The organism is Sphingomonas sp., assembly GCF_036269755.1.
In the GTDB taxonomy this organism is placed as follows: Bacteria; Pseudomonadota; Alphaproteobacteria; order Sphingomonadales; family Sphingomonadaceae; genus Sphingomonas.
Window position 1 is genome coordinate 55,995 of record NZ_DATBDV010000019.1, and the last position, 53,576, is coordinate 109,570.

Consider the following 53,576-nt stretch of genomic DNA (forward strand, 5'->3'; position numbering starts at 1 on the left):
CTACGCGACCGACGATGCCGAGGGCGTGGACATGAAGGATTATCTCCAGGCGTTGGTCGACGAGCTCGGCGGCGCTTGGGCGAGCGAGAAACCCAAGCGCGTGCTGAAGCTCGAGGCCGAGCCGATCCGGCTGCCCGTCGACCGGGCGGTGTCGTTGGGGGTGATCGTCAACGAGCTCGTCTCGAACGCCTTCAAATACGCCTATGGTCCGACCAGCCCGGGCGAGGTTCGCGTATTGCTGACCCGCGACGGCGGCGACTCGTTCTTGCTCGCGGTCGAGGACGATGGCGTAGGCCTCGGTCCTACGCCGCGCACGCAGGGCTCGGGACTCGGTAGCCGATTGATCGGGGCGATGGCGAAAAGCCTGCGCGGCGCGGTCGAGTACGATTCGAAGCAAGGTGGCCTGCGCGCAACGTTACGCGCCGCCATCGCCTAGAAATCGACCGCGATCCCCTTCAACGTCCAGTCGCCATAGCGCGTCGGGTCGTCGCCCAGCGGATCGTCGGTCGGCGTTTCGATCTTTTCCGGCTCGGGCACCGGCGGGCTCGGGGTCAGATAAGCGGGTGGCTTGACGTTCGGCGGGCGAGGCATGGCGATCCTTAGGGCAACGCGGCGTTGCGGCGGACGCTGCAACCCGCCACATGGGCCGGCAATGACCGGTCTTCAACCATGAACCGGCCCCAGAGCGGCGGGCTGCCGCCCGGCGTCGCTGCGCGCCAAGCGGCATTACGCTTGCTCGACGCGGTGCTGCGCCGGGGCGAGACGCTCGATCAGGCGGGCGGCAGGGCGTTGGCGAGCATCCGCGCCGACAATGACCGGGCGCTCGCCCGCGCGATTGCCGCGGAAGTGCTTCGCCACCTGCCCGATCTCGACGCGCTGATCGATTCGGCAACCCAGCGGCCGTTGCCGGACGACGCCAAGGCGCGGTTCGCGCTGCGGATCGCGCTGGCGCAGATGCTCGCGCTCGGCACCCCGTCGCACGCGGCGATCGCGACGGTGCTCCCGCTGGTCGATGGCGGCCCGCGCAAGCTGGTCCATGGGGTGTTCGGCACGCTCAGCCGGCGCGGCGTGACGCTGCCCGATCCGCCTGCTTTGCCCGCCGCCACTGCCGCGCGCTGGTCGGCGCAATGGGGCGACGACATGGTCGAGGCGGCGCGCCGGGCGATGGCGACCCCGCCGCCGCTCGATCTGACCTTGCGCGGCGCCCACGGTCCCGAAGGACTCGAGTTGCTCGCTGGCCACCGGCGCCTGCCGCGCGGCACCGCGATCCCTGACCTGCCCGGCTATGACGAGGGGGCGTGGTGGGTACAGGATCTCGCCGCCTCGCTCCCCGCTCGGTTGCTGGGCCTGGGCAAGGGGCGGGCGATCGACGCCTGTGCCGCGCCCGGCGGCAAGACGATGCAGCTCGCCGCCGCCAGCTGGGACGTGACCGCCATCGACCTCGCCGAAAGTCGTCTCGCGCGACTTGGCGCCAATCTCGACCGCACCGACCTTGCCGCCGAGATCGTTGCCGCCGACGCGACACGCTGGAGCCCGCCCACGCCGGTCGAGGCGGTTTTGCTCGACGCGCCGTGCAGCGCGACGGGTATCTTCCGCCGCCACCCCGACGTCATTCACCGAGTCCATCCCGCGCTGATCGACCAGATGGCCGACCTGCAGCGCCACTTGCTCGCGCACGCCGCAGGCTGGCTCAGGAAAGGCGGAAGGCTGGTCTATGCGACTTGTTCATTAGAGCGTGCCGAAGGCGAGGATCAGGCCACCGCCTTCCTCGCCGCCAATCGCGACTTCGCGGTCGACCCGGTGCAGCACGACGAACTCCCCCACGGGATCGTGCCCGCACCCGAAGGCTGGGTCCGAATTTTGCCGGGTGCGCTCGAAGCTCAAGGCGGCTGCGACGGCTTCTTCATTGCCCGATTCGTGCGCGCCGGATAGGAGGCGAGGATGGCCAAGCCCGTCCGCATCGCGCCGTCGATCCTGAGCGCCGATTTCGCCAAACTGCGCGAGGAAGTCCGCGCGATCGACGCCGCCGGGGCCGACTGGATCCATGTCGACGTGATGGACGGGCATTTCGTCCCCAACATCACGATCGGCCCGGCGGTGGTGAAGGCGATCCGCCCGCACACCGCCAAGCCGCTCGACGTCCACCTGATGATTGCGCCGGTCGATCCCTATCTCGACGCCTTCGCCGAAGCGGGCGCCGATACGATCTCGATCCATGTCGAGGCCGGGCCGCACACGCACCGCAGCCTTCGCCACATCCGCAGTCTCGGCAAGCGCGCAGGGGTCGTGCTCACGCCGCAGACCCCGGCCAAGGCGCTCGATTACCTTCTTGAGGAGGCAGACCTCGTCCTCATCATGAGCGTCAATCCGGGGTTCGGCGGGCAAAGCTTCATCGAATCGGCCCTGCGCAAGATCGCAGCGGTGCGGACGATGATCGACAAGCAAGGGGTTGAAGTTGACCTTGAGGTCGATGGCGGCATCGACCGCGATACCGCGCGGCGCGCTATCGCCGCCGGCGCCGACGCACTGGTTGCCGGCACCGCAACCTTCAAAGGCGGCCCTGACGCATACGCGGCGAACATTCGTGCGTTGAGGGGCGGGTGAGCGAAGACGACACGCCCTCTGACGGGATCGAGGAAGGCAAGAGGCTGATCCGCCACGGCGGCAACGCCGGGCTTTCGCTTGCCGAGCGCGTGTCCGAGCGCTTCCGGCGGCTCGCGTGGCGCACCCCGCTCCATGCGTTCCGGCTGCGTGGTCGCCACCCGCTAAAGCTGATCGCGGTGCCGGAGGATCCGTTCATCGGTGATCCGCACCGCGGCAATGCGCTGCTCGAGGGGCGAGTCAGCTTTCGCGGCGAAAGCATCGCGATCGTCGACCTGGATTTCACCAAGCCGGGCTGGGGCGCACCGTTCGGCGAGTATCTCCACAGCTTCGCATGGCTACGCGATCTGTCGACCGTCGCGACCCGCGCGATCGGCGTGCCGGTCGCCGAGGAACTGATGCGCGCGTGGCTCGGCGCGCATGCCGAGAAGGTCGGCGAACCGGCGTGGAGCGCCGAAATGTGGGGAAGGCGAATCCTCCACTGGACCGCGCATGCGCCGCTGATCCTGTCGTCGGGCGACCTGATCTATCGCAGCAAGGTGCTCAACACGCTTGCGCGCGGGGCGCGGCACCTCGACCGCACCGCCGACAAGGCACCCGCCGGCGTGGCGCGGATCGCTGCTTGGTGCGGCGTCATCGCGGCGGGGCTGCTGATCCCCGGCGGCGATCCACGACGGCAGATCGGCGAGGACGGTTTGACCAGGGCGATCGAGGGCGCCGTGCTCGAGGATGGCGGCGTCGCGACGCGATCGCCCGCGATCCAGCTCGACGCGATCATGCTGCTGTCGATGCTGCGCGAGGTCTATGCCGCGCGGCGGCTCGGGCCACCGGCCGCGCTCGCCGCGGCACTCGGCCGGATGGTGCCGGCGTTGCAGGGCGTGTGTCATGCCGACCACGGCCTGTCGAGCTGGCAGGGTGGCGGGCCGGTGCGTGGCGCGCGGATCGACGAGGTGGTCGCCGCGACCGGCGTGCGCGCGCGACCGCTCCGGCAAGGCCGCGACTGGGGCTATCAACGGCTCGCCCAAGGCGAGGCCGTGGTGATCATGGATGCCGCGCCGCCGCCGATCGCGCGGCTTGCGGCGGGCGGCTGCGCATCGACCCTCGCGTTCGAAATGTCCGACGGCGCCGAGCGGCTGGTGGTGAATTGCGGCGGTGCGCGCGCGGCCATCGCGCAGATCCCGCAAGGCCTCGCCGACGGCCTGCGCACAACCGCGGCGCATTCTACCCTGGTGGTGGGCGACAGCAATTCGACCGCGATTCACTCCGACGGCAGCCTCGGCCGGGGCGTCGCCGAAGTCGAGCAAGCGCGCCAGGAAACCAGCGGCGGCAGCCGGATCGAAGCGAGCCATGACGGTTACGCCAGGCGCTTCGGCTTCTTGCATCGCCGCCAGCTGATCCTTGCCGCCGATGGCCGCGAGCTGCGCGGCGACGACATGCTGTTGCCGGCCGGCCGCAAGCGCAAAGCCGAGTCCACCGGCTTTGCGATCCGCTTCCACCTCGGCGCTGGCGTCGAAGCCGCGCCGACCGCCGACGGCATGGCGGCACTCTTGCGTCTCCCCTCGGGAAAGCTGTGGCAATTCCGTTGTCGCGGCGGTGCACTGGCGATCGAGGAGAGCTTGTGGATCGACCCCGATGGGCGGCCGGTCTCGTCCCAGCAATTGGTGGTGAGCGGTCAAGCGACCGCAGGCGGCGAAACGATCGGCTGGGCCTTGAAGCGCGCGGGCTGAACGGCCATTGGGGCGCCACCCCATAGGAGCCGACCGATGCCGACCGATATCGTCCCGATCAGGCGCGCTCTGCTGTCGGTTTCAGACAAGACGGGGATCGTAGACCTCGCTCGCGCACTCGCCGCCCAGGCGGTCGAATTGGTCTCGACCGGTGGCACCGCAACCGCGTTGCGAGAGGCTGGGCTGACGGTGCGCGATGTATCCGACCTGACCGGTTTCCCGGAGATGATGGACGGGCGAGTCAAGACGCTCCACCCGATGATCCATGGCGGGCTGCTCTCGGTGCGCGACGATCCCGCGCACGCCGCCGCCATGGCCGAGCATTCGATCGCCGCGATCGACCTGGTGGTGGTCAACCTCTACCCCTTTGCCGAAACGGTGGCGAAGGGCGCTGATCGCGACACGATCATCGAGAATATCGACATCGGCGGCCCGTCGATGGTGCGATCGGCGGCGAAGAACCATGCTTATGTCGCGATCCTGACCGATCCCGCGGACTATGCCTTGGTGGCGCGCGGCGAAACCTCGCTGGACGAGCGCAAGACACTCGCCGCCAAGGCCTTCGCGGCGACCGCGACCTACGATTCGGCGATCGCCGTCTGGTTCGCGTTCGCCGATCAGCGCGAGCGGTTCCCCGAGACGTTGCCGCTGATCCTGACCCGATCGGACGCGTTGCGCTACGGCGAGAATCCGCACCAGGCCGCGGCTTTCTACGCCGCCACCGGCCCCGCCGAGCGCGGCATCGGTCAGGCGCGGCAGGTGCAGGGCAAGGCGCTGAGCTACAACAATTTGAACGACGCCGACGCCGCGCTCGAGCTGATTGCCGAATTCCGCAATGCTCAGCCGACCTGCGTCATCGTCAAGCACGCCAACCCTTGCGGCGTCGCGACGGCCGCCACGTTAGCCGAAGCGTATGAGGCGGCGTATGCGTGCGACACGGTCTCCGCATTCGGCGGGATCATCGCGGTCAACCGCCCGCTCGACGCCGAAACCGCGGCCGCGATCACCGGCATTTTCACCGAAGTCGTCGTCGCGCCCGACGCGGATCCCGAAGCGGTCGAGCTGTTCGCCGCGAAGAAGAACCTGCGGCTGCTGTTGACCGGCGAACTGCCCGACCCGCGGCGCGCGGGGCTCGCCGCCAAGTCGATCGCCGGCGGCTGGCTGGTGCAAGGGCGCGACAACGGATCGATCGACGAGGATGCGCTGCGCGTGGTTACCCAGCGCCAGCCGACGAGCCAGGAAATGGCCGATTGCCGCTTCGCCTGGACCGTCGCCAAGCATGTCAAGTCGAACGCAATCGTTTATGCCAAGGACGGCGCGACGGCGGGGATCGGCGCGGGGCAGATGAACCGGCTCGAATCGGCGCGGATCGCAGCGTGGAAGGCGAGGGACGCCGCCGACAAAGCGGGCTGGGATAGGCCACGGACGATCGAATCGGCAGTCGCGTCCGACGCCTTTTTCCCGTTTGCCGACGGCTTGTTGGCCGCGGTCGAGGCGGGCGCCACTGCGGTGATCCAGCCCGGGGGGTCGATCCGCGACGACGAGGTCATCGCCGCGGCCGACGAGGCTGGGTTGGCGATGATCTTCACCGGTATGCGGCACTTCCGACACTAGGAAGCTTGCAGCAAGAACCCCAATTCGGGATCGGCCAGCCCGCTCGCTCGCCGCGCCGCACGCCGCGCGAATGCTAGCGTGCATTTCTTGCGTCCGCTGCTCGTCAGCGGATGTGTCGCTGCCTCGCGCAGGATTGCAGCGTCGTAGCGATCGGCGACGATCACCCCGGACCGTTCGGGCAGAAATGCCTCGCCATGCAATGGCCCGTGGTCGAACCCCGCCGGCACCGCCCAGAAGAAGCGGTCGCAATGGTCGAGATAATCGAACCATTTGCCGTCGCCGAGCAGATCGGCGCGCGACACCTTGATCTCGACGATCACGATCTGGCCGCGACCGTCGATCGCCATGATGTCGGCGCGACGTCCGCCGTCGAGCGCCACTTCGGTCATCGCCGCCAGATCGTGCCGCGCCAGCATGCGGATCACGCCGCGCGCCACGTCCTTCGCGCACAGCGCTTCGTCACCGATCGGCGGGCAGCGGGGGACGCTGTCGAGCATATCCCCACTTCTAGAACATTAGGCGAACGTGGAAAAGGCCGATCAGCGGAAGAAGATGTGATTCCCGATCGCGGCGACCCGTGCCTTGCCCCAGTTGGGCGAAACGCGGCGCGCGTGGAAATAGAGCGCCTTGGGTGCCGGATCGTCCCAGCCGTTAGCCATTGCGATCTTCGCGATCGCCACCGCGGTGCGATATTGGGCGTTGGAACCCACTTCGGGAATGCGGCCGCCATGCACGAACGAGAATTGCCCGGGTTGCTTGACCACCGAACAGATGGAGCTGGGGAAACGGCCCGAGGTCGTGCGGTTGATGATCACGTCGGCGACCGCGAGCTGGCCCGACAGCGGCTCGCCCTTCGACTCGAAATAGACCGCACCGGCAAGGCACGACAGTTCCGAATCGGCGTCGTCCATGACCTGCGCCGCAACCGCCGCTTCGAGGCTGGCGTAGCTGACGCTGCCCAGAGAGGATGGGGTCGTCGCGACGGTCACCTCGTCGGGGGTGGTTCCGGTCGCGGGTTGGATTGACGAATCGGGAACCGGAACGGTGCCCGGAAGGTTTATGCTGGGCACGGTCGCCACGGCGGGTACCGGCGTTTTGCCAAGGTCCCAGGCCTTGCCGGGGCTGCTCAGGCCGAGCAGCGCGAAAAGCGAAACGGCAATCGCCACGGGGCCCGTGGCGCGAGAGAAAAACGACATTCAACCGACTTGAGTGCGGTTGGAGCGCGAACACGGTCGCATCAATGGACCGTGCCGGACTACCACCCGACTGCGTAATCGCTAGGGATCGCACCCCCGTCACGACACAACGCGCATGATATTGAGGCGCGCGCATAATTGTGCAGCGCAGCGAGTCAATCGCCCAGCATTGTTTCAGCGACGAATCGTTCCGCCTGTGCGATGTCCAGTTCGACGACCCACAAGTCGGGATCGTTTTGGCGACGGCGCATCCAATAATCGGTGACCGCACGCGACTCGCCCTCGCTTGGGCCGACTGCGATCAGCGCGGTTTTGCCGTCGGGACCGACTCCGCGTTCGAGCGCGCGCGGGTTTTCGCCGCGGTCCTGGGCGATCACCAGGATCGCGCCCGCGGTCGAATCGCCCTTCGCCAGCACCGTTGCAAATCCACCGGCCGCGTTCGCCCGGCGCGCGAGCGCGTTGACCAGCGCACCGCTCGCGAGCCGCGCGCTCAGCTGCCATATCCCGGCAAGCTGGCGAGTGCGATCCTCGATCGCATGAAGGTGCCGGTACCGCGCGCCGCCTCCTCACCGTCTGCATCGATCAGCCGCGCTTCGCCGACGAACACCCGGCGCTGGCCGCTGATCCAGCGCCCCTCGGCGACTACCGGCCCTGCCCTTAACGGGCGCGTGAACAGCAAGTTGAACGCCGTGGTGAGCAGGAAAAGGTCGGTGACCAGGCTGTTGCACGCATAGAAAGCGGCATCGTCGAGCATTTTGAAATAGCTCGTGCCGTGCGCCGCGCCGGCGGCATGGTAGTGCCGCGGCTCGATCATGAACGCAATCCGCGCGACCCCGCTTTCGACGATCGACAGGCGCGATTCGAACAGGCCGTTGATCGGCGCTGCGGCGTAGAGCGATTCGAGCGCGCGAAAATGCGCCGCCGCGCCTGCTTCAGACTGCATCCCGCGCCTCGTCGCGGGCGAGCAGCACGTACATCGCATCTTTTGACCCCGCGCCGCGCAGCTTGGCGATCAGATCCTGGTCGCGAAGCGCCCGCGACACCCGCGCCAACGCCTTGAGGTGGTCGGCCCCGGCGCCGGGCGGCGAGAACAGTGCCACAACCAGATCGACCGGCAGCGCATCCACCGAGTCGAAGTCGATCGGCCGAGCCAGCGCCACGACTACGGCGCGGATCGTGTCGATCCCGTCGAGTCGCGCATGCGGAATCGCAACACCGCCGCCGAACCCTGTCGAGCCGAGCTTCTCGCGCGCGCCAAGCCCATCGACCGCGGCTTTCGCATCGACGCCATAGGCCGCGGCGGCAAGCTGGCCGAGCTGGTGAAACAGCGCCTTCTTGTTCGCCACCGCCAGCCCATCGCCAACCGCTTCGGGCCGGATCAAGTCCGCTAGATCGGCCATTGCCCCCGCCTGTCCGTCAGGCCGCGCGGTGCGGCTCGACCCAGCCGATCGTGCCGTCGCCGCGGCGATAGACCATGTTGTACGCGCCCGTCCCCGAATTGCGGAACATCAGCGCCTGGGTGTTGCGCAAGTCGAGCATCATCACGGCGTCGCCGACGCTGGCGTCGGGCACATCGACTCGAGTCTCGGCGATGATCAGCGGGGCGTCCGCAGGTTCCTCCTCGGTCGGTTCCTGAAACAAGGTATAGCCGGCATTGTCGTACCCGTTGGCCTCGCCGCCATCGGCGCCCTCGGCGCCCTTATGGTCCTTCAGCCGGCGCATGTAGCGGCGCAGCTGCTTTTCGATCTTGTCGGCCGCGCCGTCGAACGCGCCGCGCGCGTCATAGCCGTCATTGCGCGCTTTGAGGACCAGCCCTTGCATGACGTGCGCGACGACATCGCAGGTGAAGCCGGTGTCGTGCGGTCCCTTGCCGAAGGTGACCTGGGCGGAGATCGCCCGTGAGAAATATTTGTCCGCAATTGCCTGGAGACGGCTTTGGACCTGCGCCTTCAGCGCATCGCCCGTTTCGACCTGATGTCCCGAGACACGGATTTCCATTGTCATTCTCCATTCTGGCCGGGCCGGCGCTGCTACGCTCGGCCGGACACGCACGTCAACCGGACGCGTCGGCCCCCCAAAGCGGATTCTTCAACCTGGCGACGAACGCCGCGTGGCGCGCCAGTTCATCGGCGCTGACCGCGAACACGCGCATCGGCCGCGGCTGCGCGACTCGCGGATCCTCGTCGAGCACCGGCACGACGATCTCTTCCTCGCTCACCAGCGTCAGCCCGATCTGCCGCCCGCCGGTCAGCTCGATATAGACCTGACACAGCAATTGGGCGTCGAGCAACGCGCCGTGGAGCACGCGGTGGCTGCGGTCGATGCCGTAGCGCGAGCACAAGGCGTCGAGCGAATGCTTGGCGCCGGGATGCCGCTGGCGCGCCATCGCGACGGTGTCGATCATCCGTTCGAGCGCGATGATCTCACGCCCCAACTTCTTGAGCTCGCCGTTGAGAAAGCCGAAATCGAACGTCGCATTGTGCGCGACCAACACCGCATCACCGATGAATCCGAGCAGATCGTCGACCTTCTCGTGGAAGCGCGGCTTGTCCGACAGGAAGGCGTCCGAGAGGCCATGAATCCGCTGCGCCTCGGCGGGCATCGGCCGCTCGGGATGAAAATAGCAATGGAACGTGCGCCCGGTCTCGCTCCGGTTGATCATCTCGACGCAGCCGATCTCGACCAGACGGTCGCCGCTCGAAAAGGAGAGGCCGGTGGTTTCGGTGTCGAAGACGATCTCGCGCATTGATCCTGTTATCGGTCTTGGCTCGCCGACACGCAAGCAATGACATGACGCACGGCGGCGCGGGTTTGATCCATCGGGCAATCGGTTTGAACGACAAAATCGGCGCGCGCGCGCTTGTCGGCGTCGGGCATTTGGCGCGCAAGGATGTCCGCCAGGCGTTCGTCGGTCATACCCGGCCGAGCGAGGACACGCTTCGCCTGCGTCGCGGCGTCGGCCGACACGACCAACGTGACATCGACATGTGCATCGCCGCCCGTCTCGAACAGCAGCGGCACGTCGAACACGACCATGGCGTCGTCGGCATGTCGTGCCAGAAACGCGGCGCGTTCCTCCCCCACCGCGGGGTGAACGATCGCCTCGAGCCGCTTGAGCGCGGCCGAATCGCCGAACACGCGCGCGCCGAGTTTGGCTCGATCGACCCCGTCCGGACCGGTCGTACCGGGAAACGCCGCCTCGATCGCCGGCAGCAGTCGGCCGTCAGGACCCTGCAATTCGCGCACGCAGGTATCGGCATCGAATATAGCGACGCCTTCATCGGCGAACATCGCCGCGACGGCCGACTTGCCCATGCCGATCGACCCGGTGAGCCCGATCGTCTTCATGACGTCAAAAGCTCACGCAACGCGTCGTCGCGCTCGCGCGGCGGCGCAGCGCCGAAGAACAACTCGAACGCCAGCGCGGCCTGTCCGATCAGCATGTCGAGGCCGTCGACGGTATCGAGATCGCGCGCGCGGGCGGCGGCGAGCAGCGGCGTCTCGAGCGGCGCGTAGACGATGTCGTAGACCACCGCATCGTCGGGGAGCGGCGCCAAATCGATCGCGAGCGGCGGCTGGCCCGTCATGCCGAGCGAGCTTGCGTTGACCAGCAACGCCGCGGGCGGGATCGGCGCTTCGAGCTTGAGCGCATCTCCATTGAGTCCGAAATGCGCGAGCAAAGCCGCCCCTTTGAGCGGATTGCGGTTGAGCAACGTCACGCGTCCCACGCCCATGCGCGACAGCGCAAACAGGATCGCGCGCGCCGCGCCGCCGGCGCCGATCACCGCGACCGATTGCCCCGCCAGGTTGAGATCCGCGATCGGCGCGTAGAAACCCGCGGCGTCGGTGTTGGTCCCGACGATCGCTTCGCCATCGCGAAACACGGTGTTGATCGCCCGGATCGACGACCGCACATCGCCGCGATCCTCGACAAACGCGAGCGCCGTCTCCTTGTGCGGGATCGTGATGTTGCAGCCGACCCAATCGGAATCCGTTTCGCGGCTGGTGAAATAATCGGCCAGGCCATCGGCGGCCACCTGTGTCGCGCGATACGCGGCATCGATCCCCAGCGCGTCGAGCCAGAAGCCGTGGATCAGCGGCGACTTGGAATGCGCGATCGGGTCGCCGATAACCTCGGCATATGCCTGCCCTGAGCTCCTTCGAAGGGTCATGACGCCAACTCGCCGCGGACGCGCAGATAAGCGAGCACGGGCAGCAAAGGCATACCGAGCACGGTGAAGTGATCACCCTCGATCCGGCTGAACAATTGCACCCCAGGCCCTTCAATCCGGAAGCAGCCGACGCACCCTCTGATCGCCGGCCATTCCTGGCCGAGATAGGCCGCGATGAATTCCTCGCACAGTGATCGCACGACCAGCCGGGCCCTCTCGACATGCCGCCAGACCGGCCGCCCGGCTTCGGCGATCACCGCAGCACTCCACAGATCGTGCGTCCCACCAGACATGGCGCGGAGATGCGCCGCGGCATTTTCGCGATCGGTCGGCTTGTCGAGCAACGTGCCATCGGCAAGCGCGACGATCGAGTCGCTGCCCAGCACCAGCGATTGCGGATGCGCTTGCGATACCTTCAGCGCTTTCAGCTCGGCGAGCGCGTCGGCGATATCACGCGGCGGCTGCCCCGCCATCGCCGCCTTGACGCCATCCTCATCGACGCGGGCGGGTTCGGCCGAATAAGCGACACCCGCAGCGTCGAGCATTGCCCGACGCGAAGCACTTTGCGAGGCGAGGATCAGGGTCACGCCTGCTCCGTCCGTTCCTGCACCAGCGCGATGATCGCCGCCGCGGTCTCTTCGATCGATCGCCGAGTCACGTCGATCACCGGCCAGCCATTGTCGGCGAACATCCGGCGGGCATACGCGACTTCGCGCGCGACCGCTTCCTGGTCGACATAGGCCGTCTCGGGCGCCTGATTAAGCGACAACAGCCGGTTGCGCCGCACCTGAATCAGCCGGTCGGCGCTGGTGGTCAGCCCGACGACGAGCGGATGCTGGAGCTCGAACAATTTTGACGGCGGCGGGCTTTCGGGCACGATCGGAATATTGGCAGTCTTGAAGCCGCGATTGGCGAGATAGATCGACGTCGGCGTCTTCGACGTTCGCGACACGCCAGCAAGGACGATCTCGGCCTCCTCCCAGTTGTCCCAATTCAATCCGTCGTCGTGCGCGATCGTGAACTGAATCGCGTCGACGCGGTCGAAATAGGCGGCGTCGAGCACGTGCTGTCGTCCCGGCCGCGCCTTGGCTTGCTGGCCGAGCAGGCCCGACAGCGCATCGTTGACCGGATCGAGCGGCGCGACCGCGGGGAGCCCAAGCGCTCGGCAGCGAGTCTCGAGGCTCCGTCGCATTTCGCCGGACACCAAAGTGAAGAGCACGAGCCCCGGATTGTGCGTGATTTCCTGGAGGATGCGCTCGAGGTGCGGCTCGCTGCGCACCATCGGCCAGAAATGGCGGATCGTCTCGACCCCGTCATATTGCGCCAGCGCGGCCTTGGCGATGTTTTCCAGCGTCTCGCCGGTCGAGTCGGAGAGGAGGTGAAGGTGAAGACGCACGTCAGCGCACCGGAAAGCCTGTGGGCAACATCGGCAAAACCGCTAGCGCAACCCGGACCGTCGGCCAAGCCGGGGCTGGCCGTGGAAAAGATCCCGCGTCGTCCACATCGCCGCCAACACCCATTGGTTCCCCGCACACCCTGTGGAAAGCGGGGAACGCGACTATCGAATCGGCGCGATTCCGTGAGACCGTCCCCGTCAAGCTGTTGGCATTTGCGGGAGAGGCGCATAAGCCCCGGCATCCACGCGCCAACAACCTCAACAACCTTCTTATCTATATATCTCTATGACTCTTGAGACCGGCCAGGTCGGGGATAAGCCCCTGCTCGCGACGCTGCGCGGCGAGCGTCGCGCCGTGCCGCCGGTCTGGCTGATGCGTCAGGCTGGACGCTATCTTCCCGAATATCGCGCGCTTCGGGCCGAGAAGGGCGGGTTCCTCGATCTCGTCACCGACAGCGATGCGGCATGCGAAGTCACGCTCCAGCCGGTCCGCCGCTTCGGGATGGACGGTGCGATCCTGTTTTCCGATATTCTGATCGTGCCCTGGGCAATGGGCCAGAAATTGTGGTTCGAGGAGGGCGAAGGCCCGCGGCTCGCGCCCAAGCTGGTCGATAGCGCGCTCGATGCCCTCCAGAAGGCGCCTGAGCGCCTGCTGCCGGTGTACGAGACCGTTCGGCGGGTGGTTGACGCGCTACCGCCCCGAACGACGATGCTGGGCTTTGCAGGAAGCCCCTGGACTGTCGCCACCTACATGGTCGCGGGGCAAGGCAGCCGCGACCAGAGCGAGGTTCGCCGGCTCGCCTATCGCGATCGCCAGGCGTTTGCCGCGATCATCGAGGCGATCGAAGCGGTGACGGTCGAGTATCTGTCGAAGCAGATCGAAGCCGGGGCCGAGGCCGTGCAATTGTTCGACAGCTGGTCGGGCAGCCTCGCGCCCGCGGAGTTCGAACGCTGGGTGATCGCTCCCACCGCGCGGATCGTCGCGGCACTAGCGGCGCGTCATCCCCGGACGCCGGTGATCGGCTTCCCCAAAGGGGCCGGCGCCAAGCTCGCCGCCTACGCTCGCGAAACCGGGATTGCTGCGGTCGGCATCGACGAGACGATCGATCCGGTTTGGGTGAACGCGGCGTTGCCGGCGCACCTGCCGGTCCAGGGCAACCTGGATCCGCTCGCGCTGATCGCTGGGGGTGAGGCCATGACGTCGGCTGCCGGCCGCATTTTCACGGCGTTCACCGACCGGCCGCATGTCTTCAACCTTGGCCATGGCATCCCCCCCGACACGCCGATCGCGCATGTCGAGCAGTTGCTCGACTTCGTAAGGAACCGCTGATGGACATCCTCACCTCGATCTACCCGTGGCTTAAGGCCGCGCACGTCATCTTTGTGATCTTCTGGATGGCGGGGCTATTCATTCTGCCGCGCTACCTCGTCCATCACCAAGAAGCGCTCGGCACACCCGAGGCCGCCAAATGGGTCGAGCGCGAGGCGAAGCTTCGTCGAATCATCCTCACGCCATCGATGATCATGGTCTGGGTGCTTGGGCTGACGATCGCGACGGTCGGGCATTTCTGGCACGACGCCTGGCTCCACGCCAAGCTGCTGCTAGTGCTGATCCTTACCGGTTATCACGGCTGGGCGGTCGGTTACGCGAAGAAGCTTGCCGCGGGGACGGCGCGACTGACGGCGAAGCAGCTTCGGCTGATCAACGAACTCCCTGCCTTGGCGGTGGTGTTGATCGTCGTGCTGGTGGTGGTCAAGCCGTTCTGAGCGTAGCGCGGCGGCCGGCTGTGTCCGGCCGACTCGCGCAAGATCGGCCGGCGCGTAGCGTTCGACGTTAGCCCGGGCTTTGCTCGCGCACCGCCTTGACTTGAGGCACTTCGCTCCATAAGTCCCATCGGCGAGCGCCGCCTCCCGGCCACGCTCAGCCTTCTCCCTCCAGCATTGTCGCGGTCCTCGCCGACAGACGCTCGAAAACCTCCCCCATCAAATCCCGGAATACACCCGAAATGCATCTCAAGGACCTCAAGAAGAAAGCCCCGGCCGAGCTGGTCGCGATGGCGGAGGAACTCGGCGTCGAAAGCGCTTCGACGCTGCGCAAGCAGGACTTGCTGTTCGCGATCCTCAAGGAACAGGCCGAGCAAGGCGACCAGATCATGGGCCTCGGCACGATCGAAGTGCTGCCCGACGGCTTTGGCTTCCTGCGCTCGCCCGAGGCCAATTATCTCGCCGGCCCCGACGACATCTACATCTCGCCCAACCAGGTGCGTAAGTTCGGCCTGCGCACCGGCGACACGGTTGAGGGGGAAATCCGCGGGCCCAAGGACGGCGAACGCTATTTTGCGCTGACTCGGCTGAGCGCGGTCAATTTCGACGATCCCGATGCGGTCCGTCACCGCGTCAATTTCGACAACCTCACACCGCTCTACCCCGAGAGCAAGCTGACGCTCGACGCGATCGACCCGACGATCAAGGACAAGTCGGCGCGCGTGATCGACATCGTGTCGCCGCAGGGCAAGGGCCAGCGCACGCTGATCGTCGCCCCGCCGCGCGTCGGCAAGACGGTGATGCTGCAGAACATCGCCAAGGCGATCACCGACAACCATCCCGAAGTCTTCCTGATCGTCCTGCTGATCGACGAGCGGCCGGAAGAAGTTACCGACATGCAGCGCAGCGTGAAGGGCGAGGTCGTGTCCTCGACCTTCGACGAGCCCGCCACGCGCCACGTGCAAGTGGCGGAAATGGTGATCGAAAAGGCCAAGCGGCTGGTCGAGCACAAGAAGGACGTCGTGATCCTGCTCGATTCGATCACCCGCCTCGGCCGCGCCTACAACACCGTCGTGCCGAGCTCGGGCAAGGTGCTGACCGGCGGTGTCGACGCCAACGCGTTGCAACGGCCGAAGCGCTTCTTCGGCGCCGCGCGCAATATCGAGGAAGGCGGATCGCTCTCGATCATCGCCACCGCGCTGATCGATACCGGCAGCCGGATGGACGAAGTCATCTTCGAAGAGTTCAAGGGCACGGGTAACTCCGAAATCGTGCTCGACCGCAAGGTGGCCGACAAGCGCATCTTCCCGGCGCTCGACGTCGGCAAGTCGGGCACGCGCAAGGAAGAATTGCTGGTCGACCAGGGCAAGCTGTCGAAGATGTGGGTGCTGCGCCGTATCCTGATGCAGATGGGCACGATCGACGCGATGGAGTTCCTGCTCGACAAGATGAAGAATTCGAAGACCAACGAGGATTTCTTCGACAGCATGAACCAATAGCGAGCGACCTGATTTAGCGAGGCTAAATCAGGACTCGCGAGCGAACGCCCGGCGGCGCGAAAGCCCCGGCCGACGGCGCGGATTAACTCCGCGCCGCCCCTCTCTCCCAACCCGCGGACCCAATCCCGCGCCCTTTTCGTTTGCCCTGGCACCGCCCCCTGCTAGGCACCCTACATGATCGCCGGTTTCGACATCGCCGACGTTTTCACCGCCGGCGGGCTGGCGGCGCTCGGCCAAGTCATCCTGATCGATCTCACGCTCGCCAGCGACAACGTGCTGGTGCTCGGCACGCTCGCCTCCGGGCTCCCCGCCGATCAGCGCAAGCGCGTGCTGGCGATCGGTGTCGGCGTCGCGCTGGTCTTCCTGATCGGCTTCGCGCTGGTCGCGACTCAGCTGCTCAAGCTGGTCGGATTGTTGTTTGGCGGCGGTATATTGCTGCTGTGGGTCGCGATCCGGCTCTTGATGGAGGTCTGGTCGTCACGCGAGAAGGACGTGACCGAGAACATCCGACCGCCCAAGAGCTTCGGCAAAGCGGCCGTGCAGATTGCAGCCGCCGACCTGTCGATGAGCCTCGACAACGTCCTCGCGGTGGCCGGCGTCGCGCGCAACCATCCAGCGGTGCTGCTGTTTGGCCTCGCTCTCTCCGTCACGATGATGGCGATCGCGGCCAATTTCCTGGCGAAGGTGATCGAGCGCTATCGCTGGATCACGTATATCGGGGTGCTCGTCCTGCTCTATGTCGCCGGCAGCATGATGTATCACGGCCTAACCGATCCCAGCGTCGGCGTGATCCCGGCGGTGAAGAACGCGACCTAGGCGAGGTTTTCCGCGAAGAACGCCATCGTCCGCTGGTCGGCCAGTTTCGCCGCCTCGTCCGCCCGCCTTTTACCGAACTCGGTCGCGAAGCCGTGATCGACGCCGGGATAGTCGTGCAGCGTGACTTTGGGCTGGTCGTCGAGGCCCTCGTGCATCTTCGCTTGGACGTCGGGCGTCACGAAATGGTCGGAGCCGGCGATGTGGAGCATCAGCGGCCGCGCGATCGCGTGCTTTTCACCGAGCAAGCCATCGATTCCGACTGCGTAATAGCCGACGCTCGCGTCGATATCGGTGCGTGCTGCGGTCATGTAGGCGAGGCGGCCGCCGAGGCAGTAACCGACCGCACCGACCTTGCCCCCATTTATCTTGTCGCGTGCCGTGCGGATCGTTGCCTCGATGTCGCGGGTCCCCTGGGTCTGGTCGAACTTGCCCATCCAGCCGAGCGCTGCCTGGAATTGGTCGGGAATATCAGGATCGAGCTCGATGCCAGGCTCGAGCCGCCAGAACAGATCGGGGGCGATCGCCAGATAGCCGACCTCGGCAAGCTGGTCGCACTTGCGCCGGATGCCGGCATTGACCCCGAAAATCTCCTGAATCACGACGATCGCCGCTTTGGCCGCCCCGTTCGCCGGCTCGGCGAGATAGGCTTCAAAGCTTCCCGCCTTGTCGAGCGTCTCGAGCGTGATCGTCGCAGTCATCCTTGCTCTCCAGATAGGCGTTCGCGCATAGAGGCGCCTTGGTAGCAGCGGCGCGGTACCGCTCAAGTGGAAGGTTGCGGCGATGAAGGTCAATGTCGAGGTCGATTGCACCCCCGAAGAGGCGCGTCGCGCGGTCGGCCTGCCCGATCTGTCGCCGATCCACGAGAAATACGTCCAGACCATCCTGGGAGCGATGGACGGCAGCGCTATGGAGCCGGAACTCCTTGAAAACATGATGAAAAACTGGGCTCCGATGGGCGACGCGAGCATGGCGTTCTGGCGCGGCCTGTTCGATTCCGCGGCCGGCAAGAAGAAGGATTGACGACGCGCGCGGACGAGCGGTCAAGCGCTCGGGTCATGACGACCATCTTTGCCCCATCGACCGGCGCGCCGCCCGCCGCGATCGCGATCGTGCGGATCAGCGGGCCGGATGCCTTCGCGGCGGCGCGGGCGTTGGCAGGGCCGCTAGCCCCACCCCGGGAGGCGCGCGTTCGGACATTGCGTGACCCCGCGAGCGGCGATCACCTCGATCGCGGGCTGGTCCTGGTATTTCCCGGACCGGCGACGGCGACAGGCGAGGACCTCGTCGAGCTGCATATTCACGGCGGACGTGCCGTCGTAGCGGCGATCGAGACGGCGCTGGCAAAGCTGCCGGGACTGCGACGCGCCGAGCCGGGAGAATTCACCCGGAGAGCGCTGACCAACGGCCGGATCGATCTTGCCGAGGCGGAGGGGCTTGGGGATCTTCTCAGCGCCGAAACCGAGCTTCAGCGTCGCGCTGCGATGGTGATGGCCGATGGCGTCCTTTCGCGGCAAATTGGAGGCTGGCGGAACGCATTGATCGGGCTGGCTGCGCGGATCGAGGCATCGCTCGATTTCGCCGACGAAGCGGACGTGCCCCAGGCGTTGCTCGACGATGTTCGCGACCGGGCCGGCGCGATTGCGGGAGAAATGCGCAGCGTGTTGGCAGCACCCTCGGTCGAGCGACTACGCGACGGCATTCGCGTCGTGCTCGCCGGCCCGCCCAACAGCGGCAAGTCGACGCTGCTCAACGCGCTGGCACGGCGCGAAGCCGCGATCGTGTCGCCGATCGCAGGAACGACGCGCGACCGCATCGAGGTCACGGTGGCGCGCGACGGAATCCCGTTCGTGCTGACCGACACCGCCGGCTTGCGCGACTCGCCGGAGGACGCGATTGAGCGAATCGGGATCGCGCGCGCCGACCAGGCGATCGCCGAGGCGGACCTCGTTCTTTGGCTTGGCGACCGACCGCCACCCGCGGAGGGCATCCTTCGCCTTCATGCGCGCTGCGATTTGCCCGAGCGCTGCGAACCGGCCCCCGGGGCGATTGCGGTGTCTGCCGAGTGGCCCGAAAGCGTCGAAGCATTATGGAACGTCATCACGAATCGCGCACGAGCGCTGATCCCCAAGCCGGGCGATCTCGCGCTGAATCGGCGACAGGCATCGCATTGCGCGGATGCGCTTGCAGCGCTGGATGACGCCGCGGCCGCCGACGAACTGATCGTCGCGGACGCCCTTCGGCGCGCTAACGTCGCGCTCGCGCGAATCACCGGCGACATTGGAATCGAGGCGATGCTCGACGCGTTGTTCGGAAAGTTCTGCATCGGCAAGTGACTTGTTCCACGTGGAACAAGGCTGCTAATCGCGCGGGATGACTGGGTTCGACGTTATCGTGGTGGGCGGTGGGCATGCCGGTGTGGAAGCCGCATCCGCGGCTGCGCGCCGTGGTGCGCGGGTGGCGCTGGTAACGTTCGATGCCTCTAATATCGGCACCATGTCGTGTAATCCGAGCATCGGCGGACTGGGAAAAGGGCATCTGGTTCGCGAGGTCGACGCTTGCGGCGGCATCATCGCTCGCGCCGCGGATACCGCCGCGATCCACTACCGGATGCTCAATCGCAGCAAGGGCGCGGCCGTTCGCGGCCCAAGAATACAGGCCGACCGACGACGCTTTGCCAGTGCGGTGCGGAGGCTGTTGAAGCAGCAGGAAGGCATCACCGTCGTAACGGGCGAAGCCGTCGCACTGACGCTGGCGGCGGATGCCGTTGCCGGAGTCACGCTCGCGGGCGGCGGAGCACTGATGGCACCGGCGATTGTTCTTGCGACTGGCACGTTCCTCGGCGCGCGAATGTTTCGCGGCGACGAACGCGCGGCGGGAGGGCGGCTCGGTGAGCGCGCGGCAACCGCAATGGCCGATCAATTGCGCGGCGTCGGTCTGCCGATGGCGCGGCTCAAAACTGGTACACCGCCGCGCCTCGAAGGGCGAACGATCGATTGGGCGCGGCTCGAGCGGCAACCTTCGGATGAAGAATTCTGGACGATGTCCGCGCTGTCGCAGACCCGTCCGCTTCCCCAGCTCGCCTGCGCCATCACCCGCACCACCGAGCGCAGCCACGCGATCATCCGTGCCGCGCTCGACCGTTCGCCGCTGTTCGCCGGCGCGATCGAAGGCACTGGCCCGCGCTACTGCCCGTCGATCGAGGACAAGGTGCACCGCTTCGGCGAGCGAGACGGGCACCAGGTTTTCCTGGAACCCGAGGGACTCGACGACGCCACCGTCTATCCCAACGGCATTTCGACCTCGTTGCCGGCCGACGTGCAGGACGAATTGATCGCCTCGGTCCCTGGGCTCGAGCGCGCGCGGATCACCGCGCACGGCTACGCCGTGGAATACGACCATATCGATCCTCGCGCACTCGATCATCGTCTCGAAACGGCTGCGATCGGCGGCCTGTTCTGCGCCGGGCAAATCAACGGCACGACGGGATATGAGGAGGCGGCCGCGCAGGGTTTGGTCGCGGGGGCCAACGCTGCGGCGATGGCGCTCGGCCTGGCGCCGTTCGTTCTCGACCGCGCGCAAAGCTATCTTGGCGTCATGATCGACGATCTCGTCCTGCAGGGCGTCACCGAGCCGTACCGGATGCTGACCGCGCGCGCCGAATTCCGCCTACGGCTCCGTGCCGACAATGCCGAGACGAGACTGGCGCCAGTGGCGGAAGCGGCGGGATTGTTGGGGCAGGACCGGCTCCGCCATTTGCGCGCGCGCGAAACTGAGCGTGAATCGGTCGATCAGATCCTCTCGCGTACGCTCACCGCAAGCGCGGTCGGCATCGCCGGTGCGGCAGTCGGTCAGGACGGCGCGCGCCTTACGGCCGCCGAGTGGCTGCGCTTTCCAGGGGTCGAGTTGGCGCATGTCGCCCCCGAACTCGCATCGCGTATGACCCCGGTGATTGCCGAGGCGATCGATGACGCGAGGTATGCGCCGTACGTGCAACGCCAGGACGCCGAGGTCGCCGAACTGCGCTCGAGCGAGTGCGTCATCCTACGCCGCGATCTCGATTTCGGCTCCATTCCCGGCCTCTCGCACGAAATGATCGAGCGGCTGAGTGCTGCTCGACCGGCGACGCTGGCAGAGGCTGGGCGCGTTCGCGGCGTCACGCCGGCGGCGCTGACGGCAATCCTGTTCCATGCGAACCGGCGCGCTGCGTGAACGAGGACGAAGCGCGAGAATGGGTCAGCGAGCGGTTCGACGATGCGGCCGTCGACCGGCTGACAAAGCTCGCGTCGATCGTGATTGCCGAGAACGCGCGGCAGAATCTGGTCGCGCCGTCGACCCTGGATTCGATCTGGAGCCGACATATCGGCGATTCGCTGCAGCTGGTGCGATTTGCCGGCGTCGGCGCGTGGCTGGACATCGGCACCGGTGCCGGCTTCCCTGGGTTGGCGATCGCGGCGGCGGAGCCGGACCGCGCGATGTTGCTGGTTGAGCCGCGCCGGCTACGCGCGGACTATCTTCGTACTGCGGCGGAAGCCTTGGAATTGCCGCGAGTTCGCGTTGTCACCGCCAAGGTCGAAAACGTGCGTGAACGGGCGGCGACGATCTCCGCCAGGGCGGTGGCGAAGATCGCGACGCTGTTCGACGCAGCGGAGCATTGCGCCGAAAATGGGACGGTCTGGGTCCTGCCAAAGGGCCGGAGCGCGGCGGATGAGGTAGCGGAGGCGGGACGGATGTGGCATGGAGTGTTCCACGTGGAACACAGCATCACCAGCCCCGATTCAGCAATCGTCGTCGCTCACGCGTTGAGGCGGCGACGATGACCGTCATCGCGGTGGCCAATCAAAAAGGCGGCGTGGGCAAGACCACGACCGCCATCAATCTCGGGACGGCGCTTGCTGCGACGGGGAAGCGCGTCCTGATCGTGGATCTGGATCCGCAAGGCAATGCGTCAACGGGACTGGGGATCCATCGCGCGGAGCGCACCCGCTCAAGCTATGAAGTGCTGATCGGCGAGGCCAGCGTTGCGGACGCGGTGATCGCGACCTCAGTGCCCAAGCTCGACATTGTACCGGCCACGGTCGACCTGTCGGGCGCAGAGATCGAACTGGTCGAATACGAAGAACGCACGCACCGACTCGACCGTGCGTTGGAAGCAACGGGCGATCGCTGGGACGTGGTCCTGATAGACTGTCCGCCGTCGCTGGGACTGCTGACGATCAACGCAATGGTCGCGGCGGACTCGTTGCTCGTGCCGCTGCAGTGCGAGTTCTTCGCGCTCGAGGGGCTGAGCCAGTTGTTGAGCACGGTCGAGCGGATCCGCTCGCGATTCAACCCGGGACTGGCGATCCTCGGCGTGGCTTTGACGATGTACGATCGCCGCAACCGGCTGACCGAGCAGGTATCGACCGACGTTCGCGCGGTGCTGGGCAAGGTGGTGTTCGACACGGTCATCCCCCGCAATGTGCGGCTGTCGGAGGCGCCAAGCCACGGTGTTCCCGCGCTTATTTACGATTATCGCTGCTCGGGATCGGAGGCGTATATGGCGCTCGCGCGCGAATTGATCGGCCGTCTTCCCCCCGCCAAGCCGGCGATTGCGGCATGAGCGAGCCCCGCAAACCCCGTCCCGGGCTCGGCCGCGGGCTCAACGCGTTGCTCGGCGATATCGCCGCGGACCCGGTACCGATGATGGGTGACGCGCCGGCGGGCGTGCGGATGATGCCGGTCGGCGCGCTGACCCCGCAGCCCGGCCAGCCGCGTCGCACATTCGATGATTCGGCGCTCGAAGAGCTCGCGCAATCGATCGCGGCGCGTGGTGTGCTCCAGCCGATCCTGGTCCGCCCGCATGGCCGCAACTATCAGATCGTCGCCGGCGAACGTCGCTGGCGCGCAGCGCAACGCGCGCGGCTCCACGAAGTCCCGGTGATCGTCCGCGAGCTCGACGACGCCGATACGTTCGAGATCGCGCTGCTCGAGAACATCCAGCGCCGCGACCTCAACGCGGTCGAGGAAGCCGACGCCTACCAGCGGCTCATCGGCGAGTTCGGGCATACCCAGGAAGCGCTGGCCAAGCTGGTGCACAAATCGCGCAGCCATATCGCCAACCTGTTGAGATTGCTGGACCTTCCCCAAAGCGTGCAGGCGCTGCTGATCGATGGCCGGATCGACATGGGGCACGCCCGGGCGCTGATCGGCGCGCCCGACGTCGAGCGGCTGGCGGCCGAAGTCGTCGCCAAGGGACTGTCGGTGCGCGAGACCGAGCGGCTGGCGCGCTCGGCGAAGAGCGATGGCGGCAACGGTTCGGGCGGCGGTGGTGGTGGTGGTGGTCGCAATGCCGACATTGCCGCGCTCGAGCGCCAGTTGAGCGACGTCATCGGGCTCGGCGTGCGGATCACGTATGGCGCGAAGGGCGGCGCGCTGACGGTCAATTATTCGACGCTCGACCAGCTCGACATGGTGTGCCAGCGGCTGACCGGCGAACCGCTCTGACGAAGGCTATCGCGCCCGCGCGGCGCGGCGCGTCGTCTCGGTAATCGCGACGGCGGACAGGATTTCGCCCGCACTACTCGCCGACATCAGCCCGCGCTCGGCGCGGCGCAATCGCTCGATCGCCGCCGCGATCTCGCTCGATCGCCAACGCTGCACCAGCCGAATCGTGCTCGCCTCTTCGCGGAAATGGAGCCGGCGCTTCTTGACCGTCGCGATCGCGTCGGCGCCGCTTTCGACCTCGGCCCGCATCGCCGCGATCGTCATCAGCTTGCGGACGATCTGGCGAAGCAACGGGATCGCCGACCCGCCCGAATCGGCGAACCGCCCGAGTTCGCGCGCGATGTCCTGGACTCGCCCCTCGAGCGCGGCGTCGACCACGTCGGACATTTGGGTGTCGCCGAGATCCGCGCCCAGCGCGTCGAGCGCATCGTCATCGAGCTCGCGCGGGCGGTCGGCTGCAGCGTCGAGGTAGAGCGCGAGCTTTTCGACCTCACGCGCAATCACCGCACGGTCGCCGCCCGACGCCGCCATCAGCCGCCGCACGGCGCGCTGAGTCGGGCGCAGGCCGTGCTCGCGCGCGATCCCCACCACCATGCGATCGGCGTTGGCGCCGTCGGGGACGTAGCACGCGAAGCTCATCGCGGCGGGCTGCGCGATCGCGAACTGCACGAGCTTCGAGCTGGTGCGCAGCCCCGGCCCGATCATCACCACCGGGTGCTCGACCTGCGGTTCGGCGAGCAGCATTCGCGCCGCTTCCAGCGCATCGTCCGCCGCCCCGCCGACCAGGATCCACCGCCGCCCGCCGAACAAAGCGAGCGAGCGCGCTTCATCGACCATCCTTCCCGGATCGCCCTTGAGCGACGACCCGTCGATCGCGACCTTTTCGGCATCGGCGCCAAGCGCGCGGCCGAGCCGTGCGGCATAGTCGGCGGCGCCCGCCTCGTCCGGGCCGTGGAGGAGGAACAGCCGGATCGACGGCGATGCCGCTGCCAGCGCGCTAACTAGCTGATTTTCCGATGCTTTCACTTGCCCGCGGCGCGGCGCGTATAGACCGCGATACGCGTGACGATCTGGTCCGCGACGATGTTCGCCAAATTCTCCAGCGCGGTGTTCTCGGCCGCGATCGTCGCATATTCGGACCCGACGACGTCGACGCCCGCGTCGGACCCGGCGGTCGCGTCGAGCAACACTTCGCCGCTGGCCGAGTCGACCAACTGATAGCGCGCGCGCAGCGCACGGCGCTCGCGAGTCACGGTGTCGTCGCGAGTCACGCCGAGGCCGACGATCGAATCGTCGAGCTTGACCTCGAGCCGGTACTTCGCCGCCGCCCCGCCGCCGTCGGGCAGCCGGTCGCGCAGCGCGTTGGACATCAGATAGCCCGACTTGCCCGCGATCGGCGCGACCTCGATCTGCGCCAGCCCGCGCGCGACCGGCCCCGACGCGCCGCCCTCATAGAGCGGATGCAGCCCGCAGCCGGGGAGCGCGAGCGCGAGGAGGAGGACGAGTCGCTTCATGCCACCAGATTGACCAGTCGGTCGGGAACGACAATCACCTTCTTCGGCTCGGCGCCTTCCAGCACGCGAATGACGTTGGCGTTGGCGCGCGCCGCCGCCTCGACCACCGCTTTGTCGCTGCCCTTCGGCATCGTCAGCGTGTCGCGCAGCTTGCCGTTGACCTGAATCGCGATCGTCACCTCGTCCTCGACCAGCAGCGCCGGATCGTAATCGGGCCAGGCTGCATCGGCGACCAGCCCCTCCCCGCCCATCGCCGCCCAGGCTTCCTCGGCCAGGTGCGGCGTCATCGGCGCGACGAGACGGACCAGTGTGCGGATCGCATTGGCGCGCGATGCCGAGGGCGTCGCTTTCTCGATCGCGTTGACCAATTCGTAGAGCTTGGCGACCGCCTTGTTGAACTGCAGCGCTTCGATGTCCGCGGCGACCCCGGCGATCGTCTGCGCGAGCTTGCGGTCGATCGCGATGTCCGCGCCCTCGCCTTCCGCGATCGCGTCGACCAACCGCCACAGCCGCTGAACGAAGCGCCACGCGCCTTCGATCCCGCTTTCGGACCATTGCAGATCGCGCTCGGGTGGCGAATCGGACAGCATGAACCAACGCGTCGCATCGGCGCCGTATTGATCGACGATCGGCTCGGGATCGATCACGTTCTTCTTCGACTTCGACATCTTTTCGACGCGGCCGACCGTGACCGGCTGACCCGTCGAAACTTCCTTGCCTTCGCGCACCTCGTCGAGCGCCAGCCATTTGCCCTCGGCCGATTTGTACGTCTCGTGAGTCACCATGCCTTGCGTGAACAGCCCGGCGAACGGCTCGGCGACGTCGAGCATGTTCATATGCTTGAGCGCGCGCGTCCAGAAGCGTGCGTAGAGCAAGTGGAGGATCGCATGCTCGACCCCGCCAATATATTGCCCGACCGGCAGCCACTGCTCGGCGGCCGCGCGGTCGAACGCCTTGTCCTTGGGCTGGCTGGCGAAGCGGATGAAATACCACGAGGAATCGGCGAAGGTGTCGAGCGTATCGGTCTCGCGCACCGCCTCGCCGTTGCATGCCGGACATGCGACGTGCTTCCAGGTCGGATGGCGGTCGAGCGGGTTGCCCGGAATGTCGAAGCTCACGTCTTCGGGCAGCACGACCGGCAACTGGTCGCGTGGCACCGGCACCGCACCGCACGCCGCGCAATGCACGATCGGGATCGGCGTGCCCCAGTAACGCTGGCGGCTGACGCCCCAGTCGCGCAGCCGGAACACGGTGGTGCCGTGCCCCCAGCCGCCGGCTTCGGCGCGGCGGATGACTTCGCGCTTGGCCTCCTCGACGTCCATCCCGTCGAGGAAATGCGAGTTCACCAGCGTGCCCGGCCCCGAATAGGCCTCGGCGTCGGTGAAATCGGGGTCGGTCCTGTCGCCGTCGGAGACCACGCGGCGGATGCGCAGGCCGTATTTGGCGGCGAACTCGAAGTCGCGCTGGTCGTGCGCGGGCACGCCGAACACTGCGCCGGTGCCGTAATCCATCAGCACGAAATTGGCGATATGGACCGGCAGCTGCCACGCCGGATCGAACGGATGCGTGACGGTCAGCCCAGTATCGAACCCGAGCTTCTCCTGCGTCTCGAGTTCGGCCGCGGTGGTGCCGCCCTGCTTGCACAGCTCGATAAACGCCGCGGCTTCGGGGTTTGACACTGCGAGCGCCTGCGCGATCGGATGGTCCGCCGCGACCGCGACGAAGCTCGCGCCGAAGATCGTGTCAGGGCGCGTGGTAAAGACTTCGACCTCGCCGACGCCGAAGTCGTTGGGGGACATCTTCCAGCGAAACTGCAGTCCCTGGCTCTTGCCGATCCAGTTCTCCTGCATCAGCCGAACCTTGTCGGGCCAATGGTCGAGCGCCTTGAGCCCCTCGAGCAGTTCGTCAGCGAACTGGGTGATCTTGAGGAACCACTGGCTCAGCTTGCGCTTTTCGACCAGCGCGCCCGAGCGCCAGCCGCGCCCGTCGATCACTTGCTCGTTGGCCAGCACGGTCATGTCGACCGGATCCCAATTGACCGACGATTCCTTGCGATAGACGAGCCCGTTCGCGAACATGTCGAGGAACAGCGCCTGTTCGTGCCCGTAATAATCGGGTTCGCACGTCGCCAGCTCGCGGCTCCAGTCGAGCGCGAACCCCAGCCGCTTGAGCTGCGCCTTCATCGTGGCGATGTTCTGTCGGGTCCAGCCGCCGGGGTGCACACCCTTTTCCATCGCGGCGTTCTCGGCCGGCATGCCGAACGCGTCCCATCCCATCGGGTGGAGCACTTCCATGCCCTTCATCCGCCGATAGCGCGCGAGCACGTCGCCCATCGCGTAGTTGCGCACATGCCCCATATGGATCCGCCCCGACGGGTACGGAAACATTTCGAGCACATAGCTTTTGGGCTTGGGGCTGTCGTCTCGCGCGGCAAAGGTCTGGGCCTCGTCCCACACCTGCTGCCAATGGGCATCCGCCTTCAGCGGGTTGAAGCGCGACATTTTTGCTGTTCAACTTTCGTTGAAGTCGGTGCCGCCCCGCTCTCCCACCCGGCCGCCCATAGAATAAACTGATTGGGCGGCCAGGTGGGAGAGCGGGCCGGCACCGCGATAAGACTATTGCGCGATTGCGGCGCGACGCAGGTCGCGGGCGCGGGTAAGGATGATGTCCTCGATCTTCTGTACGGTCGCGGCCTGAACCGGGGCCGCGACCCATTGGCCGCCCTGGTTGACCTCGCGCAGCGCCGCGACGCGCACCGCATCCGCGCGAAGATCCTGATCGAGGATCGTCACCGTGACCTTCATCCGCTCGTTGGGCACACTGGGGTTCACATACCAGTCGGTGACGATCACCCCGCCGTTCGAGTCGGTCTGAAGCAGCGGCATGAAGCTCAACGTGTCGAGCGTCGCGCGCCACAGATAGGCGTTGACACCGATCGTCGTCACTTTGGACGCCGCGAGGTCCGCCTTCGGACGCTCGCGACCCCCGCCACAGGCGGCAAGCGGCAGCAACAGGGCCAGATACGCGGCATGGCGCAGACGAGTCATCGATAGTTTCCTGACACGAGAAAGGGTACGCCGGGCATCTATAGATGCTGACGGGCGCGCCGCAAGCGCGCAAAACCGTGGACATGGCGCAACACTCGCCGGAAAAATGTCGATCGCGGTGGCGGGGGCGGAACATTACGTGTTAGGACGAGTCTCGTATCGGAGTCGCAGGGGATCCGTGGTGGTTGCGAAGCGTGTGATTATGGGGACGATGGTCGGGGCGGTTGCCGCCGCTGCCGCGTTCGCCATGCCCGCGCTCGGCGCCTCCGATTCGGCGCACCGCGCCGTCGCCCGCGCCACGGCCGGCCAAGTGTTCTTCACGCCGGCATCGGCCGATCCCAAGCTCGCCGCGCTGATCGCGCGCAATGGCCTGGGCACCGCGCCGTTCCGCTTCACGCCCGCCGAATCGCGCGGTGACCGCCGGATTGCCGCCATCGCATTGCCGATCGCGCCGAAGGCAGGCGTCGTGACGCTGCGCGGCCCGGCCAATTCGGTCGGTGCGGCGCCGATCGGGGTCGCGCCGATCGCGTACGATCTGGTCAGCACCACCGCCGCCAAACGGCTGAAGATCAGCGGCGACCCGCCCAAGATGGATATCGGCACGTCGCCAGGGACTCGCCGTCCGATGGATCTCGGCTTCACGCTGTCGAGCCGCCGCGCCACCTCGAAGCTGAAGGCGACTCCGGATCGTGCGCTGACCGCCGATACGCGCCTGGCGAACACGCCCAACGACATGATCGACGTCGGTGGCTCGTATTCGCTGCGCCGCAACCTCGATGTGACCGCGGGCATCCGCTATAAGTCGCAAGACCGCGACCGCCTCGCCCCGCTGCCCGACGCGCAGCGGGACAGCCAGGCGGTGTATGTCGGGACCGCTTTCCGGTTCTGACTTCCTGCCGCGATTTAGCGGCAGCTAAATAGCGAAATAGCAGGAAGCACGGCCGGCCTCGCGCAGCGAGGACCGACGACCTGGGCTTTCCCAGGTCTAGCCTGTCCCGAGCGCCTGCCTTGGCAGGCAGTCGAAGGGCGGATTCACTTCGCGTCGCTTTCCGGGTAGCCAGGCATCGATCCCCGCCCAGCCATAAAACCCTCGCAGCCCTCGAAACCGCTCGGCATCCATCCCCCCCAGCGCGATTGCCGCCACCGGCAGCTCCCGCGCAATCCTCTCCGCTCGCCGTGGCCCAAGGGCCTCCGCTCCAGGATGCGACCGAGTCGCGAACACCGGCGACACGAACACGGCGTCCACTCCGCGTCGCCCGGCCGCCCGCGCCTCGGCCCGTGAATGCGCCGACTTGGTGCGCCACCCTCGGCCACGCCGATTATGCACGCCATCCGCCCCCGGCCCGCACCACGCCCCGGCGCGCACCACCACTAGGCCGCGCGCTCGCGCCAACCGCACCACGCGCGCAAAAATCCGCCGGCGCTCGTCCGCGGGCGTCGCATAATGCCGAAACACGATCCCGCTCCCGCGCGGCAGCCGCTCGATCGCGGGCCAAAGCCCGTCGCCCAGCCGCTCGTCGGTCATCAGCCAGAGGCGCGGGAGGGGGTGGCGGCGCGGCACGCGCTTTTCTATAGCGCGTGGCATGACGACCGACGACCCCGCCGCGCGGCTCGCCGGCGTCCGCGCCCAGATCGACCGCGCCAGAAAGCTCGCCGGGCGCAGCGACGCGGTCGAGCTGATCGCGGTATCCAAGATGCATCCTGCCGCCGTCATCGCGCCGCTAATCGCCGCGGGGCAGTGGATATTCGGCGAAAATCGCGTGCAGGAGGCGCAGGCGAAATGGCCGGCGCTCCAGGCTGCGCACCCCGATGTCCGGCTCGCGCTGATCGGCCGGCTGCAGTCGAACAAGGCAGCCGAGGCGGTGGCGTTGTTCGACTCGATCCATTCGGTCGACCGCCCGTCGCTGGTCGCCGCGCTGGCCAAGGCGATGGACGCCGCGGACCGGCGGCCGGATTGCTTCGTCCAGGTCAATATCGGCGACGAACCGCAAAAGGGCGGGTGTGCGATTGCGGACTTGGCTGGCCTCCTTGAGCACGCTCGCGCGGCGGAATTGCCCGTCACAGGCCTGATGGCGCTGCCGCCGGCCGATGTCGAACCCGCGCCGTATTTCGCACTGCTTGCGAAGCTGGCGCGCGATCATGGGCTCGCGGGCCTGAGCATGGGGATGTCGAGCGACTATCCGACTGCGGTAACGCTCGGCGCGACTCATGTCCGCGTCGGCTCGGCGCTGTTCGGGGCGCGCGCGTGAAGTTCAAGGCGCTGCTGTTCGACTTCGACGGCGTACTGATCGAGAGCGAATATGTCGGCAACAAGCAGATCGCCGATTACCTGACGGCGATCGGCCACCCGACCACGCCCGAACAGTCGATGGCGAACTTCATGGGCTATTCCGGCGTCGATTTCCTCGCGAAGATCGAAGCGTGGATCGGTCGCGCCTTGCCACCCGACTTCCACACCGCGCGCTCCGCCGAAGACGATCGCGTGATGGCCGAAGGGATCGGCGCGGTCGCGGGCGCGGTCGATTTCGTCGAGTCGCTCCCCGCCGATCTCCCCAAGGCCGTGGTGTCTTCGAGTTCGACGCGGTGGATCCGCCGCCATCTCGACCATATCGGGCTGTCGGACGCGTTCGGCGATCATATCTATTCGGGACGCGAGCACGTGGCGCGCGGCAAGCCCGCGCCCGACCTCTACCTCTATGCCGCGGAGCAACTCGGCGTCGCCATCGCGGATTGCGCGATACTCGAGGATTCGATCGTAGGCGCGACCGGCGCGGTCGCCTCGGGCGGCTATGTCATCGGTTTATGTGCGGGCTCGCATTGCGCGTCCGATCATGCCGATCGGTTGCGCGGGGTGGGCGTCGAGGCGATTGCCGCCGATTTCGCCGAGGTCATGAAACTACTGGAAATGTAGGATTTCGTCTGACAGTGGGCGAAGCTGGATCGCGACGCCGGTGTTCAGCACTCGGTTCGTCGCATTCCGGCGGAAGCGTGGCGTGACTTTCGTGACCTTCAGAGCTGGTGCCCCGTCCGGTCGCGCTTTGTCGCGAGATACTTGGCGTTGAAGCGATTGGGCGGCAGCGCGATCGGCACGCGCTCGACCACTTCGATTCCAGCCGTTTCGAGCACGCGGACCTTGTCGGGGTTGTTGGTAAGCAACCTGATCCGCGTCTGTCCCAGCAGGTCGAGCATCCGCGCCGCGACCCGAAAATCGCGCGCGTCGACCGCGAACCCCAGCCGCGTGTTGGCATCGACCGTGTCGAACCCCTGGTCTTGCAGCGCATAGGCGCGCAATTTGTTGACCAGCCCGATCCCGCGCCCTTCCTGCCGCAGATAGAGCAGGATGCCCCAGCCGGCCTCCTCCATCGCGTGGACGGCGGCATGGAGCTGCGGCCCGCAATCGCATTTGAGGCTGCCGAGCACGTCCCCGGTCAGGCACTCGCTGTGGAGGCGGACCAACGGCGGCCGCCCATCGGGCTGCCCGACGATCAGCGCGACATGCTCGCCGGGCGAATCGGGGCTGCGGAAGGCGACGATCTCGGCGTGTTCGCTCCCCGCCACCGGCAGACGCGCGCGGGCCGAAATGGCGAGGTGGATCGGATCCTCGAAATCCGCGATCTCAGCGATGGAGATCGCCTCGCCCTCCGCCGCGCCGACGAAGAAGGCGGGCAGCACACCGGCGGTGCGTGCCAATGCCAGCGCCGCCGTCATGACGTCGCCGTCGGTCACCGGCACTGCGCGGAACGGCCCCTTCATCGGGGTCGCCATGTCCAGCTGAGGGTCGGCTAAGGCCACCGCGCAGTCGAAGTCGATCCAGAACGTGCGCTCGACCATCACCGGCGAATCGGGCACCGCCGCCTCGATCTGGTTGGCGAGCTTGAGCGTCGCCGCGCGGCCCGCCGACAGCAGGATCGGCGACTCGCCCGCCGGGTCGAACGCCGCGAGCCGCCCGGCATCGGCGGTTTCGATCGCGAGCAGCCCGACCGGCTCGCCCGCGCCGCGGATTGCGATCGGCCACCCGCGCCGCAGCGAATCGATCGCCCGGGCAACGGCGCGCGTCACAGGTCGAACTCGGTCAGGATCGGAACATGGTCCGACGGCTTGAGCCAGTTGCGGCAATCCTCGAACACGCGATGCGACCGCGCGGTAGCCGCGACATCGGCGGTCGCCCACATGTGATCGAGCCGCCGCCCGCGATCGTTCACCGTCCAGTCGGGCGAGCGATAGCTCCACCACGTATGCAGCCGCGCCGGCGCCGGAAAGAATTGGCGGCCGAGATCGACCCATGAGCTCGAATCCTTGAGCCGGTTGAGCGCGTCGACTTCGACCGGAGTATGACTGACGACGTTCAACAGCTGCTTGTGGCTCCAGACATCGCACTCGAGCGGCGCAATGTTGAGGTCGCCTACCAGAATCGTCGGGCAATCGAGCGTCGCCGACCATGCGGTCATCCGCTCGACGAAGTCGAGCTTCTGCCCGAACTTGGGATTGACCTCGCGGTCGGGGGTGTCGCCGCCCGCGGGTACGTAGACGTTTTCGAGCCGCACGCCGTTCGCCAGCCGCACCCCGACATGCCGCGCCTCGCGGTTGGCTTGCCAGTCGAACCGGTCGTCCTCCGCCAGCGGCACGCGGCTCAGGATCGCCACGCCGTGATGCATCTTCTGCCCGTGCAGGATGATCGTCTTGTAGCCGAGCCGCTTGAACGGCACTTGGGGGAAGTCCTGGTCGACGACCTTGGTCTCCTGCAGGCACAGGATATCGGGCTCGACCTCGCGCAGGAACCGCTCGACGATATCGATGCGGAACCGCACCGAGTTGATGTTCCAGGACACGATCTTCACGCGGAGGGACTTAGGGCGTCGGAAAGCGTTCGTCACCATGCCCGCCGCGGCAAGGCCGCGTCGTCGGACGCTGCTGTGCAGCGCCGCCCGTGCGCCTCGCGAGTCCGGCAGCAGCATGCTGCCGGCCGCCAGACGCAGAAAGGCCCCTGCTCCGGGGGCATGGAACAGGGGCCGACCTAGCGTTCGTCACGCAGGCGGGAAGTGGAGCACTTCAGGCAACAGGGGGAAAATCCCGAACCGCCCCACATCCGCGAGAACCGTATTAGTCGACCAAAGCTGTCGCTCGGATGAACGGACTCGTCATTTTCTGGGGCCACCACGCTGCGGATCGTTGAAGCGGAACGTTCCATCGGAAATCGGCACGTTGAAGCGCTGATCGGACAACCGGATCGTGGTGCGGTTGTTCTGCGCGTCGAGCGCGACCCAGCCGCGGAGCCTCAGCCCGGCGGGCCCCGCCGCGTTCTTCTCGAAGATCATGTCGATCTGCCCATATTCGGGATGCCGCGGATCGTTGACCTCCACCGACAGGACCGAAGGGTCAGCGGTCGGCATCATCTTGGCATATCGCCCGATATCCTTCGACGGATCGAGCAGCACGCCGAGTGGCGATCCGCCAATCGGCCAGCGCTGCTTCTGCCCGACCGAGTAATCGAGGAACCAGAGCGATTTGCCGTCGGCGACGATCAGGATCGGCACGCCCTTTTCGTACTGGAAGCGGATCTTGCCCGGGCGCTTCAATGACAGCGTCCCGGCCAGCATTTTGCCGTTGCGGTCGGTCTGCGTGAACGAAGCGGTCATCGACTGGATCGCGGCGAGGTGCGCCTGGACCTGGGCCAGCTCGGACGGAGCAGGGGCTGCCGCGACGAAAGCGGGCAAGGCAATGAGCGCGAGGGCGCGAGAATACACGAAAGCTCTCCTGGATTGTGGCGCGCGGCATGGCGCGGTGGGCTTGAACGCGTACTGAACGCGCAGCGCTGACTTTTGGGTCAGAGCGGATTGCCGTCGCGGTCGCGCAGCACTTCGCGGCGGCCGACATGGTCGGGGCGGCTGACGATTCCGTCCTTCTCCATCCGCTCGATCAACCGCGCCGCCGAATTGTACCCGATCCGCATCTGCCGCTGCAGCCAGGAGGTGGACGCCTTCTGGCTCTCGCACACGAGTTGGATGGCACCGCGATATTGCTGGTCCTCGGCCGAATCCTCGCCGAGCGGCGCGCCGTCAAGCGCGAAGCCGTCCTCATTCTCCTCGGTGACCGACTGGACGTAATCGGGCTGGCCTTGCGCGCGCCAGAAATCGGCGACCGCGCGAACCTCGTCGTCCGAGACGAAGGGTCCATGGACGCGGCTGATCTGCTTGCCGTACGCCATGTACAGCATGTCGCCCTTGCCGAGCAGCTGCTCGGCGCCCTGCTCGCCCAGGATGGTGCGCGAATCGATCTTCGACGTGACGTTGAAGCTAATCCGGGTCGGCAGGTTGGCCTTGATCACCCCGGTGATGACGTCGACCGATGGCCGCTGCGTCGCCATGATCAGGTGGATACCCGCCGCGCGCGCTTTCTGCGCCAGCCGTTGGATCAGGAACTCGACTTCCTTGCCCGCGGTCATCATCAAATCGGCGAGCTCATCGACGACGATGACGATTTGCGGCAGCGGCGAGAAGTCGAGCTGCTCCTCCTCGTATACCGGTTTGCCGTCCTCGTACCCGATCTGGACCTTGCGCCCGAGCGGCTGCCCCTTGGCCTTGGCGGCGCGTACCTTGTCGTTGAAGCTGGCGAGGCTGCGCACGCCGACCGATGACATCTGGCGGTAGCGCTCCTCCATCTGCTCGACCGCCCATTTCAGCGCGCGGACCGCCTTTGCGGGATCGGTGACGACCGGCGCGAGCAAGTGCGGAATATCCTCGTACATGCTCAGTTCGAGCATCTTGGGATCGATCAAGATCATTTTGCACTGATCGGGGTTGAGCCGGTAGAGCAGCGACAGGATCATGCAGTTGAGCCCGACCGACTTGCCCGATCCGGTGGTGCCGGCGACGAGGAGGTGCGGCATCGGCGCGAGGTCGACGATCACCGGGTCGCCGGCGATGTTCTTGCCGAGGATCAGTGGGAGCGACGCGGTCTGGTCCTCGAACGAATCGTCGGCGACGAGCTCGTGCAGCGCAACGGCCTCGCGCTTGGCGTTGGGCAGCTCGATCCCGATCACCGTCCGCCCCGGCACCGTCGCAACGCGGGCGGAAATCGCCGACATGTTGCGCGCGATGTCGTCGGCGAGCTGGATCACGCGGCTCGCCTTGATCCCGGGGGCGGGGTCGAGCTCGTACATCGTGACGACCGGGCCAGGGCGCACCTCGATGATCGATCCCTTGACGTGGAAATCGTCGAGCACCGTCTCGAGCAGCCGCGCGTTGCGTTCGAGCGCGGCCTTGTCGACCGGGCCGTTGGCCGATGGCGGCGGCGGCTTGAGCAGGTCGAGCGTCGGCAAACGGTAATTGTCGCGGAGGTCGAGACTGGCCTGCTTAGGGCCACGTGTCGGCTTGGCTTGAGGCGCAGCGGCGGCTCGGTCGGCAATGACTGGGCCGGGACGCTGGTCGGGTAGGGCGACCGCACGCGGCTGACGGATGGTCTTTTCGGGGACGGTCGCGGCTTCGCCGCCGTCGCCGATCGATTTCGGAGCAGAGCGGCGGTCGAGCCGCAGCAAGCGCGGCAGCCCGATCTCCAGGGCGGCGAACCAGATGACGATCCCCGCAATGCCGAGCGCGAGCGCGACCAACCGCTCGGTCCACAGGATCGCGGTCGTGCTGCCGATCAGCGCGATCAGCCAGTCGAGCCCGCCCGCCAGCGCCATCCCGGCCACGCCGCCGAGTCCCGCGGGCCAGTTGAGCGAGGCCGCGGTCGAATAGAGGCCAAGCGCGGCGGCGACGAGCGTCGCGCCGCTCGCGGCGATGACCAGCATCCGCCCCCATCGCCCGACCGGCTCGTCGCGCCACAATCGCAGCCCCGCAACGAGGCCGACCGCGAGCAATCCTGCAACCGGCAAGCCAAGGATCGAAAAGCCGAGGTCGGCGACGAACGCGCCCGGCGTGCCGAGCAGGTTCTGCGCGGGGCCGCCGGCCGCGGTACTGAGCGAGGGATCGCCCGAATGATAGGTGGCGAGCGCGGCGGCGAGCGCCAGCGTGGCGAGGAGCAGCGCAATCGCGCCGACCATCGCCCAGCCGCGCGCCGCGCCGGCCTTCACTGTCTCGCGCCAGAGCGGCGGCTGCGCGCGGCTCGCCATGATCGAATACCCCCGAAATGTCCGCTGTTCGTTCGCGCTAGATTCTCGCTCTTGCCGAGTCCGACGTCAAGCAGTCGTGATTGTCGGGCTTGATGGCGCACGCTAGGGCGGTCGGCATGAGCCAGGCGGACATCCTCATCTTGGGCGGCGGACTGGTCGGCAGCGCGCTGGCGGTGGCGCTCGACGCGCACGGGTTGACGAGCATCGTCATCGACCCCGCCGACCCGGCGGTGGTGACCGCGGCCGGTTTCGACGGCCGTGCCTCGGCGATCGCCAGCGCCCCGATGCGGATGCTCGAGGCGATCGGTGTTGGGGATCGGCTGGCGGGCAAGGGCTGCCCGATCGAGGGCATCCGGGTGAGCGACGGGCTCGACCCCGGCGCGCTCGATTTCGTTCCCGGCACCGAGGAGGCCGCGCTCGGCACGATGTTGGAGAATCGCGACTTGCGCGCGGCGCTGCTTGATGCGGCGAACGCGGCGCCGGGCGTCGATTTGCGCATGAAGACGCGCGCGCTCGAAGTCGTGCGAGACGACTTTGGCGTCCGCGCGACGCTGAGCGACGGCGGCCAGGCGCGCGCGGCGCTGCTGGTCGGAGCCGAGGGGCGAGCATCGCCGACTCGCGAGGCGGCGGGATTGAACGTCGCGCGGTGGAGCTACGATCACGTCGCGCTGGTGACCTCGATCGGCCACGAGCGGTCGCACGACAACGTCGCCTACGAAATCTTCTACCCCGAAGGGCCGTTCGCGATCCTGCCGCTCATCGACGACGGGTCCGGGCATCGCTCGGCGATCGTCTGGTCGGTGCGCGGCGCGCAAGCGCCGGGGATGCAGAAGCTGGGCGCGCGCGGCTATCTCGCCGAACTCGAGCGCAAGATGGGCGGGTTTCTCGGCAAGCTGACCTGGCTTGGCCCGCGCTTCGCGCACCCGCTCGGCTTCCATCATGCCGCGACGATCACATCCAACCGCCTCGCTCTTGTCGGAGATGCCGCGCACGGCATCCATCCGATCGCGGGGCAAGGCGTCAATGTCGGCTTTCGCGATGTGGCGGCGTTGGTCGAGGTGCTCATAGATGGCAAAAGGATCGGCCTCGATCTCGGCGATCCGGCGTTCCTCAAGCGCTACGAGCGCTGGCGCAGTCTCGACACGTTCATGGTCAGCCTCGCCACCGACGGCCTGACGCGATTGTTCGGCATCCCCGGCAGGACCGCGAACGCCGCGCGGCGGTTCGGCCTCTCGGCAGTCCAGCGCTCGCCCGCGCTCAAGGATCGCTTCATCGCCGAAGCGCGCGGCGAATCGGGCGCGCTACCCAAGTTGCTCGCGGGGCTGACCGTCTAGACCTAGGTCCGCCGCAACAATCGCTCGACCGATTCGTGGTTGGTCGAATCCTTTCCGCAATCCTTCTCGATTGCCTCCCGCAGCGATTCGAGCTGGTCCTGGGTCAGATGCTCGATCCCGATGAAACCGTTTCGCGCGTCGCTGGTGGCGCGGATGATCTCGTCGAGCTTGGCCTGCATCGACGAGGCGTCGCGATTCTGGGCGTTCTGGATCAGGAACACCATCAGGAACGTGACGATCGTCGTGCCGGTGTTGATGATCAATTGCCATGTGTCCGAATAATGCGACATCGGCCCGGTCACTGCCCAGACGACGAGGATGGTCAGCGCGAAGATGAACGCTGGCGGCCGCCCCGCCCAGCCTGCGACCCTGCCCGCGACCGATTCGAAAATGCGCTCCACTGAAGCCCTCCCCTTCTCCCGATGAGGGGGGACTGCCACTTTGCGCGTCGTCCCGCTATGGCGAAGCCATGACTCAGATCAGCGTCGCCGCGCTCCAGCTCGCTTTCTCCGCCGATTTGGAGGCCAACATCGCCAACGTGACTCGCCTGGTGCGCGAAGCCGCGGTGAAGGGCGCGCGCGTGATCCTGCCGCCCGAACTGTTCGAGGGCGAATATTTCTGCCGAGTCGAGGACGAGGGGTTATTTGCTAACGCCAAGCCGACGGCCGAGCATCGCGCGGTGCAGGCGATGCAGGCGCTGGCCGCCGAGCTGAAGGTGTGGATCCCGACCAGCTTCTTCGAGGCCGACGGACCGCATCATTACAACAGCCTCGCGATGGTCGATCCCGACGGCAAGGTCGCGGGCGTCTATCGCAAGAGCCACATTCCCGACGGGCCGGGCTACGAGGAAAAATTCTACTTCCGTCCCGGCAATACCGGATTCAAGGTGTGGGACGGCCCCGACCGCACAACGCTCGGTGTCGGCGTGTGCTGGGACCAATGGTATCCCGAAACCGCGCGCGCGATGATGCTGATGGGCGCGGAAATCCTGTTCTATCCGACCGCGATCGGCAGCGAGCCGCACGATACCAGCCTCGACACCGCGCGGCTATGGCGGCGGGCGATGGTAGGGCATGCGGTGTCGAACGTCGTGCCGATGGTGGCAGCCAACCGAATCGGCACCGAGCATGGCCAGACCTTCTATGGCACCAGCTTCATTGCCGACGAGCGCGGCGATATTCTCGCTGAGTTGGGACGCGAGGAAGAGGGCGTGATCGCGGCGACGATCGACCTCGATCGAGTCAAGCGCCACCGCGCCGCGTTCGGCTTCTTCCGTGATCGGCGGCCCGAACTCTACGGGCGGCTCGTCGAAGACGTCTAGGCTTTGCGTCCGGGCTTGCGACGAAACAGAAAGGCGGCAACCCCGCCGATCACTGCCAGCCCGGCAGCGGCCACGCCGCCGATCAACAGCGCGCGCGGCGGACCAGAATCGCTTTCGGCCACCGGCGGCAGCGGTGCCGGGTGCTCGTGCGGCGGCTCTTCGATCGGGTAGGGCGACTGATTGTCGGGCGGGACTGGCGGTTCGTGGCTCATGCGCGCGTCAACCGCCGATTGCCGCACGGAGTTCCAGCGCGCGCGCGAATACCGCTTCGAACATTTCGGCGGTCAGCCGTCCGGTATTCTGGTTGTAGCGCGAGCAGTGATAGCTATCGAGCAGCACCCGCCCTTCCGGCATGCGGTGCTCGGCCAGGTGGCCGAACCGCGCCTTGGGTAGCCGCCCGCCGAGCGCCTTGACCGCCGACTGGTGCGCGATCTGGCCGAGCGCGATGAAGATACGGGCGCCAGGCAGCGCGCCGATCTGCCGCTCGAGGAATGGCCGGCAGGTGCGGACCTCCTCGGGCGTCGGCTTGTTCTGTGGGGGCAGGCATTTGACCGAGTTGCAGATGATCGCGCCGTCGAGCGTCAGCCCGTCATCGGATCGAGCGTGGTACGCGCCGTGCGTGAAGCCGAACTTGGCAAGCGTCTGAAAGAATAGCACGCCCGAATGATCGCCGGTGAACGGTCGCCCGGTCCGATTGGCGCCATCCTTCCCCGGAGCGAGCCCGACGATGCACAGCCACGCGTCCGGATCGCCGAACGCCGGCACCGGCGCGTTCCACCAGTCGGGATATTCGACGCGTAGCTCTTCGCGCAACCCCACCAGACGCGGGCAACGCGGACAGTCGAGCGGCGGTTCGGTGGCGGGGATCGGGCTGGGTGCAAACTCCACGCGAACGCGGTAGGCCCTGCGGCGTCATGGCGTCCAGTTATGTCATTGCTCTCGGGTCGAACCGGCGCGGCCGTCACGGCGGCCCGGGCGACGAAATACGCGCGGCGGCGGCGGCAATCGGCGGCGTGGTCGCGATGTCGCGGTTGATCGAAACCCCGCCGCTCGGCCCGGCGGCGCGGCGCTTCGTCAACGCCGCGGCGCTGATCGAGAGCGATGAACCCCCCCGCGACCTGCTCGAGCGACTGAAGGCGATCGAGGCCAAGTTCGGCCGCCGCCCCGGCCAGCGCTGGCGCGATCGCGTGATCGACCTCGATATCGTGCTCTGGTCGGGCGGCGCCTGGGCCGATGATCGCCTGACCATCCCCCACCCTGCGTTTCGCGGCCGCGCGTTCGTGCTCGAACCACTCGCGGCGCTAGTGCCCGATTGGCGCGATCCGCTCACTGGCCTCACCATCCGCCAGCTTGCCGCGCGGTTGACCCGGCGCGCGCGCCTCGCGTAAGCGCCGCGGCTCTGGTGCGGGCCCGTAGCTCAGTTGGTAGAGCAACGGACTTTTAATCTGTAGGTCTCGGGTTCGAGTCCCGACGGGCCCACCATGGCGGGTTAGCTGCGCCGTTCAGCCAGCTTCCGCTCCCACGCCAGCGCATCGCGGACGATCGTGTCGAGGTCGTCAAATTGCGGCCGCCATGGCAGCGTGCTCAGGATCCGGCGATTGTCCGACACCAGTTCGGCGGGGTCGCCTGCGCGGCGCCCTTCCATCTTGCGCTCGATCGTCATGTTGGTGACTCGATCGACCGCGTCGAGGACTTCGAGCACCGAATAGCCATGGCCGTAGCCCGCGTTCATCGTCAGGTTCTCGCGTGGCTCGGCGATCAGGCGGTCGAGCGCATGGACGTGCGCGGCGGCCAAGTCGCTGACATGGATGTAATCGCGCACGCCGGTGCCGTCCGGGGTCGCGAAGTCGGTGCCGAATACCGCGACCGACTCGCGCTTGCCGGTCGCCGCTTCGACCGCGACCTTGATCAAATGCGTCGCGCCGGCAGTGGACTGGCCCGACCGCCCTTGCGGGTCGGCGCCCGCGACGTTGAAATATCTGAGCGCGCAATAGTTGATCGGGTGTGCCGCCGACACGTCCTTGAGCATGATCTCGGTCATCAGCTTCGACATGCCATAAGGGTTGATCGGCAGCTTGGGATCGTTTTCCGCCACCGGAACGCGGTCGGGCGTGCCGTAGGTCGCCGCGGTCGACGAGAAGATGAAATGCTCGACCCCGCACGCCACCGCGCTTTCGATCAGCGCGCGGCTCGCGACGGTGTTGTTGCGATAATATTTGAGCGGATTCTCGACCGACTCCGGAACGATGATCGATCCGGCAAAGTGCATCACCGCGACGACGTCATGCTCGCGCATCGCGCCGCGCACCGCGTCGTCATCCTCGATATTGGCGCGGACCAATGTTGCGCGCTCGTCGACTGCCCAGTCGAAGCCGGTGGTCAGATTGTCGACCACCACCACGTCCCAGCCGCCATCGAGCAAAACCAGCACCGCGTGGCTGCCGATATAGCCCGCGCCGCCGGTGACCAGGACCTTACCTTTGCTCATGCTTGCCATCCTCTTTGTCTCGGGCACGCCCGTACCTATGTTGGGGGTCGATTGAAAAGGAGCGAATGATGGCGACGACCGAGACTGCGATCCTGGCCGGCGGCTGCTTCTGGTGCACCGAGGCGGTGTACAAGGATGTGATCGGGGTCGAGCGAGTCGAAAGCGGTTATATCGGCGGGAGCGTGCCCAACCCCACCTATCGCCAGGTCTGCGGCGGCGACACCGGTCATGCCGAAGCGATTCGCATGACATTCGATTCGGACCAGGTGCGCTATGCCGATTTGCTCGACATCTTCTTTGCGACTCACGACCCGACCACGCTCAACCGCCAAGGCGGCGATGTCGGTACGCAATACCGCTCGGCGATCTTCCCGCTCGACGCGACGCAGGAGGCGGAGGCCAAGGCGGCGGTCGCGCGCAATGCTGCGAATTGGCCCAACCCGATCGTCACGACGATCGAGCCCATCGGCGAATGGTATCCGGCCGAGGATTATCACCAGCAATATTGGGAGGGCGAAGGCCAGCGGAACCCATATTGCCTCGCGGTGATCCCGCCCAAGCTGCAGAAACTGCGCAAGAGCTTTGCCGCTCGGTCCAAGGCGGCGGCGGAAAAAGTCTGAGCCTTAGCGTAGCCCACCGGCCGGCAGTCCGAACCGCCGGCCGATGACAATGCGTCAGCGACGATGCCAGCGAGTCTGGCGGTCATGGCGCTGCATTCGGATCGAGCTGCTCAGCGCGTTGAAGCGGCGATCGAGGTCGCGGCGCTCGGCCATGGTCAGACCATTGCGGCGATAGCGATATTCGAGCCGCGCGATATTCGCGAAACGCGTCTTCAGGCGCGACGCTTCCTGGCGGGTGAGCGACCCGTTGCGGACGCCCATGTCGATCCGGCTGTACAGATTGGGCTGACGCTGGTTGATCGATTGCCAGGCCTGCGCATTGGCAGCGGTGGGAAGGGCAACGGCCATCGTCGCGGCCGCCACGAGGGCGGTGACGATTTTCATGAGATACTCCTTTGGTCGACGCCAATGTACGCGGCGACGCTTATCGTATGCACGGACCGCCCTGAATGTTCCGTGGCGCGAGCGTTGCTTTAGGTTCAGCCGGGCGCGTCCTGTCCGGCTGGATCCTCGCCGATAGTTCGCGTTCGCAAGGGAACCGGGCCGTAGCTCCGCCGTTGATTGCACGACCCTTTGGCACAGGAAAAACGACATGGATTACAAGAAGCTCGGCTTCGGCCTCGGCGTCTTCTCGATCGCGCTGGGCGCTGCTGAAGTATTCGCCGCCAAACGCATCGCGCGGCTGCTCGGCGTCGAGGGCAAGGAAGGCGTGATCAGGGCGTTCGGCGGGCGCGAATTGCTCGCCGGCGCGAGCCTGATCACCGCGCCAGCGGCCAGTGCCAATGTCTGGAACCGAGTCGGCGGCGACGCAATGGACATGGCCGCGCTCGGCCTCGCCGCGCCCAACCGGACCAAGAACAAGGCGCTGTGGGGCGCGATCGCCTTCGTCGCCGGCGCGGCGCTGATCGACGTGCTCACCGCGCGCGGGCTCGACCGCACCACCGGCAAGACCTTCCCGACGAGTGCCGGTGGCGGCGATGGCGGATCGGACGAGCCGGAACAGCCCACCAGCATCGAGCCCGAGCATACCGCCCACGCGCTCGCACCGGCGGTCGGCTGAGCGCGGAACGCCCGCGCCGGCGATCCGTTATATCGCCGACCGAAACGGAGATCGAACATGCCCAACACCAACCGCGCCCGCGACAGCCAGGGGCGCTTCAAAGCCGACCATCGCAGCCGCAACCTCGCGTTCGGCGCGGCCGCCGTGATCGGATTCGGCGCAGCGGCAGTGGGCGCGGCGATCCGCTACGGCCTGCTCGACCGCTTCTTTCCCGCGAGCGAAGGCCATGACGCGCCCGACCTCGAAGGCGATACCCACCCCGGCCCCGACAGCCGCGCGCCCGAAGCCTTCCGCCCCGATCCCACCGCGATGCCGACCGCTGCCGAGCGCGAGAGCCTTCGCCCGCCCCCCGGTGTGGACACGGGCTTCACCGAGGATATGCGCAGCGAGGAACTGACGACCGCGGAGTGAAGCCGCGTCGTAGCTGCGCCAAATCGTTAGGGCGGCGGAATGAAACCTTCCGCCGCCCTCGTGCATTGAGCGGGGCGTGGGGGATAACAGGAGAATGTAACATGCGTACCCTCACCCTCGGCCTGTTGGCCGTCGCAACCGCGCTGGGCGGCTGCACGACGATGTACGATGACGGTCCCGGCACGAGCTACCGCACCTATCGCAACTACGACTATAACCGGCCCGATCCCGCGTATAACGGCTATTATGCCGACCAATATTATGTCGATAATCCGCGCTACCGCGAGCGCCGGCTGAGCCGCAACGACCGCGTCTATGTGGGTCGCGACGGGCGCTATTATTGCCGCCGTTCGGACGGCACGACCGGCCTTATCGTCGGCGGCATTGCCGGAGGCGCGCTGGGCGCTGCGCTGACCTCGGGCCGCTCCGAACCGCTCGGCATATTGCTCGGTGCGGCAGCGGGCGCCGCGGCCGGATCGGCGATCGACCAGGACAATGTGCGCTGCCGATGACCGCCGGCGAAGATCTTAGCGACCGCTAAAATCGCGCTCGCGGGCACGGCCCCGCCAAAACTGAACGGGCGGATGCAGACCCTGCAGCCGCCCGTCGTTTTTCCAAACACGCCTGAAGCATACCGTCAGATGGCGCCAACGGTTTCGCCGGCGAGGCTCGGATAGTCGATATACCCTTCCGGCCCCGGCGTGTACCAGGTCCGGAAATTGTCGGGGGTCAGTTCGGCACCGCTGCGCAAGCGCTCGACCAGATCGGGGTTGGCGATGAACTTTCTCCCGAACGCGATGCCGTCGGCCAGCCCGCTCGCTATGTCGGCCTCGGCCTTTTTCAGCGTATATTCCTGGTTGAGGATCAACGGCCGCATGAACACCTCGCGGATCTTCGGGCTCAGCCGCGGGACCTCGGAAGTCCCGAACGATCCTTCGGGCTTGAGCTCGCGCAACTCTAGGAACGCGATTCCGAGGTCGTCGAGCGCCTTTGCGGCGGGCACGAACACGCTTTCCGGATCGCTGTCGTCGGCGCCCTGAGTCTCGCCGTTAGGCGACAGCCGGATCGCGGTGCGCCCGGCACCGACCTCGGCGATCACCGCCGCGACGGCTTCGCGCATGAAGCGGATTCGGTTTTCCGGGGAGCCGCCATATTCGTCTTCGCGCAGGTTGGTGCCGTCGCGGAGGAATTGATCGATCAGATAGCCGTTGGCGCCGTGGAGCTGGACGCCGTCGAACCCCGCGGCAATCGCGGCGCGCGCGGCGCTGGCATATTCGTCCTGCGCCTGGCGGATATCGTCGATCGTCGCCGCGCGCGCTTCGGCATAGGGGTTTTCCGGCTTGTGATACGGCGCGCGCGTGGCCGAGGAGGACAAGGGCTGCAGCCCCGTCACGTCGGGCCGTGCAAGCCGCCCCATGTGCCAGATTTGCGCGACGATCCGACCGCCGGCCTCGTGAACCGCGGCAGTCACCGGCTTCCACGCCTCGACCTGTTCGGGCGTCCAAAGCCCTGGAGCGTTGGGCCAGCCGAGCCCGAGCCGGCTCACGCCCGTGCCTTCGGTGATGATCACCCCCGCGCCCGCACGCTGGCGATAATAGTCGATCATGATGTCGGTCGGAACGTGCTCGCCGGTCGAGCGTCCGCGAGTCAGCGGCGCCATTAGGATTCGGTTCTTGGCGTCAATATCGCCGAGCTGGATCGGATCGAACAGGGTGGGCAAGCCAGGCCTCCTTTGATGAGTGCTTTGTCGCAGATGGGGCGTTAAGCGGCGGCATGCACCAGGACGCAGCCCCAAGAAAAGGTTCCAGCAGCAAAAGCGTGGCCGCGCACCCGCTGGCGTTCGCCGGGCTGGTGGTGGCCAACGTCGCGCTGGCGTTCGGGCCGTTGTTCGTGCGGATGGCGGATGTGGGACCGGTCGCGGTTGGCTTCTGGCGGATCGCGCTTGCAGCCCCCGTGCTGGTGGCGATGGCAGCGGCGAGCGGGTGGCGGCCGCGCGGCACGACGCCCGGGCTGTGGGCGGCGGTGGTGATCGGCGGGGTGTGCTTCGCCGCCGATCTGGCGAGCTGGCATATCGGCATCCTCAAGACGAGCCTCGCCAATGCGACCTTTTTCGGCAATTCGGCGACCTTGTTCTTTCCGATCTATGGCTTCGTCGTTGCGCGCGCCTGGCCGTCGCGGATGCAGGGATTCGCGTTGCTGCTGGCGTTGGTCGGGGCGGCGTTGCTGATGGGGCGCTCGTTGCAGATCGCGCCGGGGCATTTCGGCGGCGACCTGCTCTGCCTGCTCGCGGGCGTGCTCTACACCTTCTACTTCGCCGCGATGGCGAAGGCGCGCGACACGATGGCGCCGGTGCCCGCACTCGCCGCCTCGACGCTCGCGAGCGTGCTGCCGCTGTTGCTGTTCGCATTATTCATGCGCGAGGCGATCATGCCGCACGATTGGACGCCACTGATCGCGGTCGCGCTGGCGAGCCAGGTGCTGGGGCAGGGACTGATGATCTTCGCGCTCGGGCAATTGTCGCCGCTGATCGTCGGGATCGGGCTGCTGATCCAGCCGGTGGTCGCAGCGGCGATCGGCTGGATCGGGTACGGCGAGCGGCTCGATGCGGTCGATCTGGCCGGGGCGGTGCTCGTCGCGGTTGCCTTGGTGCTGGTGCGTCGCTCGCGCGATGAGCCGGCGGAGCTTGCCCCCGAAGGGGTCGAGGAGGCATAACGGCACGATGACGCTGTCCGCCGACCCGACGATCCCCGAAATCCGCGACGCGCTGGCGCCGCTGGTCGCCGACAATGCCGCGTTCGATGGTTGGACCGCGGCGGCGCGCGACATGGCCGCCGATGCGCTGGGGGTGGACCGCGACATCGCCTTGCTCGCGTTGCCCGATGCCGCGACGATGATCGACGCCTGGTTCGCGAGCGTCGATGCGGCGATGCTTACCGCGCTGCCGCCCGAGACACTGGCGGCGATGAAGGTTCGCGCGAAGATCACGGCGCTGATCGAGGCGCGACTGGACACGCTCGCGCCGCATCGCGAAACGCTACGCCGCGCGCTCGCGATCCTCGCGCTGCCGACCAATCTCGCGCACGGCGCCAGGCTCGGCTGGCGCGCCGCCGATACGATGTGGCGCGCCGCCGGCGATATCGCGACCGATTACAATCATTACACGAAGCGCGGGCTGCTCGCCGCGGTCTATGCCGCGACGATGACGGTGTTCCTCGACGACGACAGCGAAGGCCAGGCCGATACCCGCGCCTTCCTCGCGCGGCGGATCGAGGGGATCATGCGGTTCGAGAAGGCCAAGGCCGGGTTCCTTTCCCGCGCGACGCACCGCCCCAGCCTGTCGCGATTCATCGGAAGGCTGCGTTACCCAGCCGTTTGATTTTCGTTATTGATAATCAATCGCAATTCGCCTACCTGTGTGTCATGGCGATTCCGCTTAGCCTTGAACAGCTTCCTCGCCGCCAGCGCGCGACGGTGGCCGGCATTGCCTGGGACCGGCTCGCCGCGCCCGAGGCACGGCGGCTGCGCGAGCTCGGCTTCGACGAGGGCGTCGATGTCGAGGTGCTGCACCGCGCGACGCTCGGCGGCGGGCCGATCGCCTGCCGGATCGGCCGGATGACCGTCGCGCTGCGCCGCCGAGTCGCAGGCGCGATCCACGTCGCGCCAGAGGCGTTCCTCGAAGCCGCCGAATAGCGCCTGATGCATCCGGCACCGCTGGTCGCGCTGGTCGGCAATCCCAATGCCGGCAAGAGCGCGCTGTTCAACGCGCTGACCGGCGCGCGGCAAAAGGTCGGCAATTATCCTGGCGTCACCGTCGAGCGCCATGCGGGACGGACGACGTTGGCGGACGGCCGCCCGGTCGAGTTGCTCGATCTGCCCGGCGCGTACAGCCTCGAACCATCGAGCCCCGACGAACGCGTGACTCGCGACGTCATCACCGGCGCGCAAGCCGGCGAGCGGCTGCCCGACGCGCTGGTCGTGGTGGTCGATGCCGCCAATCTCGACAATCATTTGCGCTTCACGCTCCAGTTGATCGCGCTCGGGCTGCCGCTGGTGGTCGCGCTCAACATGATCGACCTCGCCGAGCGTGACGGGCTCAAGCTCGACGCGGCGGCGCTCGAACGCGAGCTTGGCGTGCCGGTGATCCCGACCGTAGCGGTCAGGAAACGCGGGATCGATGCGCTCAAGGACGCGCTCGACTCCTTGGTCTCGCCCGGCGCTACAGCGCTTCGCAGTAGCGACCCGGCGCTCCACGCCGATATCGCAACGTTGCAACGCCGCGCGCGGCAGATCGCGGTCGCCGCAACCGTCTCCGAAGCCCCCGTCCGCCGCTGGACGCACACGTTCGACGCGGTCGCGCTCCACCCGGTGTTCGGCGTCGTGCTGCTGCTCGGCATCCTGTTCCTGATGTTCCAGGCGGTGTTCGGCGCGGGCGGCGCGCCGGCCGATGCGATCGACGCCGGCTTCACCTGGCTGGAAGGGATCGTGACCGCGGCGATGCCTGAAGGCGTGCTGCGCTCGCTGATAACCGACGGCATCATCAAGGGTGTCGGCGCGGTGATCGTGTTCCTGCCGCAGATCCTGATCCTGTTCTTCTTCATCCTGTTGCTCGAAGCGTCAGGCTACATGGTCCGCGCGGCATTCCTGATGGATCGCATCATGGCGAGCGTCGGGCTGTCGGGACGAGCGTTCATTCCGCTCCTGTCGAGCTTCGCCTGTGCCGTTCCCGGGATCATGGCGACTCGCACGATCGAGGACGAGAAGGACCGGCTGACGACGATCCTGATCGCACCGTTGATGACCTGTTCGGCGCGGCTCCCGGTCTACACGTTGATCATCGGTGCGCTGATCCCCAATACCAAAATCGTCGGCGTATTCGGGCTTCAGGGGCTGGTGATGTTCTCGCTCTACGTGATGGGGCTGGTCGGCGCGTTCGTCGTGGCGCTGGTCTTGCGTCGCACGGTCACCAGAGGCGTGTCGTCGGGCTTCCTGATGGAGATGCCCAAATACCAGATGCCCAATTGGCGCGACATCGCGATCGGGCTGTGGACTCGATGCGAGATCTTCCTCAAGCGCGCCGGCACGATCATCGCGGTCACCACCATCGTGCTGTGGGCGTTGTTGAGCTTTCCCAAGCCGCCTGCCGGATCGCCGGTTTCGGCGGTCAATTATTCGGTCGCGGGCCGAATCGCCAACGGCATTGAGCCCGCCTTCCGCCCGATCGGGTTCAACCGCGACATCGTGCTCGCGCTGATCCCGGCGATGGCAGCGCGTGAGGTCGCGGTGGCGGCGATCGCGACGACCTATGCGGTCGACAATCCGGGCGATGCCGCGGGCGACAACCAGATGCGTGCCAAGCTCAAGAGCAACTGGAGCCTCGCCACCGCGCTCGCTTTCCTCATGTGGTTCGTGTTCGCGCCGCAATGCATCTCGACGATCGCAGTCACGCGGCGCGAAACGAATGGGTGGAAATGGCCCGCCTTCATGGTAGGGTATCTGTTCACGCTGGCATACGTGGCGGCGGGCGCTACATACTGGATCGCTAGAGGATTCGGTTTGTAGAGGAAATTATGGCGGGCAGCGTCAACAAGGTCATTCTCGTCGGCAATCTGGGGCGCGACCCCGAAAGCCGGTCGTTCCAGAACGGCGGCAAGGTGGTGAACCTGCGCATCGCCACCAGCGAAAACTGGAAGGACAAGAATAGCGGCGAGCGCAAGGAAAAGACCGAATGGCATTCGGTCGCGATCTTCAACGAAGGTCTCGCCAACGTCGCCGAGCGCTATCTGCGCAAGGGCAGCAAGGTCTATATCGAGGGCGCGCTGCAGACGCGCAAATGGACCGACCAGGCCGGCGTCGAGAAATATTCGACCGAGATCGTGCTCCAGGGCTTCAATTCGGTGCTGACGATGCTCGATGGCGCGCCGGGCCAGGGCGGCGGCGGCGGCTCGTCGGGCGGCAGCGGGCGTGACGATTGGAGCGGCGGCAGCGGCGGCGGCAACGACTTCGGCGGCGGGCGCGGTGGCCAGAGCGGCGGATCGAGCGGCGGCGGCTTCGGCGGCGGCGGCTTCGCCGACGACCTCGACGACGACGTGCCGTTCTAGGCGCAGTGGAGGCGGCTCCGGCCGCCGTTTTGCGAAGCGAACCACCAGACTGGCCGGCGGCGTTGATACTAGCGGCTTAGCAAGAACACCGCATGTTCGGCGAGCAAGTTCGCCAGCGTCGCGCTGGTGCGCTGGTCGCCCGACAGGAACCAGCCCTGCTCGATGGTGATGCCGCGCTCCTTCAGCAGCGCGCGGAAATCGTCGATCGTAACGTGATGGATGTTGGGCGTCGCGTACCACGCGACCGGCAGCAGCCGCGTGACCGGCATCCGCCCGCCCCACAGCAACGACGCGCGCACCCGCCAGTGGGCGAAATTGGGGAACGACACGAACGCCTTGCGCCCGATTCGCAGCAGATGGTCGAGCACCGCATCGGGGGCGCGCGTGGTCTGGAGCGTTTGGCTGAGAATGGCATAGTCGAACGAGTCGTCGGGATAACCGGTCAGATCCGTGTCGGCGTCCCCCTGCACGACGCTCAAACCGCGCGCGACCGCGCTGGCGACGTCGCCGGCATCGAGCTCGAGCCCGCGCGAGTCGCAGCCACGCTCATCGCGCAGCGCCGCCATCAGCGCGCCGTCGCCGCAGCCGACGTCGAGCACTCGGCTGCCCTTGGCGACGTTGGCGGCGATCACCACGAGGTCGGGACGCAGGCTCATGCTGCGCTCAGGAACCCATCGACCACGCGGTTCAATTCCGGAGAATCGAGCAGGAACGCGTCGTGACCGTATGGACTCGACAGCTCGACGAAACTCACCGCCGCGCCCGCCGCGTTGAGCGCCTGGACGATGATTCGCGATTCGGCGGTGGGATAGAGCCAGTCGGTGTCGAAGCTGACCACCGCAAACCGGGTCCTGATGCCCTTGAATGCATTGGCGAGCAGCCCATCGTGCTCCTCCGCCAGGTCGAAATAGTCCATCGCTCGGGTGATGTAGAGATAGGCGTTGGCGTCGAACCGGTCGGTGAACGACAGGCCCTGGTGGCGCAGGTAGCTTTCGACCTGGAAATCGGCGTCGAACCCGAAGCTCTTCGCTTCACGCGCCTGCAGCCTTCGCCCGAATTTCTCCGTGAGCCCGGCCTCCGACAGATAGGTGATATGCGCCGCCATCCGCGCCACCGCGAGTCCTGCGGTCGGGCCGGCGCCATGCCCATAATAGTCGCCGCCGCGCCATTGCGGATCGGCCATGATCGCCTGACGCCCAACTTCGTGGAACGCGATGTTCTGCGCGGTGTGGCGCGCGGTCGCGGCGATCACCACCGCCTTGGTGACGCGCGCCGGATAGGTCGCCGCCCAGCTCAGCGCCTGCATCCCGCCCATCGATCCGCCGACCACGGTCACGCGGTCGATCCCGAGATGGTCGAGCAGCAGAGCGTGCGCGCGCACCATGTCGCGGATCGTGATCACCGGGAACGCCATCGCATAGGGTTTCCCCGTCATCGGATCGGTCGAAGCCGGCCCCGACGATCCCATGCAGCTTCCCAGCACGTTGGCGCAGACGACGAAATGTCGCGCCGGGTCGATCGGCTTGACCGGCCCGACCATCCTTTCCCACCAGCCGGGCTTGCCGGTTACCGGATGGTCGCCGGCGACATGCTGGTCGCCGGTCAGCGCGTGGCAGATCAGGATCGCATTGCTGCGGTCGGCATCGAGGCTGCCATAGGTTTCATAGGCGATCTCGACCGGCGCGAGGCTACCGCCGCCGTCAAGCGCGAGCGGCCCCGGCAGGGTGACGTGGCGCGACAGGCCGAAACGCTGATCGTCGGTCATGGCAGCCGGGTTAGGGATTGGCGCGGGCCGACTCAACCCATCCGCCGCGCCGGCGCACGGGCGGCGATCACCGATTGCGCCGCGAGCCGCCCGGTCTGCGCACCGCCGTTCATGTAGCCCGGGTACGCGTCCGACAGATGCTCGCCCGCGAAATGCACCGGCCCTGCCGCCAGCGGACTCGACGCGACTCCGTCGGTTTCCGTCCAGATCAGCCCGGCGAACTTGGTCAACTGGCCCGGACGGAAATTGACGTACGCGCCCATCGAGAACGGATCGAGATGCCAGTTGGTCCGCCGTACAGTCATACCGGTCGCCGCGGTCATGCCCTTGACCCCACTCTCCGCGAGCTTGGCGAAATGGAGCGCCAGCGCGCGCGGATCGGCGCGGTCGGCGGCGGTCACTTCGCTGCCCCCGGTGAACCAGGTCCATACGCTGCCCGCCCCCGCCGAGGGCCGCACCCCGCCATCCCAGCCGAGCGACGACCCCGCCGCATGATCGACTTGCCAGATTTCGCCACCGCGCCCGATCGGCTTTTCCCATGGCCGCGCATTCGTCACCGCCTGGACCTTGCCGTTCCTGCCCAACCCGACCTCGCCGTTGAATTGACGCCATAGCGGCGGCAGCGGCACGCCGAAGCCGATCCGGCTGATGATCGAGATCGGCACCGCGACGATCACCGCCGAGGCGTCGACCTTCTCCCCGTTCGAAAAGGTCACGCGCGCTCCGCTTACCAATGGGTCGATGCGGGTCGCGCGGCGATAGGTGGTGATCCGGCTCGCCAGTCGCGCCGCCATCGCTTCGACCAGCGACGAACTGCCCCCCGCCATCAAATAACGCTCGTCGCTTCGACTCAGCACGTCGATCCGCCGCCCGTCGATCGCGGGCAGGTTGAACACGAGCTCGATCGCCGAGGCCTGCGGGGGCTCCACGCCATATTCGGTGCGCGCGGTCGCTTCCATCAGGCCGCGCACCCATCGGTCGGGCATCAGCTTGGCGTATTTGTCGAGGTAGCCGGCGAACGACATCCGGTCGAGCTCGGCGGCGACCCTGGCGTAATTCTGGTCGAGCCTCACCGAATCCGAGTCGATCTGGCCGGCGATGCCGCGCAGCGCCGCGACCAACTGGCCCTCGGGAATTTCCCTGCCGCCATCGAGGATCATTGTGCGGTGCTGGCCGCCCTTGCGGTCGATCAGCTGGATGCCGAATTCGCGGCAGAGGTCGTGCATGTCGGCATGGTCGGTATTGACCAATTGCCCGCCAATCTCGATCGGCGGCTGCCCCTTCGCCTTGGCGGTGTACATCCGCCCGCCGAGCCGCGTGCGCGCTTCGTAGAGCCGAGCATCGACTCCGGCCCGGGTCAGGTGCCATAGCGCCGACAGTCCGGCGATCCCACCGCCGATGATCACCACCGGGCCGCTGCCGCCGGCGAGCGCATGCGCCGGGCGCGGCAGCGCCGCCGTCGCGGCGGTCGCCGCCAGCGCGAGAAGCACTTGGCGCCGGGTCTGGCCGTCGCCGCCGAGCACCGGCGCGGCTTCGCCAGCGGCGGCCAAATTCACCCGCCGCGCGCTCTCCAGCGCCTGCCAGAATGCCGTCGGTCCCCGCATCGTCCCTCCCCGTCCCCAAGCCGGCATAGCGCGCTATGCTTGCCAAGGCGACAGGGTGCGCATAGCGCGCGACACATGACGGCTCCTCAACCCAAACCCTGGATCATGGCGATCGCGCCCTACGTGCCGGGGCGATCGACCACCGACGACGGCCGCAAGGTCGCCAAGCTTTCGTCGAACGAGAACCCGCTCGGCACCAGCCCCAAGGCGCGCGAAGCGTTCATGGCGGCGGCGGGCAACCTCGAACGCTACCCCGATGCGAGCGGGATCGAATTGCGCGAGGTGCTGGCCGCGAAGCACGGCCTCGACCCGGCGCGGATCATCTACGGCAACGGGTCGGACGAGGTGCTCCACCTCGCCGCGGGTGCGTTTGCCGGGCCCGGCGACGAAGTGATCTTCGTCCATTACGGCTTCGCGGTGTACGAGATCGCCGCGCGGCGAGTCGGCGCGGTGCCAGTGGTCGCTCCCGATATGGATTACGCGACCGACGTCGATGCGATCCTGGCGTGCGTCAGCGATAAGACGCGGATCGTCTATATCGCCAACCCCAACAACCCGACCGGCACCTACGCGACGCGCGACGAGATCGCACGGCTCCACGCGGGCTTGCGCTCCGACATCCTGCTCGTCCTCGACCATGCCTACGCCGAATATATCGAAGGTGACGCCGAGGATGGCGGAATGGCGCTCGCCGAGACCGCGTCCAACGTGCTGGTCACGCGCACCTTCTCCAAGATGTACGGGCTCGCCGCCGAACGGATCGGCTGGGGCTACGCCTCGGCCGAGATCATTGCCGCGATGCACCGCATCCGCTTGCCCTTTTCGATCACCATCGCGGGGACGGCGGCGGCAATCGCCGCACTTGGCGACGAGGAGTTCGTCGCTCACACCCGCGCGCACAACGCCGAGTGGCGCGCCTGGTTCTCGCAAGAGATC

62 protein-coding genes and 1 tRNA gene (2 of these 63 cut by a window edge) are annotated in these 53,576 nt (G+C 66.9%); 32 read left to right on the forward strand and 31 right to left on the reverse strand.

What is annotated here, in order from left to right; genetic code table 11:
- Positions 1-436, forward strand: partial view of a sensor histidine kinase gene (locus tag VH326_RS12430; RefSeq protein WP_329632150.1) — the final stretch only. Its footprint begins 605 nt before the window's first position; only the last 436 of its 1,041 coding nucleotides appear in the window; its start codon lies beyond the left edge, outside the window; the stop codon is at positions 434-436.
- On the opposite strand, the gene VH326_RS12435 is transcribed toward VH326_RS12430, so the two are convergent.
- Positions 433-591 carry a DUF1674 domain-containing protein gene (locus tag VH326_RS12435; RefSeq protein WP_329632151.1) on the reverse strand — a complete coding sequence of 53 codons (159 nt, stop codon included), beginning with the start codon at positions 589-591 and terminating at the stop codon, positions 433-435. The two genes, VH326_RS12430 and VH326_RS12435, sit on opposite strands and share 4 nt — an antisense overlap.
- A 78-nt stretch (positions 592-669) precedes the next feature.
- Between VH326_RS12435 and VH326_RS12440 the strand changes: the two genes are divergently transcribed.
- The 4 genes from VH326_RS12440 to purH are packed head-to-tail and all read left to right on the forward strand — an operon-like array spanning position 670 to position 5,942.
- Positions 670-1,932, forward strand: coding sequence for an RsmB/NOP family class I SAM-dependent RNA methyltransferase (locus VH326_RS12440; protein ID WP_329632152.1), 1,263 nt, complete (start codon positions 670-672; stop codon positions 1,930-1,932).
- Between the two features lie 9 nt (positions 1,933-1,941).
- The gene (rpe, locus tag VH326_RS12445; protein WP_329632153.1) at positions 1,942-2,604 is read left to right on the forward strand and encodes a ribulose-phosphate 3-epimerase; all 663 of its coding nucleotides are present in this window, start codon (positions 1,942-1,944) and stop codon (positions 2,602-2,604) included.
- Positions 2,601-4,328: a heparinase II/III family protein gene (locus VH326_RS12450; protein WP_329632154.1), complete on the forward strand. Its 1,728-nt coding sequence runs from the start codon at positions 2,601-2,603 to the stop codon at positions 4,326-4,328. The genes rpe and VH326_RS12450 overlap by 4 nt, the downstream gene beginning before the upstream one ends.
- Before the next feature lie 36 nt (positions 4,329-4,364).
- Positions 4,365-5,942 (forward strand): bifunctional phosphoribosylaminoimidazolecarboxamide formyltransferase/IMP cyclohydrolase, encoded by a 1,578-nt coding sequence (purH, locus tag VH326_RS12455; RefSeq protein ID WP_329632155.1) that lies wholly within the window; start codon positions 4,365-4,367, stop codon positions 5,940-5,942.
- Here purH and VH326_RS12460 read toward each other — a convergent pair.
- The 11 genes from VH326_RS12460 to VH326_RS12510 all read right to left on the reverse strand — a co-directional run bounded on the left by VH326_RS12460 (position 5,939) and on the right by VH326_RS12510 (position 12,706).
- Positions 5,939-6,439 carry an MmcB family DNA repair protein gene (locus VH326_RS12460; RefSeq protein WP_329632156.1) on the reverse strand — a complete coding sequence of 167 codons (501 nt, stop codon included), beginning with the start codon at positions 6,437-6,439 and terminating at the stop codon, positions 5,939-5,941. The two genes, purH and VH326_RS12460, sit on opposite strands and share 4 nt — an antisense overlap.
- Before the next feature lie 42 nt (positions 6,440-6,481).
- Positions 6,482-7,108, reverse strand: coding sequence for a cell wall hydrolase (locus tag VH326_RS12465; protein WP_329632157.1), 627 nt, complete (start codon positions 7,106-7,108; stop codon positions 6,482-6,484).
- A 185-nt stretch (positions 7,109-7,293) separates the two neighbouring features.
- Positions 7,294-7,671, reverse strand: coding sequence for a DUF1491 family protein (locus tag VH326_RS12470; RefSeq protein ID WP_329632231.1), 378 nt, complete (start codon positions 7,669-7,671; stop codon positions 7,294-7,296).
- A complete protein-coding gene (locus tag VH326_RS12475) occupies positions 7,629-8,081 on the reverse strand; it encodes a PaaI family thioesterase (protein ID WP_329632158.1) in 453 nt (150 codons plus the stop codon). The genes VH326_RS12470 and VH326_RS12475 overlap by 43 nt, the downstream gene beginning before the upstream one ends.
- The gene (locus VH326_RS12480; RefSeq protein WP_329632159.1) at positions 8,071-8,538 is read right to left on the reverse strand and encodes a PTS sugar transporter subunit IIA; all 468 of its coding nucleotides are present in this window, start codon (positions 8,536-8,538) and stop codon (positions 8,071-8,073) included. The genes VH326_RS12475 and VH326_RS12480 overlap by 11 nt, the downstream gene beginning before the upstream one ends.
- Before the next feature lie 16 nt (positions 8,539-8,554).
- Complete coding sequence (hpf, locus tag VH326_RS12485) at positions 8,555-9,136, reverse strand: ribosome hibernation-promoting factor, HPF/YfiA family (protein WP_329632160.1); 582 nt, start codon at positions 9,134-9,136, stop codon at positions 8,555-8,557.
- Between the two features lie 55 nt (positions 9,137-9,191).
- Entirely contained in the window at positions 9,192-9,884 is a 693-nt protein-coding gene (dnaQ, locus tag VH326_RS12490) for a DNA polymerase III subunit epsilon (RefSeq protein WP_329632161.1), read from the reverse strand.
- 8 nt (positions 9,885-9,892) lie between these two features.
- Positions 9,893-10,486: a dephospho-CoA kinase gene (gene coaE / locus VH326_RS12495; protein ID WP_329632162.1), complete on the reverse strand. Its 594-nt coding sequence runs from the start codon at positions 10,484-10,486 to the stop codon at positions 9,893-9,895.
- Positions 10,483-11,310 (reverse strand): shikimate dehydrogenase, encoded by an 828-nt coding sequence (gene aroE, locus VH326_RS12500; RefSeq protein WP_329632163.1) that lies wholly within the window; start codon positions 11,308-11,310, stop codon positions 10,483-10,485. Before aroE ends, coaE begins: the two co-directional genes overlap by 4 nt.
- Positions 11,307-11,855, reverse strand: a complete 549-nt coding sequence (locus VH326_RS12505) for a Maf family protein (protein WP_414714280.1) — start codon at positions 11,853-11,855, stop codon at positions 11,307-11,309. The genes aroE and VH326_RS12505 overlap by 4 nt, the downstream gene beginning before the upstream one ends.
- A gap of 38 nt (positions 11,856-11,893) precedes the next feature.
- On the reverse strand, positions 11,894-12,706 hold the full coding sequence (locus tag VH326_RS12510) for a pyruvate, water dikinase regulatory protein (RefSeq protein ID WP_329632165.1): 813 nt from the start codon (positions 12,704-12,706) through the stop codon (positions 11,894-11,896).
- A gap of 286 nt (positions 12,707-12,992) precedes the next feature.
- Here VH326_RS12510 and hemE point away from each other — a divergent pair, with 286 nt between their 5' ends.
- The 4 genes from hemE (at position 12,993) to VH326_RS12530 (ending at position 16,785) form a co-directional block, all read left to right on the forward strand.
- Positions 12,993-14,036, forward strand: coding sequence for a uroporphyrinogen decarboxylase (gene hemE, locus VH326_RS12515; protein WP_329632166.1), 1,044 nt, complete (start codon positions 12,993-12,995; stop codon positions 14,034-14,036).
- Positions 14,036-14,473 carry a CopD family protein gene (locus VH326_RS12520; protein ID WP_329632167.1) on the forward strand — a complete coding sequence of 146 codons (438 nt, stop codon included), beginning with the start codon at positions 14,036-14,038 and terminating at the stop codon, positions 14,471-14,473. The genes hemE and VH326_RS12520 overlap by 1 nt, the downstream gene beginning before the upstream one ends.
- A gap of 239 nt (positions 14,474-14,712) precedes the next feature.
- Positions 14,713-15,969: a transcription termination factor Rho gene (rho, locus tag VH326_RS12525; protein WP_329632168.1), complete on the forward strand. Its 1,257-nt coding sequence runs from the start codon at positions 14,713-14,715 to the stop codon at positions 15,967-15,969.
- Between the two features lie 174 nt (positions 15,970-16,143).
- The gene (locus VH326_RS12530) at positions 16,144-16,785 is read left to right on the forward strand and encodes a YjbE family putative metal transport protein (RefSeq protein WP_329632169.1); all 642 of its coding nucleotides are present in this window, start codon (positions 16,144-16,146) and stop codon (positions 16,783-16,785) included.
- Here VH326_RS12530 and VH326_RS12535 read toward each other — a convergent pair.
- Positions 16,782-17,483 (reverse strand): dienelactone hydrolase family protein, encoded by a 702-nt coding sequence (locus VH326_RS12535; RefSeq protein ID WP_329632170.1) that lies wholly within the window; start codon positions 17,481-17,483, stop codon positions 16,782-16,784. The genes VH326_RS12530 and VH326_RS12535 overlap by 4 nt on opposite strands.
- An 82-nt stretch (positions 17,484-17,565) precedes the next feature.
- Between VH326_RS12535 and VH326_RS12540 the strand changes: the two genes are divergently transcribed.
- The 6 genes from VH326_RS12540 to VH326_RS12565 are packed head-to-tail and all read left to right on the forward strand — an operon-like array spanning position 17,566 to position 23,268.
- Positions 17,566-17,805 (forward strand): DUF6489 family protein, encoded by a 240-nt coding sequence (locus VH326_RS12540; RefSeq protein ID WP_329632171.1) that lies wholly within the window; start codon positions 17,566-17,568, stop codon positions 17,803-17,805.
- A gap of 35 nt (positions 17,806-17,840) precedes the next feature.
- A complete protein-coding gene (gene mnmE / locus VH326_RS12545) occupies positions 17,841-19,118 on the forward strand; it encodes a tRNA uridine-5-carboxymethylaminomethyl(34) synthesis GTPase MnmE (RefSeq protein WP_329632172.1) in 1,278 nt (425 codons plus the stop codon).
- Positions 19,119-19,155: 37 nt separating this feature from the next.
- Entirely contained in the window at positions 19,156-20,994 is a 1,839-nt protein-coding gene (gene mnmG / locus VH326_RS12550) for a tRNA uridine-5-carboxymethylaminomethyl(34) synthesis enzyme MnmG (protein WP_329632173.1), read from the forward strand.
- Positions 20,991-21,602 (forward strand): 16S rRNA (guanine(527)-N(7))-methyltransferase RsmG, encoded by a 612-nt coding sequence (rsmG, locus tag VH326_RS12555; RefSeq protein ID WP_329632174.1) that lies wholly within the window; start codon positions 20,991-20,993, stop codon positions 21,600-21,602. Before mnmG ends, rsmG begins: the two co-directional genes overlap by 4 nt.
- Positions 21,599-22,384, forward strand: a complete 786-nt coding sequence (locus VH326_RS12560; RefSeq protein ID WP_329632175.1) for an AAA family ATPase — start codon at positions 21,599-21,601, stop codon at positions 22,382-22,384. The genes rsmG and VH326_RS12560 overlap by 4 nt, the downstream gene beginning before the upstream one ends.
- Positions 22,381-23,268, forward strand: a complete 888-nt coding sequence (locus tag VH326_RS12565) for a ParB/RepB/Spo0J family partition protein (RefSeq protein ID WP_329632176.1) — start codon at positions 22,381-22,383, stop codon at positions 23,266-23,268. The genes VH326_RS12560 and VH326_RS12565 overlap by 4 nt, the downstream gene beginning before the upstream one ends.
- Positions 23,269-23,274: 6 nt before the next feature.
- Here VH326_RS12565 and holA read toward each other — a convergent pair whose 3' ends face one another.
- From holA to VH326_RS12585, 4 genes are all read right to left on the reverse strand, one after another.
- Positions 23,275-24,294 carry a DNA polymerase III subunit delta gene (holA, locus tag VH326_RS12570; protein ID WP_329632177.1) on the reverse strand — a complete coding sequence of 340 codons (1,020 nt, stop codon included), beginning with the start codon at positions 24,292-24,294 and terminating at the stop codon, positions 23,275-23,277.
- Positions 24,291-24,782, reverse strand: a complete 492-nt coding sequence (gene lptE, locus VH326_RS12575) for an LPS assembly lipoprotein LptE (RefSeq protein ID WP_329632178.1) — start codon at positions 24,780-24,782, stop codon at positions 24,291-24,293. Before lptE ends, holA begins: the two co-directional genes overlap by 4 nt.
- The gene (gene leuS, locus VH326_RS12580; RefSeq protein WP_329632179.1) at positions 24,779-27,283 is read right to left on the reverse strand and encodes a leucine--tRNA ligase; all 2,505 of its coding nucleotides are present in this window, start codon (positions 27,281-27,283) and stop codon (positions 24,779-24,781) included. The genes lptE and leuS overlap by 4 nt, the downstream gene beginning before the upstream one ends.
- A 114-nt stretch (positions 27,284-27,397) precedes the next feature.
- Positions 27,398-27,829: a DUF3576 domain-containing protein gene (locus VH326_RS12585; protein ID WP_329632180.1), complete on the reverse strand. Its 432-nt coding sequence runs from the start codon at positions 27,827-27,829 to the stop codon at positions 27,398-27,400.
- Positions 27,830-28,031: 202 nt separating this feature from the next.
- Here VH326_RS12585 and VH326_RS12590 point away from each other — a divergent pair, with 202 nt between their 5' ends.
- Positions 28,032-28,718: a hypothetical protein gene (locus VH326_RS12590; protein ID WP_329632181.1), complete on the forward strand. Its 687-nt coding sequence runs from the start codon at positions 28,032-28,034 to the stop codon at positions 28,716-28,718.
- A gap of 96 nt (positions 28,719-28,814) precedes the next feature.
- Here the strand turns inward: VH326_RS12590 and VH326_RS12595 are convergent, their stop codons facing one another.
- Positions 28,815-29,354, reverse strand: a complete 540-nt coding sequence (locus VH326_RS12595; protein ID WP_329632182.1) for a thiamine phosphate synthase — start codon at positions 29,352-29,354, stop codon at positions 28,815-28,817.
- A gap of 58 nt (positions 29,355-29,412) precedes the next feature.
- On the opposite strand from VH326_RS12595, the gene VH326_RS12600 reads away from it, so the two are divergent.
- Together VH326_RS12600 and VH326_RS12605 are read left to right on the forward strand one after the other, a co-directional pair.
- A complete protein-coding gene (locus VH326_RS12600) occupies positions 29,413-30,078 on the forward strand; it encodes a YggS family pyridoxal phosphate-dependent enzyme (protein ID WP_329632183.1) in 666 nt (221 codons plus the stop codon).
- Positions 30,075-30,740, forward strand: coding sequence for an HAD family phosphatase (locus tag VH326_RS12605; protein ID WP_329632184.1), 666 nt, complete (start codon positions 30,075-30,077; stop codon positions 30,738-30,740). The genes VH326_RS12600 and VH326_RS12605 overlap by 4 nt, the downstream gene beginning before the upstream one ends.
- Before the next feature lie 98 nt (positions 30,741-30,838).
- On the opposite strand, the gene ribA is transcribed toward VH326_RS12605, so the two are convergent.
- From ribA to VH326_RS12625, 4 genes are all read right to left on the reverse strand, one after another.
- Complete coding sequence (gene ribA, locus VH326_RS12610; RefSeq protein ID WP_329632185.1) at positions 30,839-31,888, reverse strand: GTP cyclohydrolase II; 1,050 nt, start codon at positions 31,886-31,888, stop codon at positions 30,839-30,841.
- On the reverse strand, positions 31,885-32,667 hold the full coding sequence (locus VH326_RS12615; RefSeq protein ID WP_329632186.1) for an exodeoxyribonuclease III: 783 nt from the start codon (positions 32,665-32,667) through the stop codon (positions 31,885-31,887). The genes ribA and VH326_RS12615 overlap by 4 nt, the downstream gene beginning before the upstream one ends.
- A 300-nt stretch (positions 32,668-32,967) precedes the next feature.
- Positions 32,968-33,573: an outer membrane lipoprotein carrier protein LolA gene (locus VH326_RS12620; protein ID WP_329632187.1), complete on the reverse strand. Its 606-nt coding sequence runs from the start codon at positions 33,571-33,573 to the stop codon at positions 32,968-32,970.
- A gap of 80 nt (positions 33,574-33,653) precedes the next feature.
- The gene (locus VH326_RS12625; protein ID WP_329632188.1) at positions 33,654-35,939 is read right to left on the reverse strand and encodes a DNA translocase FtsK; all 2,286 of its coding nucleotides are present in this window, start codon (positions 35,937-35,939) and stop codon (positions 33,654-33,656) included.
- Between the two features lie 116 nt (positions 35,940-36,055).
- Between VH326_RS12625 and VH326_RS12630 the strand changes: the two genes are divergently transcribed.
- Entirely contained in the window at positions 36,056-37,273 is a 1,218-nt protein-coding gene (locus tag VH326_RS12630; protein ID WP_329632189.1) for an FAD-dependent monooxygenase, read from the forward strand.
- A 2-nt stretch (positions 37,274-37,275) separates the two neighbouring features.
- Here the strand turns inward: VH326_RS12630 and VH326_RS12635 are convergent, their stop codons facing one another.
- Entirely contained in the window at positions 37,276-37,674 is a 399-nt protein-coding gene (locus VH326_RS12635) for a low affinity iron permease family protein (protein ID WP_329632190.1), read from the reverse strand.
- A 68-nt stretch (positions 37,675-37,742) separates the two neighbouring features.
- Between VH326_RS12635 and aguB the strand changes: the two genes are divergently transcribed.
- Positions 37,743-38,594, forward strand: a complete 852-nt coding sequence (gene aguB, locus VH326_RS12640; protein ID WP_329632191.1) for an N-carbamoylputrescine amidase — start codon at positions 37,743-37,745, stop codon at positions 38,592-38,594.
- Here the strand turns inward: aguB and VH326_RS12645 are convergent.
- Together VH326_RS12645 and VH326_RS12650 are read right to left on the reverse strand one after the other, a co-directional pair.
- The gene (locus VH326_RS12645; RefSeq protein WP_329632192.1) at positions 38,591-38,806 is read right to left on the reverse strand and encodes a hypothetical protein; all 216 of its coding nucleotides are present in this window, start codon (positions 38,804-38,806) and stop codon (positions 38,591-38,593) included. The two genes, aguB and VH326_RS12645, sit on opposite strands and share 4 nt — an antisense overlap.
- 7 nt (positions 38,807-38,813) lie before the next feature.
- Positions 38,814-39,482, reverse strand: a complete 669-nt coding sequence (locus VH326_RS12650) for a uracil-DNA glycosylase (RefSeq protein ID WP_329632193.1) — start codon at positions 39,480-39,482, stop codon at positions 38,814-38,816.
- Positions 39,483-39,508: 26 nt separating this feature from the next.
- Between VH326_RS12650 and folK the strand changes: the two genes are divergently transcribed.
- Positions 39,509-39,982, forward strand: coding sequence for a 2-amino-4-hydroxy-6-hydroxymethyldihydropteridine diphosphokinase (gene folK / locus VH326_RS12655; RefSeq protein ID WP_329632194.1), 474 nt, complete (start codon positions 39,509-39,511; stop codon positions 39,980-39,982).
- Between the two features lie 18 nt (positions 39,983-40,000).
- Positions 40,001-40,076 (forward strand) — tRNA-Lys (locus VH326_RS12660).
- Between the two features lie 7 nt (positions 40,077-40,083).
- Here VH326_RS12660 and galE read toward each other — a convergent pair.
- A complete protein-coding gene (galE, locus tag VH326_RS12665) occupies positions 40,084-41,082 on the reverse strand; it encodes a UDP-glucose 4-epimerase GalE (protein ID WP_329632195.1) in 999 nt (332 codons plus the stop codon).
- A gap of 68 nt (positions 41,083-41,150) precedes the next feature.
- Between galE and msrA the strand changes: the two genes are divergently transcribed.
- Positions 41,151-41,702 carry a peptide-methionine (S)-S-oxide reductase MsrA gene (gene msrA, locus VH326_RS12670; protein WP_329632196.1) on the forward strand — a complete coding sequence of 184 codons (552 nt, stop codon included), beginning with the start codon at positions 41,151-41,153 and terminating at the stop codon, positions 41,700-41,702.
- 54 nt (positions 41,703-41,756) lie between these two features.
- Here msrA and VH326_RS12675 read toward each other — a convergent pair whose 3' ends face one another.
- Entirely contained in the window at positions 41,757-42,086 is a 330-nt protein-coding gene (locus VH326_RS12675; RefSeq protein WP_329632197.1) for a hypothetical protein, read from the reverse strand.
- A 208-nt stretch (positions 42,087-42,294) separates the two neighbouring features.
- Between VH326_RS12675 and VH326_RS12680 the strand changes: the two genes are divergently transcribed.
- The 3 genes from VH326_RS12680 to VH326_RS12690 all read left to right on the forward strand — a co-directional run bounded on the left by VH326_RS12680 (position 42,295) and on the right by VH326_RS12690 (position 43,685).
- Positions 42,295-42,762: a hypothetical protein gene (locus VH326_RS12680; RefSeq protein WP_329632198.1), complete on the forward strand. Its 468-nt coding sequence runs from the start codon at positions 42,295-42,297 to the stop codon at positions 42,760-42,762.
- A gap of 57 nt (positions 42,763-42,819) precedes the next feature.
- Positions 42,820-43,173 carry a hypothetical protein gene (locus VH326_RS12685; protein ID WP_329632199.1) on the forward strand — a complete coding sequence of 118 codons (354 nt, stop codon included), beginning with the start codon at positions 42,820-42,822 and terminating at the stop codon, positions 43,171-43,173.
- 101 nt (positions 43,174-43,274) lie between these two features.
- Complete coding sequence (locus tag VH326_RS12690; protein WP_329632200.1) at positions 43,275-43,685, forward strand: glycine zipper 2TM domain-containing protein; 411 nt, start codon at positions 43,275-43,277, stop codon at positions 43,683-43,685.
- A gap of 125 nt (positions 43,686-43,810) precedes the next feature.
- On the opposite strand, the gene VH326_RS12695 is transcribed toward VH326_RS12690, so the two are convergent.
- Positions 43,811-44,893: an alkene reductase gene (locus VH326_RS12695; protein WP_329632201.1), complete on the reverse strand. Its 1,083-nt coding sequence runs from the start codon at positions 44,891-44,893 to the stop codon at positions 43,811-43,813.
- A 53-nt stretch (positions 44,894-44,946) separates the two neighbouring features.
- On the opposite strand from VH326_RS12695, the gene VH326_RS12700 reads away from it, so the two are divergent.
- The 5 genes from VH326_RS12700 to ssb are packed head-to-tail and all read left to right on the forward strand — an operon-like array spanning position 44,947 to position 49,271.
- Positions 44,947-45,885 carry a DMT family transporter gene (locus tag VH326_RS12700; RefSeq protein WP_329632202.1) on the forward strand — a complete coding sequence of 313 codons (939 nt, stop codon included), beginning with the start codon at positions 44,947-44,949 and terminating at the stop codon, positions 45,883-45,885.
- Between the two features lie 7 nt (positions 45,886-45,892).
- The gene (locus VH326_RS12705) at positions 45,893-46,549 is read left to right on the forward strand and encodes a COQ9 family protein (RefSeq protein ID WP_329632203.1); all 657 of its coding nucleotides are present in this window, start codon (positions 45,893-45,895) and stop codon (positions 46,547-46,549) included.
- A 44-nt stretch (positions 46,550-46,593) separates the two neighbouring features.
- Complete coding sequence (locus VH326_RS12710; protein WP_329632204.1) at positions 46,594-46,863, forward strand: FeoA family protein; 270 nt, start codon at positions 46,594-46,596, stop codon at positions 46,861-46,863.
- A gap of 6 nt (positions 46,864-46,869) precedes the next feature.
- Positions 46,870-48,732 (forward strand): ferrous iron transport protein B, encoded by a 1,863-nt coding sequence (gene feoB, locus VH326_RS12715; protein ID WP_329632205.1) that lies wholly within the window; start codon positions 46,870-46,872, stop codon positions 48,730-48,732.
- Between the two features lie 8 nt (positions 48,733-48,740).
- The gene (gene ssb / locus VH326_RS12720) at positions 48,741-49,271 is read left to right on the forward strand and encodes a single-stranded DNA-binding protein (protein ID WP_329632206.1); all 531 of its coding nucleotides are present in this window, start codon (positions 48,741-48,743) and stop codon (positions 49,269-49,271) included.
- Between the two features lie 68 nt (positions 49,272-49,339).
- Here the strand turns inward: ssb and metW are convergent, their stop codons facing one another.
- The 3 genes from metW to VH326_RS12735 are packed head-to-tail and all read right to left on the reverse strand — an operon-like array spanning position 49,340 to position 52,640.
- Positions 49,340-49,927, reverse strand: a complete 588-nt coding sequence (metW, locus tag VH326_RS12725; RefSeq protein WP_329632207.1) for a methionine biosynthesis protein MetW — start codon at positions 49,925-49,927, stop codon at positions 49,340-49,342.
- On the reverse strand, positions 49,924-51,036 hold the full coding sequence (gene metX / locus VH326_RS12730) for a homoserine O-acetyltransferase MetX (RefSeq protein WP_329632208.1): 1,113 nt from the start codon (positions 51,034-51,036) through the stop codon (positions 49,924-49,926). The genes metW and metX overlap by 4 nt, the downstream gene beginning before the upstream one ends.
- 32 nt (positions 51,037-51,068) lie before the next feature.
- On the reverse strand, positions 51,069-52,640 hold the full coding sequence (locus tag VH326_RS12735) for a flavin monoamine oxidase family protein (RefSeq protein ID WP_329632209.1): 1,572 nt from the start codon (positions 52,638-52,640) through the stop codon (positions 51,069-51,071).
- A gap of 75 nt (positions 52,641-52,715) precedes the next feature.
- On the opposite strand from VH326_RS12735, the gene hisC reads away from it, so the two are divergent.
- A protein-coding gene (gene hisC, locus VH326_RS12740) for a histidinol-phosphate transaminase (protein ID WP_329632210.1) crosses the window boundary here: on the forward strand, positions 52,716-53,576 show its 5' portion. Its footprint extends 240 nt past the window's final position; only the first 861 of its 1,101 coding nucleotides appear in the window; it begins with the start codon at positions 52,716-52,718; its stop codon lies off the right edge, out of view.

Bases quoted from the DNA above. Each gene is read 5' to 3' on its own strand.
- VH326_RS12735 (WP_329632209.1), bottom strand. From the start codon at position 52,640: ATGCGGGGACCGACGGCATTCTGGCAGGCGCTGGAGAGCGCGCGGCGG.
- ssb (WP_329632206.1), top strand. From the start codon at position 48,741: ATGGCGGGCAGCGTCAACAAGGTCATTCTCGTCGGCAATCTGGGGCGC.
- mnmE (WP_329632172.1), top strand. From the start codon at position 17,841: ATGACGACCATCTTTGCCCCATCGACCGGCGCGCCGCCCGCCGCGATC.
- aguB (WP_329632191.1), top strand. From the start codon at position 37,743: ATGACTCAGATCAGCGTCGCCGCGCTCCAGCTCGCTTTCTCCGCCGAT.
- rpe (WP_329632153.1), top strand. From the start codon at position 1,942: ATGGCCAAGCCCGTCCGCATCGCGCCGTCGATCCTGAGCGCCGATTTC.
- VH326_RS12685 (WP_329632199.1), top strand. From the start codon at position 42,820: ATGCCCAACACCAACCGCGCCCGCGACAGCCAGGGGCGCTTCAAAGCC.
- VH326_RS12585 (WP_329632180.1), bottom strand. From the start codon at position 27,829: ATGACTCGTCTGCGCCATGCCGCGTATCTGGCCCTGTTGCTGCCGCTT.
- VH326_RS12480 (WP_329632159.1), bottom strand. From the start codon at position 8,538: ATGGCCGATCTAGCGGACTTGATCCGGCCCGAAGCGGTTGGCGATGGG.
- VH326_RS12435 (WP_329632151.1), bottom strand. From the start codon at position 591: ATGCCTCGCCCGCCGAACGTCAAGCCACCCGCTTATCTGACCCCGAGC.
- VH326_RS12675 (WP_329632197.1), bottom strand. From the start codon at position 42,086: ATGAAAATCGTCACCGCCCTCGTGGCGGCCGCGACGATGGCCGTTGCC.
- VH326_RS12680 (WP_329632198.1), top strand. From the start codon at position 42,295: ATGGATTACAAGAAGCTCGGCTTCGGCCTCGGCGTCTTCTCGATCGCG.
- VH326_RS12595 (WP_329632182.1), bottom strand. From the start codon at position 29,354: ATGACCGACGAGCGGCTGGGCGACGGGCTTTGGCCCGCGATCGAGCGG.
- VH326_RS12600 (WP_329632183.1), top strand. From the start codon at position 29,413: ATGACGACCGACGACCCCGCCGCGCGGCTCGCCGGCGTCCGCGCCCAG.
- VH326_RS12565 (WP_329632176.1), top strand. From the start codon at position 22,381: ATGAGCGAGCCCCGCAAACCCCGTCCCGGGCTCGGCCGCGGGCTCAAC.
- VH326_RS12560 (WP_329632175.1), top strand. From the start codon at position 21,599: ATGACCGTCATCGCGGTGGCCAATCAAAAAGGCGGCGTGGGCAAGACC.
- VH326_RS12590 (WP_329632181.1), top strand. From the start codon at position 28,032: ATGGGGACGATGGTCGGGGCGGTTGCCGCCGCTGCCGCGTTCGCCATG.
- msrA (WP_329632196.1), top strand. From the start codon at position 41,151: ATGGCGACGACCGAGACTGCGATCCTGGCCGGCGGCTGCTTCTGGTGC.
- VH326_RS12690 (WP_329632200.1), top strand. From the start codon at position 43,275: ATGCGTACCCTCACCCTCGGCCTGTTGGCCGTCGCAACCGCGCTGGGC.
- hpf (WP_329632160.1), bottom strand. From the start codon at position 9,136: ATGGAAATCCGTGTCTCGGGACATCAGGTCGAAACGGGCGATGCGCTG.
- aroE (WP_329632163.1), bottom strand. From the start codon at position 11,310: ATGACCCTTCGAAGGAGCTCAGGGCAGGCATATGCCGAGGTTATCGGC.
- rho (WP_329632168.1), top strand. From the start codon at position 14,713: ATGCATCTCAAGGACCTCAAGAAGAAAGCCCCGGCCGAGCTGGTCGCG.
- dnaQ (WP_329632161.1), bottom strand. From the start codon at position 9,884: ATGCGCGAGATCGTCTTCGACACCGAAACCACCGGCCTCTCCTTTTCG.
- VH326_RS12630 (WP_329632189.1), top strand. From the start codon at position 36,056: ATGAGCCAGGCGGACATCCTCATCTTGGGCGGCGGACTGGTCGGCAGC.
- mnmG (WP_329632173.1), top strand. From the start codon at position 19,156: ATGACTGGGTTCGACGTTATCGTGGTGGGCGGTGGGCATGCCGGTGTG.
- purH (WP_329632155.1), top strand. From the start codon at position 4,365: ATGCCGACCGATATCGTCCCGATCAGGCGCGCTCTGCTGTCGGTTTCA.
- coaE (WP_329632162.1), bottom strand. From the start codon at position 10,486: ATGAAGACGATCGGGCTCACCGGGTCGATCGGCATGGGCAAGTCGGCC.
- VH326_RS12535 (WP_329632170.1), bottom strand. From the start codon at position 17,483: ATGACTGCGACGATCACGCTCGAGACGCTCGACAAGGCGGGAAGCTTT.
- VH326_RS12700 (WP_329632202.1), top strand. From the start codon at position 44,947: ATGCACCAGGACGCAGCCCCAAGAAAAGGTTCCAGCAGCAAAAGCGTG.
- feoB (WP_329632205.1), top strand. From the start codon at position 46,870: ATGCATCCGGCACCGCTGGTCGCGCTGGTCGGCAATCCCAATGCCGGC.
- VH326_RS12540 (WP_329632171.1), top strand. From the start codon at position 17,566: ATGAAGGTCAATGTCGAGGTCGATTGCACCCCCGAAGAGGCGCGTCGC.
- VH326_RS12705 (WP_329632203.1), top strand. From the start codon at position 45,893: ATGACGCTGTCCGCCGACCCGACGATCCCCGAAATCCGCGACGCGCTG.
- metW (WP_329632207.1), bottom strand. From the start codon at position 49,927: ATGAGCCTGCGTCCCGACCTCGTGGTGATCGCCGCCAACGTCGCCAAG.
- galE (WP_329632195.1), bottom strand. From the start codon at position 41,082: ATGAGCAAAGGTAAGGTCCTGGTCACCGGCGGCGCGGGCTATATCGGC.
- VH326_RS12710 (WP_329632204.1), top strand. From the start codon at position 46,594: ATGGCGATTCCGCTTAGCCTTGAACAGCTTCCTCGCCGCCAGCGCGCG.
- lptE (WP_329632178.1), bottom strand. From the start codon at position 24,782: ATGAAGCGACTCGTCCTCCTCCTCGCGCTCGCGCTCCCCGGCTGCGGG.
- VH326_RS12440 (WP_329632152.1), top strand. From the start codon at position 670: ATGAACCGGCCCCAGAGCGGCGGGCTGCCGCCCGGCGTCGCTGCGCGC.
- VH326_RS12530 (WP_329632169.1), top strand. From the start codon at position 16,144: ATGATCGCCGGTTTCGACATCGCCGACGTTTTCACCGCCGGCGGGCTG.
- leuS (WP_329632179.1), bottom strand. From the start codon at position 27,283: ATGTCGCGCTTCAACCCGCTGAAGGCGGATGCCCATTGGCAGCAGGTG.
- VH326_RS12625 (WP_329632188.1), bottom strand. From the start codon at position 35,939: ATGGCGAGCCGCGCGCAGCCGCCGCTCTGGCGCGAGACAGTGAAGGCC.
- VH326_RS12475 (WP_329632158.1), bottom strand. From the start codon at position 8,081: ATGCAGTCTGAAGCAGGCGCGGCGGCGCATTTTCGCGCGCTCGAATCG.
- VH326_RS12460 (WP_329632156.1), bottom strand. From the start codon at position 6,439: ATGCTCGACAGCGTCCCCCGCTGCCCGCCGATCGGTGACGAAGCGCTG.
- folK (WP_329632194.1), top strand. From the start codon at position 39,509: ATGGCGTCCAGTTATGTCATTGCTCTCGGGTCGAACCGGCGCGGCCGT.
- hemE (WP_329632166.1), top strand. From the start codon at position 12,993: ATGACTCTTGAGACCGGCCAGGTCGGGGATAAGCCCCTGCTCGCGACG.
- VH326_RS12505 (WP_414714280.1), bottom strand. From the start codon at position 11,855: ATGCTCGACGCTGCGGGTGTCGCTTATTCGGCCGAACCCGCCCGCGTC.
- VH326_RS12645 (WP_329632192.1), bottom strand. From the start codon at position 38,806: ATGAGCCACGAACCGCCAGTCCCGCCCGACAATCAGTCGCCCTACCCG.
- metX (WP_329632208.1), bottom strand. From the start codon at position 51,036: ATGACCGACGATCAGCGTTTCGGCCTGTCGCGCCACGTCACCCTGCCG.
- VH326_RS12520 (WP_329632167.1), top strand. From the start codon at position 14,036: ATGGACATCCTCACCTCGATCTACCCGTGGCTTAAGGCCGCGCACGTC.